51 protein-coding genes (2 of these 51 cut by a window edge) are annotated in these 57,671 nt (G+C 47.0%); 30 read left to right on the top strand and 21 right to left on the bottom strand.

Going from position 1 to position 57,671, the window contains the following annotated elements; translation table 11 throughout:
• The 3 genes from ASC49_RS10955 to rnt all read right to left on the bottom strand — a co-directional run.
• Nucleotides 1-2,552 carry the 5' portion of a DUF748 domain-containing protein gene (locus ASC49_RS10955; protein WP_055463279.1) on the bottom strand. The gene continues 793 nt to the left of window position 1, outside the view, so only the first 2,552 of its 3,345 coding nucleotides appear in the window; its start codon is at nucleotides 2,550-2,552; its stop codon lies beyond the left edge, outside the window.
• A gap of 166 nt (nucleotides 2,553-2,718) precedes the next feature.
• Complete coding sequence (locus ASC49_RS10950) at nucleotides 2,719-3,099, bottom strand: YbaN family protein (RefSeq protein WP_055463278.1); 381 nt, start codon at nucleotides 3,097-3,099, stop codon at nucleotides 2,719-2,721.
• 133 nt (nucleotides 3,100-3,232) lie between these two features.
• The gene (rnt, locus tag ASC49_RS10945; protein WP_055463277.1) at nucleotides 3,233-3,901 is read right to left on the bottom strand and encodes a ribonuclease T; all 669 of its coding nucleotides are present in this window, start codon (nucleotides 3,899-3,901) and stop codon (nucleotides 3,233-3,235) included.
• Nucleotides 3,902-4,032: 131 nt separating this feature from the next.
• Here rnt and ASC49_RS10940 point away from each other — a divergent pair, with 131 nt between their 5' ends.
• From ASC49_RS10940 to ASC49_RS10925, 4 genes are all read left to right on the top strand, one after another.
• Nucleotides 4,033-4,908, top strand: coding sequence for a flagellar protein MotY (locus ASC49_RS10940; protein WP_055463376.1), 876 nt, complete (start codon nucleotides 4,033-4,035; stop codon nucleotides 4,906-4,908).
• A 153-nt stretch (nucleotides 4,909-5,061) separates the two neighbouring features.
• Nucleotides 5,062-6,291 (top strand): argininosuccinate synthase, encoded by a 1,230-nt coding sequence (locus ASC49_RS10935; RefSeq protein ID WP_055463276.1) that lies wholly within the window; start codon nucleotides 5,062-5,064, stop codon nucleotides 6,289-6,291.
• A gap of 162 nt (nucleotides 6,292-6,453) precedes the next feature.
• Entirely contained in the window at nucleotides 6,454-7,347 is an 894-nt protein-coding gene (locus ASC49_RS10930; protein WP_055463275.1) for a ribokinase, read from the top strand.
• Between the two features lie 19 nt (nucleotides 7,348-7,366).
• Nucleotides 7,367-8,317, top strand: coding sequence for a nucleoside hydrolase (locus ASC49_RS10925; RefSeq protein ID WP_055463274.1), 951 nt, complete (start codon nucleotides 7,367-7,369; stop codon nucleotides 8,315-8,317).
• A gap of 47 nt (nucleotides 8,318-8,364) precedes the next feature.
• Here the strand turns inward: ASC49_RS10925 and ASC49_RS10920 are convergent, their stop codons facing one another.
• From ASC49_RS10920 to metG, 9 genes are all read right to left on the bottom strand, one after another.
• Nucleotides 8,365-8,637, bottom strand: a complete 273-nt coding sequence (locus ASC49_RS10920; RefSeq protein WP_245624694.1) for a hypothetical protein — start codon at nucleotides 8,635-8,637, stop codon at nucleotides 8,365-8,367.
• A gap of 150 nt (nucleotides 8,638-8,787) precedes the next feature.
• On the bottom strand, nucleotides 8,788-9,423 hold the full coding sequence (gene nth, locus ASC49_RS10915) for an endonuclease III (protein ID WP_055463272.1): 636 nt from the start codon (nucleotides 9,421-9,423) through the stop codon (nucleotides 8,788-8,790).
• Between the two features lie 19 nt (nucleotides 9,424-9,442).
• Nucleotides 9,443-10,201: an electron transport complex subunit E gene (locus ASC49_RS10910; protein ID WP_082443815.1), complete on the bottom strand. Its 759-nt coding sequence runs from the start codon at nucleotides 10,199-10,201 to the stop codon at nucleotides 9,443-9,445.
• A gap of 8 nt (nucleotides 10,202-10,209) precedes the next feature.
• On the bottom strand, nucleotides 10,210-10,827 hold the full coding sequence (rsxG, locus tag ASC49_RS10905) for an electron transport complex subunit RsxG (protein WP_055463271.1): 618 nt from the start codon (nucleotides 10,825-10,827) through the stop codon (nucleotides 10,210-10,212).
• The gene (gene rsxD / locus ASC49_RS10900; RefSeq protein ID WP_055463270.1) at nucleotides 10,827-11,885 is read right to left on the bottom strand and encodes an electron transport complex subunit RsxD; all 1,059 of its coding nucleotides are present in this window, start codon (nucleotides 11,883-11,885) and stop codon (nucleotides 10,827-10,829) included. Before rsxD ends, rsxG begins: the two co-directional genes overlap by 1 nt.
• Nucleotides 11,886-14,705, bottom strand: coding sequence for an electron transport complex subunit RsxC (gene rsxC, locus ASC49_RS10895; RefSeq protein WP_055463269.1), 2,820 nt, complete (start codon nucleotides 14,703-14,705; stop codon nucleotides 11,886-11,888).
• Nucleotides 14,705-15,298 (bottom strand): electron transport complex subunit RsxB, encoded by a 594-nt coding sequence (gene rsxB, locus ASC49_RS10890; RefSeq protein WP_055463268.1) that lies wholly within the window; start codon nucleotides 15,296-15,298, stop codon nucleotides 14,705-14,707. The genes rsxC and rsxB overlap by 1 nt, the downstream gene beginning before the upstream one ends.
• A gap of 12 nt (nucleotides 15,299-15,310) precedes the next feature.
• Nucleotides 15,311-15,892 carry an electron transport complex subunit RsxA gene (gene rsxA, locus ASC49_RS10885; RefSeq protein WP_055463267.1) on the bottom strand — a complete coding sequence of 194 codons (582 nt, stop codon included), beginning with the start codon at nucleotides 15,890-15,892 and terminating at the stop codon, nucleotides 15,311-15,313.
• Between the two features lie 237 nt (nucleotides 15,893-16,129).
• Nucleotides 16,130-18,178 (bottom strand): methionine--tRNA ligase, encoded by a 2,049-nt coding sequence (gene metG, locus ASC49_RS10880; RefSeq protein ID WP_055463266.1) that lies wholly within the window; start codon nucleotides 18,176-18,178, stop codon nucleotides 16,130-16,132.
• A gap of 228 nt (nucleotides 18,179-18,406) precedes the next feature.
• On the opposite strand from metG, the gene apbC reads away from it, so the two are divergent.
• From apbC to ASC49_RS10810, 14 genes are all read left to right on the top strand, one after another.
• Nucleotides 18,407-19,468, top strand: coding sequence for an iron-sulfur cluster carrier protein ApbC (gene apbC, locus ASC49_RS10875; protein ID WP_055463265.1), 1,062 nt, complete (start codon nucleotides 18,407-18,409; stop codon nucleotides 19,466-19,468).
• A gap of 8 nt (nucleotides 19,469-19,476) precedes the next feature.
• Nucleotides 19,477-20,061, top strand: a complete 585-nt coding sequence (dcd, locus tag ASC49_RS10870; protein ID WP_055463264.1) for a dCTP deaminase — start codon at nucleotides 19,477-19,479, stop codon at nucleotides 20,059-20,061.
• A gap of 172 nt (nucleotides 20,062-20,233) precedes the next feature.
• Nucleotides 20,234-21,430 (top strand): formaldehyde dehydrogenase, glutathione-independent, encoded by a 1,197-nt coding sequence (gene fdhA / locus ASC49_RS10865; RefSeq protein ID WP_055463263.1) that lies wholly within the window; start codon nucleotides 20,234-20,236, stop codon nucleotides 21,428-21,430.
• 164 nt (nucleotides 21,431-21,594) lie between these two features.
• On the top strand, nucleotides 21,595-21,927 hold the full coding sequence (locus ASC49_RS10860) for a thioredoxin family protein (RefSeq protein WP_055463262.1): 333 nt from the start codon (nucleotides 21,595-21,597) through the stop codon (nucleotides 21,925-21,927).
• A gap of 25 nt (nucleotides 21,928-21,952) precedes the next feature.
• Nucleotides 21,953-22,405, top strand: a complete 453-nt coding sequence (locus ASC49_RS10855; protein ID WP_055463261.1) for a hypothetical protein — start codon at nucleotides 21,953-21,955, stop codon at nucleotides 22,403-22,405.
• A 41-nt stretch (nucleotides 22,406-22,446) separates the two neighbouring features.
• A complete protein-coding gene (locus ASC49_RS10850; protein WP_055463260.1) occupies nucleotides 22,447-23,463 on the top strand; it encodes a CobW family GTP-binding protein in 1,017 nt (338 codons plus the stop codon).
• A gap of 186 nt (nucleotides 23,464-23,649) precedes the next feature.
• Nucleotides 23,650-25,449: an acyl-CoA dehydrogenase C-terminal domain-containing protein gene (locus tag ASC49_RS10845; protein WP_055463259.1), complete on the top strand. Its 1,800-nt coding sequence runs from the start codon at nucleotides 23,650-23,652 to the stop codon at nucleotides 25,447-25,449.
• 39 nt (nucleotides 25,450-25,488) lie between these two features.
• Nucleotides 25,489-25,803, top strand: coding sequence for an SCP2 sterol-binding domain-containing protein (locus tag ASC49_RS10840; RefSeq protein ID WP_055463258.1), 315 nt, complete (start codon nucleotides 25,489-25,491; stop codon nucleotides 25,801-25,803).
• Nucleotides 25,804-25,883: 80 nt separating this feature from the next.
• The gene (locus ASC49_RS10835) at nucleotides 25,884-27,566 is read left to right on the top strand and encodes an AMP-binding protein (protein WP_055463257.1); all 1,683 of its coding nucleotides are present in this window, start codon (nucleotides 25,884-25,886) and stop codon (nucleotides 27,564-27,566) included.
• Nucleotides 27,567-27,672: 106 nt separating this feature from the next.
• Nucleotides 27,673-28,425, top strand: a complete 753-nt coding sequence (locus ASC49_RS10830) for an enoyl-CoA hydratase-related protein (RefSeq protein ID WP_055463256.1) — start codon at nucleotides 27,673-27,675, stop codon at nucleotides 28,423-28,425.
• A 273-nt stretch (nucleotides 28,426-28,698) separates the two neighbouring features.
• A complete protein-coding gene (gene fadB / locus ASC49_RS10825) occupies nucleotides 28,699-30,849 on the top strand; it encodes a fatty acid oxidation complex subunit alpha FadB (RefSeq protein WP_055463255.1) in 2,151 nt (716 codons plus the stop codon).
• A gap of 26 nt (nucleotides 30,850-30,875) precedes the next feature.
• Nucleotides 30,876-32,051: an acetyl-CoA C-acyltransferase FadA gene (fadA, locus tag ASC49_RS10820; protein ID WP_055463254.1), complete on the top strand. Its 1,176-nt coding sequence runs from the start codon at nucleotides 30,876-30,878 to the stop codon at nucleotides 32,049-32,051.
• 76 nt (nucleotides 32,052-32,127) lie between these two features.
• The gene (locus tag ASC49_RS10815; RefSeq protein WP_055463253.1) at nucleotides 32,128-32,583 is read left to right on the top strand and encodes a hypothetical protein; all 456 of its coding nucleotides are present in this window, start codon (nucleotides 32,128-32,130) and stop codon (nucleotides 32,581-32,583) included.
• Entirely contained in the window at nucleotides 32,576-33,712 is a 1,137-nt protein-coding gene (locus tag ASC49_RS10810; RefSeq protein ID WP_055463252.1) for a GGDEF domain-containing protein, read from the top strand. The genes ASC49_RS10815 and ASC49_RS10810 overlap by 8 nt, the downstream gene beginning before the upstream one ends.
• Here ASC49_RS10810 and ASC49_RS10805 read toward each other — a convergent pair.
• Entirely contained in the window at nucleotides 33,709-34,182 is a 474-nt protein-coding gene (locus ASC49_RS10805; protein WP_055463251.1) for a hypothetical protein, read from the bottom strand. The genes ASC49_RS10810 and ASC49_RS10805 overlap by 4 nt on opposite strands.
• A gap of 199 nt (nucleotides 34,183-34,381) precedes the next feature.
• Here ASC49_RS10805 and ASC49_RS10800 point away from each other — a divergent pair, with 199 nt between their 5' ends.
• Nucleotides 34,382-34,789 (top strand): GFA family protein, encoded by a 408-nt coding sequence (locus ASC49_RS10800; RefSeq protein ID WP_055463250.1) that lies wholly within the window; start codon nucleotides 34,382-34,384, stop codon nucleotides 34,787-34,789.
• A gap of 51 nt (nucleotides 34,790-34,840) precedes the next feature.
• Here the strand turns inward: ASC49_RS10800 and ASC49_RS10795 are convergent, their stop codons facing one another.
• Nucleotides 34,841-35,587 (bottom strand): siderophore-interacting protein, encoded by a 747-nt coding sequence (locus ASC49_RS10795; RefSeq protein WP_055463249.1) that lies wholly within the window; start codon nucleotides 35,585-35,587, stop codon nucleotides 34,841-34,843.
• Nucleotides 35,588-35,797: 210 nt separating this feature from the next.
• Here ASC49_RS10795 and glsB point away from each other — a divergent pair, with 210 nt between their 5' ends.
• From glsB to ASC49_RS10775, 4 genes are all read left to right on the top strand, one after another.
• Entirely contained in the window at nucleotides 35,798-36,706 is a 909-nt protein-coding gene (glsB, locus tag ASC49_RS10790) for a glutaminase B (protein WP_055463248.1), read from the top strand.
• 116 nt (nucleotides 36,707-36,822) lie between these two features.
• Nucleotides 36,823-38,277: a TrkH family potassium uptake protein gene (locus ASC49_RS10785; protein WP_055463247.1), complete on the top strand. Its 1,455-nt coding sequence runs from the start codon at nucleotides 36,823-36,825 to the stop codon at nucleotides 38,275-38,277.
• Between the two features lie 23 nt (nucleotides 38,278-38,300).
• A complete protein-coding gene (locus ASC49_RS10780; RefSeq protein WP_055463246.1) occupies nucleotides 38,301-39,278 on the top strand; it encodes a sensor histidine kinase in 978 nt (325 codons plus the stop codon).
• Nucleotides 39,278-40,006: a response regulator gene (locus ASC49_RS10775; protein ID WP_055463245.1), complete on the top strand. Its 729-nt coding sequence runs from the start codon at nucleotides 39,278-39,280 to the stop codon at nucleotides 40,004-40,006. Before ASC49_RS10780 ends, ASC49_RS10775 begins: the two co-directional genes overlap by 1 nt.
• Here ASC49_RS10775 and ASC49_RS10770 read toward each other — a convergent pair.
• The 3 genes from ASC49_RS10770 to ASC49_RS10760 form a co-directional block, all read right to left on the bottom strand.
• A complete protein-coding gene (locus tag ASC49_RS10770) occupies nucleotides 39,954-41,417 on the bottom strand; it encodes a diguanylate cyclase domain-containing protein (protein ID WP_055463244.1) in 1,464 nt (487 codons plus the stop codon). The genes ASC49_RS10775 and ASC49_RS10770 overlap by 53 nt on opposite strands.
• 203 nt (nucleotides 41,418-41,620) lie before the next feature.
• Nucleotides 41,621-43,429, bottom strand: a complete 1,809-nt coding sequence (oadA, locus tag ASC49_RS10765) for a sodium-extruding oxaloacetate decarboxylase subunit alpha (protein WP_055463243.1) — start codon at nucleotides 43,427-43,429, stop codon at nucleotides 41,621-41,623.
• 23 nt (nucleotides 43,430-43,452) lie between these two features.
• The gene (locus ASC49_RS10760) at nucleotides 43,453-44,868 is read right to left on the bottom strand and encodes an acetyl-CoA carboxylase biotin carboxylase subunit (RefSeq protein ID WP_055463242.1); all 1,416 of its coding nucleotides are present in this window, start codon (nucleotides 44,866-44,868) and stop codon (nucleotides 43,453-43,455) included.
• Nucleotides 44,869-45,009: 141 nt separating this feature from the next.
• Between ASC49_RS10760 and ASC49_RS10755 the strand changes: the two genes are divergently transcribed.
• A complete protein-coding gene (locus ASC49_RS10755; RefSeq protein ID WP_055463241.1) occupies nucleotides 45,010-45,957 on the top strand; it encodes a LysR family transcriptional regulator in 948 nt (315 codons plus the stop codon).
• Here the strand turns inward: ASC49_RS10755 and ASC49_RS10750 are convergent.
• Complete coding sequence (locus ASC49_RS10750) at nucleotides 45,954-47,453, bottom strand: glycosyl hydrolase family 79 N-terminal domain-containing protein (protein ID WP_072242091.1); 1,500 nt, start codon at nucleotides 47,451-47,453, stop codon at nucleotides 45,954-45,956. The genes ASC49_RS10755 and ASC49_RS10750 overlap by 4 nt on opposite strands.
• A 203-nt stretch (nucleotides 47,454-47,656) precedes the next feature.
• Between ASC49_RS10750 and ASC49_RS10745 the strand changes: the two genes are divergently transcribed.
• The 4 genes from ASC49_RS10745 to ASC49_RS10730 all read left to right on the top strand — a co-directional run bounded on the left by ASC49_RS10745 (nucleotide 47,657) and on the right by ASC49_RS10730 (nucleotide 51,757).
• Nucleotides 47,657-49,000, top strand: a complete 1,344-nt coding sequence (locus tag ASC49_RS10745; protein WP_245624693.1) for a DUF3422 family protein — start codon at nucleotides 47,657-47,659, stop codon at nucleotides 48,998-49,000.
• A gap of 150 nt (nucleotides 49,001-49,150) precedes the next feature.
• The gene (locus ASC49_RS10740) at nucleotides 49,151-50,332 is read left to right on the top strand and encodes an AAA family ATPase (RefSeq protein ID WP_055463239.1); all 1,182 of its coding nucleotides are present in this window, start codon (nucleotides 49,151-49,153) and stop codon (nucleotides 50,330-50,332) included.
• Nucleotides 50,333-50,350: 18 nt separating this feature from the next.
• Complete coding sequence (locus tag ASC49_RS10735) at nucleotides 50,351-50,644, top strand: antibiotic biosynthesis monooxygenase family protein (protein ID WP_055463238.1); 294 nt, start codon at nucleotides 50,351-50,353, stop codon at nucleotides 50,642-50,644.
• A 189-nt stretch (nucleotides 50,645-50,833) separates the two neighbouring features.
• Nucleotides 50,834-51,757 carry an LpxL/LpxP family Kdo(2)-lipid IV(A) lauroyl/palmitoleoyl acyltransferase gene (locus ASC49_RS10730; RefSeq protein WP_072242090.1) on the top strand — a complete coding sequence of 308 codons (924 nt, stop codon included), beginning with the start codon at nucleotides 50,834-50,836 and terminating at the stop codon, nucleotides 51,755-51,757.
• A gap of 242 nt (nucleotides 51,758-51,999) precedes the next feature.
• Here ASC49_RS10730 and glpD read toward each other — a convergent pair whose 3' ends face one another.
• Together glpD and ASC49_RS10720 are read right to left on the bottom strand one after the other, a co-directional pair.
• Nucleotides 52,000-53,523 carry a glycerol-3-phosphate dehydrogenase gene (gene glpD, locus ASC49_RS10725; RefSeq protein ID WP_055463236.1) on the bottom strand — a complete coding sequence of 508 codons (1,524 nt, stop codon included), beginning with the start codon at nucleotides 53,521-53,523 and terminating at the stop codon, nucleotides 52,000-52,002.
• A 193-nt stretch (nucleotides 53,524-53,716) separates the two neighbouring features.
• Nucleotides 53,717-54,481 carry a DeoR/GlpR family transcriptional regulator gene (locus tag ASC49_RS10720; protein WP_055463235.1) on the bottom strand — a complete coding sequence of 255 codons (765 nt, stop codon included), beginning with the start codon at nucleotides 54,479-54,481 and terminating at the stop codon, nucleotides 53,717-53,719.
• A 161-nt stretch (nucleotides 54,482-54,642) separates the two neighbouring features.
• On the opposite strand from ASC49_RS10720, the gene glpK reads away from it, so the two are divergent.
• On the top strand, nucleotides 54,643-56,127 hold the full coding sequence (glpK, locus tag ASC49_RS10715; protein ID WP_055463234.1) for a glycerol kinase GlpK: 1,485 nt from the start codon (nucleotides 54,643-54,645) through the stop codon (nucleotides 56,125-56,127).
• 35 nt (nucleotides 56,128-56,162) lie between these two features.
• On the opposite strand, the gene ASC49_RS10710 is transcribed toward glpK, so the two are convergent.
• Nucleotides 56,163-57,080, bottom strand: coding sequence for a LysR family transcriptional regulator (locus tag ASC49_RS10710; RefSeq protein ID WP_055463233.1), 918 nt, complete (start codon nucleotides 57,078-57,080; stop codon nucleotides 56,163-56,165).
• A gap of 92 nt (nucleotides 57,081-57,172) precedes the next feature.
• Between ASC49_RS10710 and ASC49_RS10705 the strand changes: the two genes are divergently transcribed.
• Nucleotides 57,173-57,671, top strand: the 5' portion of a protein-coding gene (locus tag ASC49_RS10705; RefSeq protein WP_055463232.1) for a DMT family transporter. Its footprint extends 398 nt past the window's final position; the window shows 499 of its 897 coding nt (coding positions 1-499); it begins with the start codon at nucleotides 57,173-57,175; its stop codon lies off the right edge, out of view.

Genomic DNA, 57,671 nt, shown 5'->3' with positions numbered 1-57,671 from the left:
AAACGATTAGCTGATGGTGTGATTTTGACATCACTGTCGATGGTGGCGTAATCACCATTTTTGGCTTTCAGCACCACATGCATTTGCTCATCCGGATCGCGAGTATTAAGGTTTTCAATAGTCAGCAGTTCGATGTCTAAAATGCGGCTGAGCGCTGGTTTAATACCGTTATCTGAGAAGATAAATTGAGAATCTGGTGACAGCTTCAGCTGATGCACCACGGCATAGAATGGCACTTCTTTATCTGGTGTGCTTGATTGAGCAGCTGTTTCTTTAGTTACCTCTGTTTGCTCTGCTTTTGCTTGCAGATAATCTGGTACTACTAAGTTGGCAATGGATCTGTCTTCGGCCAAAGTAATGCCCGCAATCAACTTATCCAGATTAATGGTGTCCACCGTGACACCCTTTGGTTCTAAGTGAATGTTTGTGACACTCATCTTCTCAAACGCTGCCAGTGCTGGCTGGGGGCGTTCGCTGTTGGGTTTAGAGGCAAGAAATTCATTTGCCATGAATGATTCAACTTGCGCACTGGTGCCAGCAGCGTTCATCGCAATATTCGAGCTGTTAATGGCAACATCTTTCCAGTTCACTAGTGAGGAGCCGTTCGCCAGAGTCGATGATAAAGGGCCAAACGCTAGTTGATTACGGTTGATTGCAAGTTGCTCTAGCCCATTGTTATTAAGGTTTACGGTGACATCGTCACTATCAAGCTGTAATGACTGTAATAGACTTTGCAAAGCATCTTTCTGATCAAGACCTAGATTCGCTAAGGTCAGACTATTCTGCTGTGCGTTTAATTCACTTTGCTCACTTTCTTTCTGCCATGTCAGCTGACTATTAAAGCTTAGATTGTCGTAACTTACCGTCGTTAGCGGCATATCGTTAGGTAGCTGACTGAGCTGAACCGTTAGGTTGTCTGAGCTAATACGGCTCTGGCCTGTCACCGAGAGTGCTTTAGGGGTTTGTTTAAACGCTAGCTTGTTCAAGCCAAGATTGAAGTCGCCAGATACTAAATCCACTTGGTTATTTTTGAAGGCAGCATTTGACAGGCTAAGAGTTGCTTCATCATTACTAATAGTCAGGTCGTTCGCTACTTGATTGATAAGCGTGTTGTTTAACCCTAGAGACAGTGTCTCAAGCTGCGTGGACAATCCGTCACCGTCAAATTGGCCATTATTTAAAGCAAGGTTAAGTTGGTCGGCTTGAACGGCTAGATTGTTCTCTTTTAATTGAGCGCTTAGGGGAGCGTTGAACTTGAGCGAATTCAGATCAAAATTTCTCCCCTGTGCCAGCTGGCCAACCAAGGTATTTGCTGAAAGATCCAAGCTAGCGGACACATCGCCGGTCAAATTATGAAGTGACAACTCCGCGGTCACATCAGAAAAGATGCTTTCAAATTGTGATAGCTGAACACTATTGTCACCCGCTTTAAGATGACTTTGCTCTAATGAAAGTTTGGTATTGGCTTTAGCGATGCGCAGTATGTCGCCGGACTTATCGAGTGCTAGGTCATTGGATAGATCAAGCTTGCCTAAATCTACACGCTGATCTCCCGTCGCAAAATGCAGACCCTCAACGCTCAAGCTATTGTTTGCTTCCACGCTAATGGTGTTGCTATTGATCATATTGACCGACACGTCTCTAATGTCGGACTGAAGTGATTGCCAACTAAGATCTTGCTCATTTTGAGCAATATTAACGTCGTGGCTTTTTAGCGTGATGAGTGGCGATGTAAACGCTAACATGGGGCTATCTTTAAAACGGTAGGTCGTTTGCGTAAAGCCTTCTAACTGCAAGCCATTGGCGGATAACTGCCCTAAGCCAGCAGGTAAAAAATGCTCAACATCTGAGCTGGAAAGTCGGACATTGCCAAGTTCTAATTCTGCATTTACCTTCTCTTTGTCAGCTCTAATATCCCCCTCTAGAACGGCCTTGCCATTGTTGATGCTTGCTTCAAGATCAAATATACCGCGCCAGTTAGAAAGCTCATGAGATACTTCAGAAATGTTTAAACGGTTAATGGCAAAAGCGTCGTTGCCATTCTCCGTGGTTAGATTGACCGAAATGTCTTTGATTGAGGCGTTACGAATGAAAAAAGTAGGGGGAACGCCGCCAGTCTGACTTTCTTCAGGAGCAATTTCTTCTTCTGTTGCTGGCTCAGTGGAGTAGGTTGGAATGCCTGCGACAACCCAGCCTTCCGGTACTTGTTGTACTTGCATGTTAAAGCCATCGACCAAGATATGGTTCACATGAAACGCGCCAGTAAACAGGGGCCAAAAATCTAAGCCAATACTTAGTTTCTTCAATGCTAAAGTGGGCTGCTCTGCTTGCGTGATGGCAACATCTGATAGATTTAAGCCAATCGGGAATAGATCAGGATTGATTTCGCTGGCCGTGAAATGAGCTTCATATGGCTCTAGAAAACGGTTCGCTAACGATTTTGTCAGCGTTGGCAGCAGCGTCCAAAACACAGTCAGGATGACCAGTATGGCAATAGAAATAATCAGAGTTTTTCGTTGCCACGGTTTCAAATGTGCTTGCACCTTAGCCATAACCTACTCCTTGCTGACTAATTTGGAAGAGCGTCAGATAGATTGACGCCGTAGAGTGATTTTAATTAGATGTCTAAGTAATGATAAGCCTAGAATATTGTAAGCATTGTTAAAATTGCGCGCGATATGGTGCACATGATTCTGTTTAAGCTGGGCTAAAACGACTTTAACGTTCCGTTTCTTCGTTTCGCAACGGCATACGCAAAAGATGAATGCTCACAGCAAGACCAATCACGCACAGGCCAACCGTTGCCCAAAAACGCCATACAATAAACATGGACAAACACATGCCGGCCCACATAAATAATAGTGCACGATTGCGGGCTTTTCTCGGGATCCCTTGATCCGACTGCCAGTCGGAGACAATTGGGCCAAAATATTTATGATTTAGCAGCCAAGCATGAAAACGCTCGGAAGATTTTGAGAAACACCAAGCAGCAAGCAGTACCAATGGTGTTGTAGGGAGCAATGGTAAAAATATACCGATAATGCCTGTAATGAGGGATACCCATCCTAGGATTATTAATGCCAGTCGTTTACCCGTCATAACAAGACTCTATGTTTCGAATAATGTCATTACTACAGCGAACAGAATTCTCTGTTACGCCTTGATCATAAGAAACCACCAACCCCAAGCCCAGTTTAAGTCTAGAGTTTGATGGATTTATGATGCGCTTAATTTAATTAGCGGCGCCAAATAAAGATTCCATTGTTTCGCCTTCTGTATCCGCAACCAAGCTCCAACCACCTAAGCGCTTCCAGCGGTTGACGATTTCACAAAACAATTCAGCGGTTTTTTCAGTATCGTATTCCGCTGAGTGTGCTTGGGAATTACTAAAAGCGATACCCGCTACTTGGCATGCTTTAGCCAATACGGTTTGACCGAATGCTAAACCAGATAAAGATGCTGTATCAAAGCTTGAGAACGGATGGAACGGATTGCGTTTAATATCATTACGTTCAATAGCTGCGTTTAAGAAACCATGGTCAAATGCAGAGTTATGACCAACCAAAATGGCGCGTTTACACCCTGTTGATTTCAGTTCTTTGCGGACTTTGCTAAACATCTGGGTTAAGACTTCTTTTTCTGGCAGATCATCACGACCCGGTGCAAAGGGGTCAATACCAGTGAAATCAAGTGCTTCCTTTTCAAGATTAGCACCTTCAAACGGCTGGATATGAAACGACATGGTTTCATGAATATACAACTCGCCATTTTCATCCATGCGAAGAATGCTGGCGGCCAGCTCAAGTAATGCATCTGTTTTTGCATTAAAGCCTGCCGTTTCTACGTCGATAACAATGGGTAGGAAACCGCGGAATCGATCTTTGATTTCGTGAGTAGACAAAAGAGAATCCTTAATTCTGCCATTACGATCAGAAATTTAATGAGTAGTTAGTGGAAGATGATAACATATAAGCTAAGTCGAGAACGAGAACTCTTACCGTGATAGCCAAACCTTTCGCACACGTAGTACTAATGTTGACCAGCTTTGTTTTTGCGGCCCAAGCCAATGCGCTAACACGCTACGAATCCAGTATTGAAGAGTCAAAATGGTCGTTATCGGGAGATATTTTTGCCTGCAGTCTTGAACATCCCATTCCACATTTTGGTTTAGGGGAGTTTATTAAGGAAGCAGGGGAACCAATGAAGTTCGTCCTGAAGCCAGACAATGAAAAGATTGGTCCAGGGCAAGTGTATATTATTTCTCAAGCACCTAGTTGGGTGCCGGGCATCTCACCTGAAACGCTTGAAGTCATGCCATATCCTGGTTATGGCTTGACCGTTGAAGTGGGTGGCAAAGTCGCGGAGCAAATGTTGACTTCACTTGATCGTGGTCGTCACCCAGTCGTGGCGGGGTCTGCTTGGGAAAATGGTAGAGAAAGTGTTGAAGTGGCGTTGAGTAATATTAATTTTAATCCCGCTTATAATGAGTTTCGCCGTTGTATGGCGAGTTTACTGCCAGTGAACTTCGAACAAATTGCACGAACTGCGGCACTATTTCCAACCAATGGCGTGGAGTTGACGGATCGTATCAAACGTCGCTTAGATTTGGTGGCCATGTATGTGGAAGCCGATCCGAGCATTGAATACATTTATATTGATGGTCATACCGACATTATTGGTTCTCGTCGCGACAACCGTGAATTGTCCAAATTACGTGCGGAGCGCGTCACTGAATACTTGTTGAAAAAAGGGATCGCGCCAGAAAAAATCGTTTCTCGTTACCATGGCGAGCGCTACCCAGCGGCAGATAACCGCTCTAATGACGGTCGCGAGCGAAACCGTCGTGTAACCATTCGTCTTGAGCGTTCAGGCAATAATGCCCAGTCGTTATCTGAGCCAAGTCCCTAAAAGTCTCGCTTTGTCCACATCTTAACCGTCTATTTTCCAGTGCGCCCCTTGCTAAGCAAGGGGCGAAATTTTACACTTACCGCCTATTTTATTTAACTATACGTAGTTCGCCTATTTGAACTGCGTTGAGTCTCGTTGAGGAGAAAGAAAAGAATGTCTGACGTGAAGAAGGTAGTGCTAGCCTACTCGGGCGGCCTAGACACTTCGGTAATCGTGAAGTGGCTTCAAGAAGAGTATAAGTGTGAAGTGGTAACTTTTACTGCTGACTTGGGTCAGGGCGAAGAAGTAGAGCCAGCACGCGCGAAAGCTCAAGCGTTGGGCGTTAAAGAAATCTACATCGAAGACCTACGTGAAGAATTCGTACGTGATTTCGTATTCCCAATGTTCCGCGCGAACACTGTATACGAAGGCGAGTACCTGCTAGGTACGTCTATCGCTCGTCCACTGATCGCTAAGCGTTTGATCGAAATCGCTAACGAAACGGGTGCGGATGCAATCTCTCACGGCGCAACAGGTAAAGGTAACGACCAAGTTCGTTTCGAACTAGGTGCTTACGCGCTTAAACCTGGCGTTAAAGTAATTGCGCCATGGCGTGAGTGGGACCTAACGTCTCGTGAAACGCTAATGAACTACTGTAAAGAACACAACATCCCAGTGGATTTCTCTAACGCTAAGAAGAAGTCTCCATACTCAATGGATGCGAACCTTCTGCACATCTCCTACGAAGGTGATCTACTAGAAGATCCTTGGGCGACAGCTGAAGAAGACATGTGGCGTTGGTCTGTATCTCCTGAGCAAGCGCCTGATGAAGCAACCATCATCGAGCTAGGCTTTGAAAAAGGTGATGCGGTATCTATTAACGGCGAGAAAATGTCTCCAGCAACGATCCTTGAAACACTAAACAAGGTAGGTGGCGCAAACGGTATCGGTCGTGACGACCTAGTAGAAAACCGTTTTGTAGGCATGAAGTCTCGTGGTTGTTACGAAACTCCAGGGGGCACAATCCTTCTGAAAGCACACCGTGCGATGGAATCTATCACGCTAGATCGTGAAGCGGCTCACCTAAAAGATGAGATCATGCCGAAATACGCGAAAGTGATTTACAACGGCTTCTGGTGGTCTGAAGAGCGTCGTATGCTGCAAGCATTGATCGACGCTTCTCAAGAATTCGTAACCGGTACGGTGCGTTTGAAACTGTACAAAGGTAACGTAATTGTTGAAGGTCGTGAGTCTCCATACAGCCTATTCGATAGCAAGATTGCAACTTTCGAAGACGACGCTGGTGCTTACGATCAAAAAGACGCAGCAGGCTTTATCAAGCTAAACGCTCTACGTATGCGTATTGCTGCTCAAAAAGGTCGTACTTTCCTAGACCGCGACTGATACATTTAGCTTCGGCGAATGTAAAAATTCGAAACGCCCGCTCTGCAAAGAGTGGGCGTTTTTTTTATGCCTATTGACGTTTCGGTCAGACGGACTATGTTAATCACTTCGGAAACATGTTTTTATTGACTGTTTGGTTAGATAAGTAAAACAAGGTAGCTTATGACCGTTTTTAATATCGGTTCGATTAATATCGATCACTTATATCAAGTGGATCATTTTGTGCGTCCTGGTGAGACCATGAGTTCTACCAGCTATCAGCAAGTACTGGGGGGCAAGGGGGCCAATCAATCCGTGGCGCTGGCCAAAGCTCAGGCCGAAGTAAAACATGTTGGCGCGCTGTGCTGTGCAGATCAACATATCCTGCAACAACTGCAAGAATATGGTGTCAATACGGATCACATTGCCAAAGTTGAAGAGGTCTCTGGGCATGCCATCATTCAGCTGACGCCGAGCGCTGAAAACAGCATTATTTTGCATGCGGGCGCTAATCATAAGTTGACCAAATCCCAAGTAGAATACGTTCTTGCTTTGGTTCAAGGAGGGGATTGGGTGTTGCTGCAAAATGAGACCAATCTGGTTGCGGAAACACTTCAGATGGCGCAGCGGGCTGGTGCAAAGGTGGCGTTTAATCCTGCGCCAATGGATGCGGACTTGACGCGAAAAGTGCTTCCTTATATTGACCTATTGATTGTTAACGAAGTGGAAGCGATGGATTTAGCGGAAACGGATTCTATTGAGAAAGCCACGCAAATCTTACCTGAGCAATACCCTGAGCTCGCAGTGATGATGACCCTTGGTAAAGACGGCGTGCGTTATTTTTCGCAGCAGGAAGACATTAAGGTCGATGCTTTTAAAGTGGAAGCCAAAGACACTACGGCTGCCGGCGACACTTTCATTGGCTTTTGCTTGGCTGAATTAGAGCGTGGCTCCGACTTTGAAACGGCTATGCGTACAGCGTGTGCAGCATCTGCAATTGCAGTAACGCGGCTTGGTGCAGCGCCTTCCATCCCGACGCTTGATGAAGTGACAGAATTTATAGCAAAACAGTCTTAACCCATTTAACGAGAGAACCATGACACGAAAAATTATTATTGATACGGATCCCGGCATTGATGATGCAATGGCGATCTTTTTTGCCTTTCAAGCGAAAGAGCTTGAAGTGTTAGGTCTAACGACCACTTACGGTAACGTACCAGTTGAGATTGCGACCCAGAATGCCTTGACGTTAACTGAAATCGCAGGTGTTGATGTGCCCGTTGCTGGCGGCGTTGCTGTGCCATCAAATCAAGCGCCGCGACCATTCCCCGACTTTGTCCATGGTGCAGACGGCTTTGGTAACATCGATTATCCTGCGCCAACGAAACAAGCCCTAGCGCAGAGTGCAGCGGAATTTATTATCGAGCAAGTGCGTAAATACCCAGGGGAAGTCACCATCGTTGCGCTAGGTCCATTGGGCAACTTGGGTAAAGTACTAGAGCTGGATCCTGATATTGCGAACTTGGTGGATGAAGTGGTCTTAATGGGCGGTACGGCGATTGAATACGGCAACGTATCGCCTGTCGCGGAAGCCAACATTATTAACGAACCTCATGCCGCAGATGCGGTATTTACAGCGCCTTGGCAAGTAACCATGGTGGGCCTTGATGTCACTCATCAAGTGCTGTTGGATAACAGCATCCTAGAGCGAATCAAAGCCAAGAACCCAGAACAAGGGGCCTTCTTGTACGACTGTGCCCAGTTCTATATCAATTTCTACAGTAATCGTTTTGGTGTTAATGGTTGCTACTTCCACGATGCATCAACGATCGCTTATCTGTTAGATCCAAGTATTTTTGAAGTAGAGCTTGGTGCGATTCGAGTTGTGACGGATGGTATTGCTGTTGGTCAGACCATCTTTGCACCACAAGGGATGGAATACCCAGAACCACATTGGGATGGTATCCCCATGACACAAGTCTGCATGGAAGTCGATGGCGAGCGTATGTTGAAATTATTTGAAGACGTTATGGTGGGCGCAATTTAAGCGTGGTATTTTGAAATAGCAAAAAGGCGCTGACGGCGCCTTTTTTATTAGCTGTGCATTTTCACAAACTGGTCGATAAAATCCCGCTCAGCTTCGGAGATCGTCCCAAACTTCATCTTGATATAGTGTTTGTCGTGCTCATTCAGGATGTCTGCAGAAGGGAGGCAGATGGCTTTAATCAGCATTTGCTTGCCTTCGTGAATCGCATTCAACTCAAGCTTCACTTTCTTGGAGCCCTGTAAACCAATCGGGGACTCTACTTCAACAAGGTCATGGGAAATATGGGTACAGTGAATGTCGGCCACTTGACCATTTGTCAAAAACAGTTTTCCGGTCCAAAAGCAGCGTACATAGGGAGATGAATGAGACTTAACCACGTTTTTTACCCGTTATATCGTAACTATTAAATCGCTCACCATTATAGTGATTTCTTAGGACTGTAACAGTATAGAAGTGTATTCAGGTGTTGTTTAAGTCGAAGTCTTGTCTTTGAACTCGCACAGGTCCTCAATAATACAGGCGTCGCATTTCGGTTTGCGAGCAGTGCAGATATAGCGACCATGTAGGATGAGCCAGTGATGGGCATCTAGTAGGAATTCTTTGGGCACGAAGCGCAGTAGTTTTTCTTCGACTTCTAAGACATTTTTGCCCGGCGCGATTTTGGTACGGTTAGAGACACGAAAGATGTGTGTATCCACTGCCATGGCCACTTGTCGGAATGCCGTGTTCAACACTACGTTGGCGGTTTTACGTCCCACCCCAGGCAGTGCCTCAAGCTCTTCTCGAGTTTGTGGCACTTCGCTGTTGTGTTTTTCAATCAGGATTTGGCAAGTCTTGATCGCATTCTCGGCTTTCGCATTAAACAAACCAATGGTTTTGATGTATTGCTTTAGGCCATCGACACCTAAGGCGTACATTTTCTCTGGGGTATTCGCCACAGGAAATAAATGACGAGTCGCCTTGTTGACACTGACGTCTGTGGCCTGTGCTGAGAACAGCACGGCGATTAACAGTTCAAACGGGGAGCTGTATTCAAGCTCGGTGACAGGGTTGGGATTTTCATTGCGTAGTCGCGTAAAAATCTCTTGTCGCTTAGCTTTGTTCACAGTCCCTCCGATTGATGGTTTAGTCAGTTACACGGACACGACGAGACACTTTCTCTTGGCCTGCTTGTTCGGCCGCGATACGCTTTTTCTCTTTCTCATCGTATGAGTTTTTAATGGCAATCAGAAGACCTAGGCCGATAAATGCGCCTGGCGGTAGGATTGCAAACAAGACATTCGGGTAATTGCTGAAAATAGTCAGTTTCCAACCCATTGCCATGTCACCAAATAGCAAGTGCATATCGGTAAATAGGGTGCCTTGACCAATTAATTCACGCATGCCACCAAGTAGCATGAGTACTGCTGTAAAGCCTAATCCCATCATCAAGCCATCCATCGCAGACGGTAGCACGGGGTTACGGCTAGCAAAGGCATCGGCGCGGCCAAGAATGGCACAGTTGGTTACGATCAGTGGGATAAATATGCCTAGAATCTGGTACAACTCGTAGGTATAAGCCTGCATGATCAGCTCGATACAGGTCGTAAACGAGGCAATGATCATCACGAAAGCGGGTAGACGCACGGCTTCGGAAACGTAGTTACGAATCAAAGAAACGGCGATGTTGGAACCCAGCAAAACAACGGTGGTTGCTAGACCTAGACCGATGGCGTTGACCACAGTACTGGTAACCGCTAGCAAAGGACATAAGCCCAGTAGCTGAACAAGGGCAGGGTTATTTTTCCAAAGACCGTTATACAGAATTTCACGGTAACTTGGGCCAGTGGCAGCGGGAGTTTCTTCCACTGGTGTATCAGGTGCAAGAGTATCTTGAGCGCTCATAGCTAATCCTAACGCGACAACAGCGCGTCTTTGTTCTCATTAAAGTAAAGTAGCGTGTTCTTCACCGCGCGAACCACGGCGCGAGGGGTGATGGTTGCCCCAGTAAATTGATCAAAGTTGCCGCCGTCTTTTTTAACATTCCACTGTTTCAAGGAGGTGTTATCTAATGACTTGCCGCTAAAAGATAAAATCCATTGAGATTTCTTTAGGTCGACTTTATCACCCAGTCCAGGTGTTTCTTTATGGCTGATCACTCGCGTGCCTGTCACCACACCATTACGATCAATTGCCACCAAAAGGTCTAGGTTGCCGTTATAGCCACCAGGGGCCACGGTTTCAAAAATGATCGCGCTGACTTCACCATCTTTACGTGCGATGAAGGCAGGTACTGGCTCTGTTGAACCAAGTAATGGATCTGCCGGTAGCAAAACGTGCGCTTCAGCGAGATTGTTGTTATAGCGATCAGCTGGCAAAATTTCGTTAAAAGCGGACAGCTGCGCTTGGACAATATTGTCTTCAATCGTGTGTTCCGTGAGCTGATGCGTCAGCGCAATCAGACCTGCGGTGAGTACCGCAAAAATCCCCAAACCAATACTGTTTTGGCGAATGGAGCTGATGATATTCATTACTTTTCACCTCCAATCGTTAAACCTTTCTTGGCTTTCTCATGGCCGTAAGCTCGCGGTTGCGTGTAGTAGTCGATCAATGGCGCGGCAAAGTTCATTAATAGCACACCGAAAGCCACGCCATCAGGGTAGCCACCCCAAGAGCGAATCACGTACACCAAAATACCGATGCCGGCACCGTACACCAACTTACCGCGGTTACTGGTACAAGAGCTGACTGGGTCGGTGGCAATAAAGAAAGCACCCAGCATGGCTGCACCTGAGGTTAGATGGAACAACGGAGACGCAGCATTGCTTGGATCGATTGCATAGAAAACACCTGACATGACGGCCAGAGCGGTTAGCATCGCTACCGGCGTGTGCCATGTGATGATACGCAGGGCAATCAATGCAAGACCACCCACAAGGTAAGCTAAGTTAACATACATCCAGCTCGATAAATTAGGGCCTTGCAGTCCAGCAATGCTGGCAAAAGCTTCGCTCGCCATTAAGCCATCTTTGTGTTTGAAGGCATCCAGAGGCGTCGCCATGGTGTAAGAGTCTACCGTTGGCAGAGTGCCAAAAATCGCTGCTAAGCTGTCGCTAAAGCTAGGGGTAGCTCCCGCAGAAATCAGGTCCGATGCCCCAATCCACTGCGTCATTGGTACTGGAAAAGACACCAGACAGATGGCGTAGCCGACCATGGCAGGGTTGAATGGGTTATTGCCCAAACCACCATAGACTTGTTTAGCAAAAATGACTGAAAACGCCACCGCGGTGACGGTCAACCACCAAGGCACCGTAGGCGGCAAAGCCAGAGCTAACAGTACTGCGGTCAGTAGAGCGCTGTAGTCCTTTAGGAAAAAGCCAATTGGACGATTACGCAGTTTTAAAATAAAGGCTTCACTAATTAGCGCTGTGATGCATGCAATCACAAGGTTGATTAAAGTGCCGTAACCAAATAGCCAAGTTTGCACCAATAGCCCAGGTACAGTGGCCAATATCACCATTTGCATGACCCACGATGTTCGTTGGCCCGCGCGATGTGTATGGGGTGAGGTGATACGCAATAATGCCATTTAACGATTCTCTTGCGTGTTAGTTAACTGTTCTAGTTTTGCTTCTTCTTCCTGCTGTTTTTGTTCTGCAACAGCTAGTGCTTGTTGTAGACACTCTGAAGAAGGATCTGCATCTAGTTGACGTTTAAGTTTGTTGACCTGCGCCTTTGCTAACGCGGCAGCGACTTTTTGCTTTTTCAGACGCTCTTTGAACTCAGCGTCATCGGCGCCATTGTCGCTCGACTCAGCGGGTTTGGTGGTCGCCTGACCGCCATTTTGTAAGGCTTGCTCCAGTTCTTCCGCGCGCGCTTTAGCCTTATTAACTTGCTGCTCTAGGCTGTCTTTATCTTCCGAGCCAAGTTCAATGGCTTTGGCTAGTGCTTTCTCGGCTTTTTTTACCGCCGCTTTGGCAATCGCCGAGTCGATTTTTAATTTGCGCAAAGCTTCCTCGTCTACCGCAGGTGTGACAACAGTCGAGGAGTCGCTTGGGGTAGAAGCTGCCGTTGGTGCTTCAAGGGCGGCAAGACGTGCTTCGGCATCCTTAAGAGCCTTTTCAAATTCAACGACTTTGCCTTGCAGCTCGCTGTTCTGTTCATCTTCTGCCAGCTGTTTCTGAAGCTTTTTCAGCTTGGTACTTGCAAGCGCGACATCGACCTTGGCTTTTTTATACTCATCCGACATGGCTGGTTTAGCCGCTGGAGCGGCCTGCACAGTTGGAGCAGAGTCAAGCTTGGCAAAGCGTGCTTCGGCTTCTTTTAGATCTTTTTCAAAGCCCGCAACTTTCGCTTTGATTTCGGCGTTGTCAGGGTCTTCTGCTAATTGTTTTTGTGCTTTTTTCAGCTTAGTGCTTGCTAGCGCAACATCCACTTTGGCCTTTTTCGCTTCATCGCTTAGGACGGGCTTGGCGGTGGCCGGGGCGGTTTTTACATCGCCGCCTAGTTTGTCAAAAGTTTCTTGCGCTGCTTTTAGGTCAGCAGTAAAGCCTGCTACTTTATCTTTTAGCTCTTGATTGTCTGGGTCTTCTGCTAATTGCTTCTCGGCTTTCTTAAGTTTGGTGCTAGCCAGAGCGACATCGACTTTGGCCTTTTTGGCCTCGTCACTCAGTGCTGGAGCAGCGGTTTTGGCAACAGGAGCGGCCGCTGGCGCGCTTGCGACGAGCTTTTCTAGCTCGACAATGTCTTTCTTGGCTTCGTCTACTTGAGTTTGTAGGGCGCTGATTTCTTCTGTGTGCTCTTTCTCTTGCGCTTCTAGCAGGGCTTTCTCAAGTTTCTTAAGTTTAGCCTTTGCAATGGCCAAGTCGACTTTGGCTTTCTTCGCTGCCTCGTCTACTGCTGGGGCAGGCGCTGCAGTGTCGGCTTTCTCAGGCGCTGGCTTAGCAGGTTTCTTGGCTGCCGGTTTCGCTGCCCCTTGACGAGCCAAACGTTTCGCTTCTTTCTCGGCCGCTTCCGCTTCATGACGGGCTTTACGTGCTTCGAAACGCTGCTTAGCAATATCCGATTTCACCGCGGCTTCACGGGTATCACGGATTTCTGCTTTGGTATGACGGTAATACTGCACTAATGGAATACTGCTTGGGCATACGTAGGAGCAGGCACCACATTCAATACAGTCGAAAAGGTTGTAGTGTTCTGCTTTTTCCAGTTCTTGGCTTTTTGAGAACCACAATAGTTGTTGTGGCAGCAAGCTAGCCGGACACGCCTGTTCACACATACCACAACGAATACACGCCTGCTCTGGATAAGGCGCTGGTAACTCTTTCTTGGTGGCCGCGAGTACACAGTTGGTGGTTTTCACCACCGGCACATTGCCGGAGTCCAACGTGAAGCCCATCATAGGGCCCCCCATCACGAGACGGCTCAGTTTGTTTTCTTGCAGATCAGCGTATGCTAGCAAGTGATCGATCGGTGTACCTAACAGCACCTCTACGTTTTGTGGCGCTTTTAGCGCATCACCAGTTAACGTGGTGAAACGAGAAATCAATGGGCGGCCTTGTTGAATTGCTTCGTACACAGCAATACAAGTACCGACGTTTTGACACAAAATACCGATGTCGGCTGGGTATTGGCCGCTTGGCACTTCTTTGTCTGTCAGCAGTTTAATCAGCTGCTTTTCACCGCCCGAAGGGTATTTTGTCGGCACCACAGCCACTTGGATTGAGCTTTGACGCTCGCGCAGTAGTTGTTGCAGTGCGGCAATTGCGGTCGGTTTGTTATCTTCGATACCGATGACCACATTGTCGGCTTCAACAATGTGTTGCAGAATTTCGATGCCCAGCACCAACTCTAGTGTCTTTTCACGGATCAGCATGTCGTCCGCAGTGATATAAGGCTCACACTCCGCCGCGTTAATAATAAAGTGGCTAAGGGTGTGTTTGTGAGCCCCTTGCAGTTTTACTTGCGTTGGGAAGCCTGCGCCCCCCATACCGATAATGCCTTTCTCGGATAGAAACGCGAGTACATCGGTTTTGCTAATGTCTTTCCAATTGGCAAGGGGTTCCAGCTCGATCCATTCATCAGCTCCATCGGGCGTCAAAATAATACACAGATCGCTCAAACCTGAAGGATGGGCAATTGGACGCGTTTCAATGGCGCTAATAGTGCCTGAAGTGGGGGCATGCAAAAAGCTGGAGAGGAACCCATTGTTCATAGCAACGGCTTCGCCTTTCTTTACCTTAGTGCCAACTTCTACAAGTGGGCGTGAGGCTTGGCCGATGTGTTGGCCCAATGGCAAAATCAATTCACGCGGTAAACTTGGATGACCAAGTGGCAACTGCAATGATTGCGTTTTGTTCTCAGGTGGGTGAATACCACCGTGGAATGAGTAAACAGGAGGCGTTTGCATTATTGAGCAGCCTCCGTTTGACGATCTGTCGCGATGATTTGTGCAGACTGTACGCCCACACCTTGTGGTTTTTCCCACGACCATGTACGTGATGTCACACCAACTTCAACCATATCAATACAATTTACAGGGCACGGCTCGACACATAAGTCACAGCCAGTGCATTCATCAGAAATAACCGTATGCATTTGTTTTGCCGCACCAAGGATGGCATCAATAGGGCAGGCCTGAATGCACTTAGTACAACCGATACACTCGTCTTCACGAATCACTGCAACCCTTTGGACCGGTTCTTCAGCACCACCATCCAATGGAATGGCTTCAACATCCAGCAAGTCTGCCAGCGCTTGGACCGTTGCTTGACCGCCTGGAGGGCAGCGGTTGATCGCCTCGCCGTTTGATATGGCTTCTGCATAAGGGCGGCAGCCCGGGTGGCCACATTGACCGCATTGTGTTTGAGGCAAAATAGCGTCGATTTGATCGACGATTGGGTCACCTTCTACATGGAAGCGCACGTTGGCGTAACCTAAGATCGCACCAAAAACGAGGGCGAGGGCAACTAGGATTCCGATAGCAAGTAAAACAGTCATCATATTTTCAGGCTCCTAGATTTGCACCAGACCAGTGAAGCCCATGAACGCAAGAGCCATTAGGCCTGCTGTGATCATGCCGATCGCTGAGCCTTTGAAGACCACTGGCACATCGGCCACGTTAATACGCTCGCGCATGGCAGAGAAAAGTACCAAAACGAATGAGAAGCCTACCGCAGCACCGAAGCCGTAAAGAATGGACTCCACAAAGCCATTTTGTTTTGACGTATTTTGCAGTGCGACACCTAACACCGCACAGTTTGTTGTGATCAACGGTAGGAAAATACCCAGTACGCGGTACAAAAGAGGGCTGGTTTTATGAACTACCATCTCGGTGAACTGCACCACAACGGCAATCACCAAAATGAAAGAGATGGTTTTTAAGTACTCAAGGCCAAATGGCTCAAGAATAAACTCAAACGTGAGGTAACTACATAAGCTCGAAAGCGTCAGCACGAAGGTAGTCGCCATGGCCATACCAATCGAGGTTTCTAGCTTGCTGGAAACCCCCATAAATGGGCAGAGGCCAAGGAATTGTACCAATACAAAGTTGTTGACCAGTATGGTACTGACGAGTATTAAGAGATATTCGGTCATCTCGCGTCCAATAAATACAGTGGTGTCTACGGATAAAAAGAACGGCCGACTAAACAAGTTCAGCCAAGCGTAACTATACCAAGCTGCTTATAACTAACAAGACTAAAGCACTATGCATTCTAGTTTATTTTAGAATATGGATAGCACGCAGCACGTATAAGCTTTCGTAATATTTTTTCTAAAACAACACCGCCTACAGAGCGTAGGCGGTGCTTTTAACGCGACGCGGATGCTGGATTACATCACACGTTGGCCAGGCTTAGCGCCTTCATGTGGCTCAAGTAGGTAAATCTCTTCACCGCCAGGGCCTGCAGCCAAGACCATGCCTTCAGACAAGCCGAATTTCATCTTACGTGGCGCCAAGTTAGCGACCATGATGGTTAGCTTACCTTCTAGATCTTCTGGTTTGTACGCCGATTTAATGCCAGAGAATACCGTACGCGTCTCACCACCTAAATCTAAGGTAAGTTTTAAAAGCTTATTGGCTTTCTCTACATGCTCAGCTTTGGCGATCTTGGCAATGCGTAGATCCACTTTTGCAAAGTCATCGAAGCTGATTTCGTCAGCTATGGGCTCTTTGCTTAACTCGGTTTCTTCTGTAGGCGCGGCTTGCTCTTTTGCTTGCGCTTCGGCAGCGGCTTCCGTTTTGCCTTCTTCGATCATAGCCTCGATTTGTGGCGCTTCAATGCGAGCCATCAAAGCTTGGAACTTATTAACGGTTTTGCCGAACAGTAATTCACTGCGGTTGTCCCAAGTCAGTTCTTTGTTTAGGAAGGCTTCAGCATCCGCCACCATACCTGGTAATACAGGCTTCAAGTAAGTGGCTAGAATGGCAAACATATTCAGCGCAACCGTACAGATCTCTTGCACCTGTGGCAGTGTTTCTTCGTTCTTCGCTTTCACCCATGGCTCTTCGTCGGCAATGTAAGTGTTAGCAATGTCTGCAAGACGCATGATTTCACGCATCGCTTTGCCGTATTCACGTGTTTCGTACAGTTCAGCGATCAGATCGCCAGCATCGACGAATTCTTGAATCATGGTTTCTTGCGCTGGTGTTGGTTGCAGCTGACCGTCGAACTTTTTGTTGATAAAGCTTGCGGTACGGCTGGCAATATTAACCACTTTACCCACTACGTCAGAGTTTACGCGCTGCACGAAATCACCTAGGTTCAAGTCGATGTCATCAACACGTGAATTTAGTTTTGCCGCGAAGTAGTAACGTAAGTACTGTGGATCAAGGTGGTTTAGGTAAGTGCGAGCCTTGATAAAGGTACCACGTGACTTAGACATCTTCTCACCATCTACCGTGACATAGCCATGTGCGTTGACCGCAGTCGGTGTGCGGAATCCAGCGCAATCCAACATCGCTGGCCAGAATAGAGCATGGAAGTTGATAATGTCTTTGCCGATGAAGTGATAAAGCTCTGCTTTGGAGTCTTTGTTCCAGTATTCATCGAATTCTAGACCTTCGGTACGATCGCAAAGGTTCTTGAAGCTCGCCATGTAGCCAATTGGGGCGTCTAGCCAAACGTAGAAGTATTTGCCCGGAGCGTCGGGGATTTCAAAACCGAAGTAGGGTGCATCACGGCTGATGTCCCATTCTTGTAGGCCTGAATCAAGCCACTCTGCTAGCTTATTCGCTACTTGATCTTGCAGAGTACCGCTGCGTGTCCATTGTTGAAGAAACTCTTGGAATTCAGGTAGTTTGAAGAAGTAGTGGTCAGAAGACTTCTCGACAGGTGTTGCACCAGAATACACAGAGCGCGGGTTAATCATCTCCATCGGTGTGTAAGTCGCAGAACACACTTCACAGTTATCGCCGTACTGATCTTCCGCTTTACACTTAGGGCACGTGCCTTTAATGAAACGATCTGCAAGGAACATTTCTTTTTCTGGATCATAGGCCTGCGTAATGGAGCGTACTGCTATTTTACCGTTGTCACGACAAGCTTTATAAATCAGCTCAGCAAACTCGCGGTTTTCTGGTGAATGCGTGGAATAGTAATTGTCGTAGCCGATGCCGAAGTCTTTGAAATCGGCCATATGTTCTTCACGTACGCCGTCAATCAATTGCTCTGGGGTAATGCCGTTTTGCTCGGCTTTAATCATGATCGCTGTGCCATGAGCATCGTCGGCGCAAACCGCTGTACATAGGTTGCCACGTAGTTTTTGGAAACGAACCCAAATGTCAGTTTGAATGTGCTCCAGCATGTGACCCAAGTGGATAGAGCCGTTGGCGTAGGGAAGGGCGCTGGTAACTAAAATTTTACGTTGCGGTTGAGCCATTATGATTAAGCCTGCTGGATTGTAATTTTAACGGATAAACGACGCCCCATGTCGCTGTCAGGTAAACGGGGCGATTTGTCTGTATTAATATAAGCGCGACATTATAAGTGGCCGTGCATATCGTGCAAGCTTCGGACTTGCTTTTCCGCATTTTGCCCCCACAATCCGCATCATCGAATAGAACACATCACAAATAGCGCCATCGAGTTGCTATTTTTAGGAGAGAACATGTCTGTAAACCCACAGCTACTTTCACAATTGGCGGCGTTGGTCGACCTTAATACCAACCAACCTTATGGTGATGTTTGGCAAGTACAAGAGAACGCTTCTGGCCTGTCTGTGATCGCAACTCTTGCGTATCCGGCGCAAACTGAACGTGATGCGCTGCAAACGCGCGTTGAAGAACTGCTGGGGCAGCCAGTGACCTTGGTACTTCAGCAGGATATAAAAGCTGCTTCTACGCAAGGTGCGGCGTCCAGTCTTAAGGGTGTGAAAAACATCATTGCCGTGGCATCGGGTAAAGGCGGTGTGGGTAAATCCACTACCACGGTTAACTTGGCCTTAGCAATGGCGCGTGAAGGCGCGAAAGTGGGTATCCTAGATGCAGACATCTACGGTCCAAGCCAAGGTCTATTGTTAGGTTTCGCTGGTGACACACGTCCTGGCGTGCGTGGTGAGCAGTTCTTTGTGCCGCCTATTGCCCATTGTATTCAAGTAATGTCGATGGCCTTCCTAACCACTAAAGAGACGCCAATGGCGTGGCGTGGGCCGATGGCGACTGGCGCACTGATGCAAATTCTGACACAAACCGAATGGCAAGATCTGGATTATCTATTTATCGATATGCCGCCAGGTACTGGTGATATTCAGCTAACACTTTCTCAGAAAGTACCTGTCTCAGGCTCGGTCGTAGTGACAACGCCGCAAGATATTGCTTTGTTGGATGCACGTCGTGGTATTGAGATGTTTAACAAGGTGAATATTCCGGTATTAGGCGTGGTGGAAAACATGTCGACTCACATTTGTTCAAACTGTGGTCATGCTGAGGCGATCTTCGGTGAAGAAGGCGGTAAAGCGTTGGCGGCTGAGTATGGCGTTGAAGAGTTGGGCAAATTGCCTCTAAGTCTCAACATTCGTAAGCAGGCGGATGCGGGTAAACCAACGGTACTTAGTGAGCCGGATTCCGATGTGACGGCAATTTATCAGTCGATTGCCCGTAAGGTTGGTGCTACTCTTGCGTCCCGTTCTGAACAGTTCTCAATGCCGGTTATCGGCATGAGCGATGATTGAGGTAAACCATGCGACTGTGTGACCGTGACATTATCCAAGCTCTAGACGATGGTGTCATTGCTATTGAACCACGCCCTGATAACGCCGTTATCAGTGGCGTGTCTTGTGATTTGCGCCTTGGCAACTCGTTTCGAGTATTCCAAGGGCATCCCGCGCCATACCTAGATTTAAGTGGCCCAAAGGCAGACTTAAATGCGGCGATTGAGTCGGTCATGAGTGAAGAGATCGTTGTCGAGCAAGACAAGCCGTTCTTTATTCATCCTGGGGAGTTAGTGCTTGGGATAACGCTGGAGTCGGTCACACTGCCTGATAATCTTGTTGGTTGGCTAGATGGACGTTCTTCATTAGCTCGACTAGGCTTGATGGTGCACGTAACTGCGCACCGTATCGATCCAGGTTGGAGTGGTGCGATCGTGCTGGAGTTTTTAAATGGTGGTAAGTTACCGATTGCACTGCGTCCGGGGATGACGATTGGTGCGATCAACTTTGAAACCATGTCAGGTTCTGCCGATCGTCCATACAATAAACGTGATAATGCGAAATACCGTGGTCAGCATTCTGCAATCGGTAGCCGTATTAGTGGTGATCAGTAGGAATTAGCAGGTCGTTTTTTGTTCTAAATTGCCTAAAATTACTCAAAACCAAGTCGGATGTCGTAAATGTGCAGCTTAAAGGCGTTATTCGACATCTGTTTTTGCGGTTTGAGGTCTACCTTCTCGGGTGCAATTCATAGAATAAAAACCACAACAGTTAAGGAGTACTTCTATGTCTCAACCGTCTAACCGTGGCGTCGTATACAAGGGCCCAGGCAAAGTCGCAGTAGAGTCTATCCCTTTCCCAGAGCTAGCACTTGGTGATCGTAAATGTAATCACGGTGTTATCCTGAAAGTTCTTACAACTAACATTTGTGGTAGTGACCAACACATGGTTCGTGGTCGTACTACTGCACCTGAAGGTCTGGTTCTTGGTCACGAAATCACTGGTATCATCCTTGAAAAAGGTGACGATGTAGAATTCCTAGAAGTAGGTGACATCGTATCTGTACCATTTAACATTGCTTGTGGTCGTTGCCGTAACTGTAAAGCTGGCATGACTGGTATCTGTCTAAACGTAAACCCAGCACGTCCAGGTGCAGCATACGGTTACGTAGACATGGGTGGCTGGGTAGGTGGTCAATCTGACTACGTAATGGTGCCATACGCTGACTTCAACCTATTGAAGTTCCCAGATAAAGGTCAAGCGAAAGAAAAGATTGCTGACCTTACTCTGCTATCTGACATCTTCCCGACTGGCTTCCACGGCTGTGTTACTGCAGGCGTAGGCCCAGGTTCAACTGTATACATCGCAGGTGCAGGCCCAGTAGGTCTAGCTGCAGCGGTTTCTGCTCAGCTTCTAGGTGCAGCTTGTGTCATCGTTGGTGATATGATCGAAGACCGTCTAGCACAAGCTCGTAGCTTTGGTTGTGAAACTATCGACCTACGTGAAGAAGGCGATATGGAAGACAAGCTAGAAGTTATTCTAGGTGAGCGTGAAGTTGACGCATTCGTTGACTGTGTAGGCTTCGAAGCTCATGGTTGTGGCTGTAACGCAGGTAAAGAAGCGCCAGCGACAGTTCTTAACTCTGCAATGACAATTACACGTGCGGGTGGCCAAATTGGTATCCCAGGTCTATACGTAACTGACGATCCAGGTGCGCAAGACGAAGCTGCTAAAGTAGGCGCACTAAGCATGCGTTTCGGCTTGGGTTGGGCGAAATCTCACTCATTCCACACTGGTCAGTGTCCAGTTATGAAATACCACCGTGCTCTAATGCAAGCGATCCTTTTCGACAAAGTTAAGATTGCTGATGCAGTAAACGTTCAAATGATCTCTCTAGATCAAGCTCCTCAAGGTTACGCTGACTTTGACGGCGGCGCAGCGAAGAAATTCGTAATGGACCCACATGGTGAATTCGTAGCGTAATTAACGCTTCGTATTAGCGGTTACAAAATGCCACGCTTTGCGTGGCATTTTTGTTTGTACTTACGGCAAAAAATGTATTAAAAATCTTATATCTAGAGATTGAAACTTCTTGTAAAACCCTCATTTTATTAGGCGCTGATTAATAATCATTGAAGGAATGTAAGATGACTGATGTGGTGACTGGTTTTAATGCAACGTACAGTGAAGATGACTTAACCTTAGAGCAAATAACTGCGCTCGAGGGGGATGTGGTGCTTGAATTTGGTACCTCTTGGTGTGGCTATTGTAAGCGAGCGCAACCGCTGATTGAAGAAGTGATGGATGATTTTACTGATGTGGGCCATGTGAAAATATTTGATGGTCAAGGCAAGCCTGTCGGACGTCATTTCCAAGTGAAACTTTGGCCAACCTTGATCCTATTACATAATGGTGAAGAAGTTGGTCGCGTGGTACGACCTGATTCGGCGGATGAGCTGAGACGGTTACTCGATTTATAAATCCGATAGGAAGGTGGGGAACTGGATGAAACAGTATAAATTAACAGTCATTGGCATCGTCTGTGCCTCGCTGCTCTATTTAATTTCTGTCCTATTCAATTTAGAAATATTTGAAGCGCTGATTGTCTTACTGGATGAACTCGAACATTTAGAAATTGATGAAATCATCCTGCCCGGATTCGTATTGGCCAGTTTTGTTATCGCGGATGTATTACGCCGAAATAAAGTTAATCGTGTCAGCCAAGAGAAGCTCAAAATATACCGCGCCATGGTGCAATCGACACACCATGTTTTAAACAACTTTCTAAACCAAATGCTGATTGTCAAAATGAAAGCTGAAAGCACCCCAGGATTTGATCCCAAAGTGTTAAAAATCTACGATCAGATCGCTGATGAAGCACAGCAACAAATTCATGCGCTGAGTAATATTTCTGATGTCAGCGAAGCGTCCATTCATGAGTCAGTACGACCGAAATAGTGTGCGCTATTGCACCGACGCTATAACGTAATAGGTTATTTATGCAGTACCAAGGGATCAAGGTAAACGTTATTACAGGCTTTCTAGGTTCAGGTAAAACCACCTTGATTAAGCAGTTATTGACTCAGATACCAGCGGGGGAGTCTTGGGCGGTATTGGTCAATGAGTTTGGTGAAGTCGGCATTGATGGCGAGCTAATTCACGATGGTGCCGTGGCGATTAAACAAGTTCCTGGGGGATGTTTGTGTTGTGTCTCTTCTGCTGCGTTTAGCGTTGGCTTAAACGACCTCATTAAAATCGCTAAGCCTGATCGCATTATCATTGAGCCGACAGGAATTGGTCATCCCCAGCAAATCGTTGATCAGTTAAACGCTGAGCATTACCGTAATGTATTGGATGTACGTGCAACGATATGTTTAATGGATGTGCGTAACTTGTCGGACCCTCGCTATCTTGGCCATCCTGCGTTCTTTGATCAGATTGATGATGCGGAGGTGTTAATCGGCAGCAAAGCAGATTTATATGACACCGATCTGGAACAGCGTTTTGTAGAATTTGCCAAACAGTTTGATCCAACCAAAGCGGTCATTGCTTTCAGTGCTCAGGGCGAGTTTGATCTGACATGGCTTGATGTGGCACGAACGCAGCATGATGCTCACCACGACCACGACCACGACCACGACCACGACCACGACCACGACCACGACCACGACCACGACCACGACCATGTGTACACGAGTCAGCCGACAAAGGGAGTGGTGTGTTATCAAAAACGAGATCAGGGAATGGCCAGTGTTGGTTGGATTGCCGATGGCTCATGGCAGATCTCTCGTGAGCGTTTCGAACAGTTTTTGACGGTATTAAAGCAACAATCCTCTTTTTGGCGCTTCAAAGGTATTTTGCAAGTGGATGAGTATTTTGAAGAGGTCAATATGACGGTCACTGAGCTGCATCGAAGCCCAAGCGATAATGCAGTAAGTTCAAGATTTGAAAGTATTTTTTCAGATAGTTCGGACTTTGAAAGCACGTTAGCCACCATCAATACATCATTGTTTTAGTCCTTCTATCGTTTCTCTAAATCTCAAAACGCGCCATTCTTGAAATCAAGTTGGCTCGTTTTTGTTATCTAACTTGCGTCGATATGTTATTGAGGGAAAAGCGCGCTTCGACAAAGCTTAATGCATGTCTTGGAAGACGTTTTTAAACCGAGCGTCCCTTATAAAAATAATGTCGAGGTGAGTGTTATGCCTGATTATAAAGCGCCCTTACGTGATTTGAAGTTTATTACCGATGAAGTGTTAGGGGTTCATCAGCATTATGCGTCTTTGTCTGGTGCGGAAGAAGCTACCCCCGATATGGTGGAAGCCATCCTTGAAGAAGGTGCTAAGTTTGCCGAGCGAGTGCTTGCACCATTGAACCAAATTGGTGATCAGCAAGGCTGTCGTTTTGATAATGGTGTGGTCACGACACCAGAAGGCTTTAAAGAAGCTTATCAACAGTATGTGGAAAGTGGCTGGCCTTCGTTGTCTCATGTCGTCGAAATGGGTGGGCAAGGCCTGCCAGAATCTCTCGGTATGATGGTGACGGAGTTGATTGCCACTGCGAACTGGGCGTGGAGCATGTACCCTGGTTTAAGCCACGGGGCGATGAATACCCTTGAACTGCATGGTACGGACGAACAAAAGCAGGCCTATTTAACCAAATTAGTCAGTGGTGAGTGGACTGGCACCATGTGTCTGACAGAGCCTCATTGCGGTACTGACCTTGGTATGCTGAAAACCAAAGCAACGCCGAATGAAGATGGCAGTTACACCATTTCCGGTACCAAAATTTTCATCTCTGCCGGTGAGCATGATATGGCAGAGAATATTGTTCATATCGTTCTTGCGCGTCTTCCTGATGCACCAGCGGGGACCAAAGGCATCTCATTATTTATTGTGCCCAAATTCAATGTTACTGATACCGGGGAAGTGGGAGACCGCAATGCGGTTCATTGTGGCTCCATTGAGCACAAGATGGGGATTCACGGTAACGCGACTTGTGTGATGAATTTTGATGGCGCGAAAGGCTTCTTAATCGGCCCGCCAAACAAAGGCCTGAACTGCATGTTTACCTTTATGAATACCGCTCGCCTTGGGACGGCGTTACAAGGGTTAGCGCATTCAGAGTGGGCTTATCAAAACTCATTGGCTTATGCCAAGGATCGCTTACAAATGCGAGCTTTGTCAGGTCCGAAAGCGCCTGATAAAGCAGCCGATCCGATTATTGTTCACCCCGATGTGCGCCGTATGCTGTTGACGCAAAAAGCCTTTGCCGAAGGCGGTCGAGCGATGATTCATTACTGTTCAATGCTGGTGGATACGGTCAAAGCGGGCTCTGAAGACGATAAAGCCCAAGCTGAGACGTTATTATCATTGCTCACTCCAATTGCCAAAGCGTTCTTAACGGAAACAGGTTTTGAAGCGGCTAACCAAGGCTTACAGGTGTTTGGTGGTCATGGCTACATTGCCGATTGGGGGATGGAACAAAATGTGCGAGATAGTCGTATCTCTATGCTCTATGAGGGCACTACCGGCATCCAAGCGCTGGATCTTTTAGGGCGAAAAGTGTTAATGACACAAGGTGAAACCTTAAAAGCTTTTACTAAGATCATTCACAAATTCTGTCAGGCCAATGAAAACGACAAAGCCCTTAAACACCTTATCAAGCCATTGGCCGCGTTAAACAAAGAATGGGGAGAGTTGACGCTTAAAGTTGGTATGAAGGCGATGAAAGACCGCGAAGAAGTGGGCGCCGCGTCGGTGGATTACTGTATGTATTCTGGTTACATCACCTTAGCTTATTTCTGGGCTCGCATGGCTCAGGTGGCACAGCAGAAACTGCTCGAAGGTAGCGATGAAGAAGCGTTTTACAAAGCTAAATTGCAGACCGCTACCTTTTACTTTGAGCGCATTTTACCACGCACCAAAGCCCATGCAGAGATGATGTTGGCCGGTGCTGGGAGCTTGATGGCGATGGAAGAAGAGCAATTCTTCTTACGTTAAGACAAATAGAACAACAGCTATAATGATGAGGATAAAAAAATGAGTAAAGCACAAGAGATTTTCGATACTATGATTAATCGCTTTGATAGCTCTGCAGCGGCCAACATGGAGGCCATCTTTCAATTTGAGCTGGATGATGCTGAGCCTTACGTTGTTACCATCGCGGATGGCGTCGCTGTGGCAGAGCAGGGTGAGCATGATGATGCAACGGTAACTCTTGGGATGGATACTGACACCTTGTCTGAGGTGATGTCGGGAGAATTAGACGGTATGCAGGCGTTTATGCAAGGAAAGATTCGCGCCGATGGTGATATTATGCTGGCGACAAAGTTGACGCAAATCTTCCCTGCGTAATGAACTTTGCCAGTTATATGGCATCACATGATTAGACAATTTTTATCTCTCCATATAACGACAATAACGGAGACTTTTATATGTTGAACAACAATGTAGCGGAACCCCTTGATCATGAGCCGGGCAGTTACATTCCGGAGCAACTTAACCCCAAAGGGTTTGAGTCGGTCATCGATGTATTAGATGAGGCTTGCCGTAAGTTTGCTGATCTACCGGCTTTTACCAGCGTAGGACGCACCATTACGTACGCGGAATTGAAACAGAAAGCGGATGCATTTACAGCCTACCTACAACGCTATACGGACTTAAAACCTGGGGATCGTATAGCGGTTCAGTTGCCCAACGTCGTGCAATTCCCCGTTGTGGTATTTGGTGCAATGCAAGCGGGTTTAGTGGTGGTAAATACCAACCCCTTGTACACCCCTCATGAATTAGAGCATCAGTTTAATGATGCCGGTGTAAAAGCCGTGGTGGTGTTTGCCAATATGGCAGCCAACGTAGAAAAGATTCTGCCTACTACAACGATCAAGCATGTTATTGTCACCGAGATCGCAGACTTTCATCCGCCACTAAAACGTTTACTTATTAACTCGGTAGTGAAATACATCAAAAAGATGGTCCCCGAGTATCATTTGCCCCAAGCTGTGACGTTAAATGAAGCCCTTGCGCAAGGTGCTCAGCACGCACCAAAGATTGCCACATTAAAGCGCACTGACCTGGCGGTATTGCAATATACCGGTGGTACAACAGGAGTCGCTAAAGGCGCTATGCTGACTCATGCAAATCTGATTTCGAATATGCATCAATTAAAACATCGCTTGGACCACCTGTTAAAAGATGGTCAAGAGATCTTTATTGCACCGCTGCCTTTGTATCATATCTATGCCTTTTTGATTCACGCCATGACATTGGTGGAGTACGGCGCCCATTCCATTTTGATCCCTAACCCAAGAGATCTGCCAAACTTCGTAAAAGAGTTGAAGAAATGGCGCTTTACTGGCTTTATCGGCTTGAATACCTTGTTTTCAGGGCTTTGTAATCGCGATGATTTTAAACACGTCGACTTCTCATCACTCAAACTGACGGCATCAGGTGGTATGCCATTGACGCACGCAGCAGCAGATCGTTGGCTAGAGGTCACAGGATGCAACGTGTCGGAAGGCTATGGTTTGACCGAAACATCACCTGTGGTGGCGTTTAACCCGATTGGTAAAGAGCAAATTGGCACCATAGGATTGGTGGTGGATTGTACGGACGTTAAAATTATCGATGACGATGGTCAAACCGTGTCATTGGGAGAGCCAGGCATGTTATGCGTCAAGGGACCACAAGTGATGCGTGGCTATTGGCAGCGTGAGCAAGCGACTCGGGATGTGATGACGCCAGACGGTTATTTAATCACGGGTGATATTGCCACCCAACAAGCGGATGGCTACTTGAGCATTGTTGATCGAGCCAAAGATTTGATTATTGTCTCAGGCTTTAATGTCTATCCGACGGAAGTAGAAGATGTCATCACCCAACATCCTGACGTATTAGAAGCAGCAGCGATTGGTGTAGACGATGACAAAACTGGTGAAGCGGTTAAGGTCTTTCTCGTGCTTAAATCGGGCTCGACGCTAGATGAAAAATCCATGCATGACTTCTGTAAACAGAATCTAGCTGCTTATAAAGTGCCCAAAAAATACGAGGTACGTGAAGAGTTACCGAAGACGAATGTGGGCAAAGTTCTGCGTCGTGCATTACGAGAACCCCAACATTAATCAAGCTAAGGTGTGGTTCTCTAACGGAGGGGGCTTATAGACCTAGTTTACTGAGAAGTTTTGAACTAGTCTCATCATTTGCTCGTTAAGCATTGCGGAGGACAACATGGCGGAGAACATCAGCGACAAGGTAGAACAAGGCGTTCAGATCCTTTCGTTAAACCGTCCGGAAAAGAAAAATGCCATCACTGTGGATATGTATCAGATTCTCAGTGATGCATTGCACCGCGCAGAACTAGATGAGTCGATCAAGGTGACCATCATCACTGGTGTGGGGCCTGATTTTTCCGCTGGTAATGACATTAAAGACTTTTTGGAAATTGCCCATGCGCCAGAAAAAATGGCCTCCATCATGTCTTTCTTGCAGGCACTGACAAGCTACAAGAAACCAATCATTGGTTGCGTCGAAGGCTGGGCGGTTGGAGTCGGGGCCACAATGATGTTGCATTGCGATATGGTGTTTAGCGCTCGAAATACGCAATTTGTATTTCCATTTGCTCAATTAGGCTTGGTGCCAGAAGCGGCTTCAAGCTTTCTTTTGCCTCGGATCGTTGGGCATCAAAAAGCATTTGAAATGTTGATGTTTGGCGAGCCTGTCAACGCAGAGACTGCCTATCAATTGGGAATGGTAAATCATCTTTGTGAACCGGGTGAGTCTTTATGTTTGGCGCTGAAGTATGCTGAAAGACTGTCTCAGTTACCCACGGAAGCGGTGCTGCTGTCCAAAGAATTGCTCAAATGCCGCACCATTGACGACATTCAAATGGCGCTTATGCGCGAGGGGCGAATTTTTAAAGAGCGACTTGTCTCTCAAGAAGCTCAAGTTCAGTTTCGCCGCTTTATCGACAAACAATTGTAATCTTGGGAATCTAGACTAGACTTTTATTGTTATGAAGTCCTACTCCTTATTCCGCCTTGGTTTCATCACCTTATTTACGCCCTAACTATTTAGGGCGTTTTTGTATCTAGAACAGGTAGTTAAAATTTTCTCTGGTACAAAATGTCACTAAACAGAGTGTTTTTTGTTATTGAGGAAACAGGCCAGCTCTCTAAGCTTAAAGAACAAAATCTAATACCCGTACCGAGGGCGTGAATACGCTCTGATGCTATAAAAATAAAGGTGGAGGCGATTATGAAGTTCGAAGGAAATACGCTTCGAGTGATATCAAACGAAGCAGGGATAGCAACCCTGACACTGGATCTCAAAGACAGTTCGGTTAATAAATTTGGCGCACAAGCGCTAAGCGAATTGTCGGATGTTATCAGTGAATTAGCCCAAGACGGCAGTATTAAAGGCCTGTTAATTACAAGTGCCAAAGAAGCATTTGTGGTCGGGGCGGATATCACCGAGTTTATGACTTGGTTCCAGCTTGACGACGATGCGCTGGCGCAAAAGCTTCAAGAAGCGCACGATATTTTTAATGGGATTGCGAATCTTCCTTTTCCTACCGTTGCTGCCATCAATGGCCTTGCGCTAGGTGGCGGCTTTGAAATTTGCCTTGCCTGTGATTATCGTGTGATGGCGGACTCTGCCAAAGTGGGTTTACCAGAAACCCAACTGGGCATTTATCCCGGATGGGGCGGCACCGTGCGCTTGCCGCGATTGATCGGTGTCGATAATGCCTGTGAATGGATTTGCGGTGGCCAACAAAAACGCAGTGCCGAGGCTATGAAAGATGGCGCAGTGGATGCTGTAGTCGCTGCGGGGGCAGTGGTGGATTCGGCAACACATTTGCTTGAACAAGTGCTGGCAGGCAAATTGGATTATCAATCTCGTCGTGCGTCGTTACGTGCGCCGATGCAGTTTTCTCCGATTGAAAAAATGATGATCTTTGAATCGGTACGCGCGGTCGTTGGCGCCAAAGCGGGTAAGCATTACCCAGCGCCGATGGAAGCCATTAAAACCATTGAAAAAGGCATTTTCCAGCCGATCGATAAAGCCATTGCCACTGAAATAAAAGGCTTTGTGAAGATGGCGAAGTCTCCCGTCGCTCGCTCTTTAGTTGGCTTGTTTTTAAATGACCAGCAGGTGAAGAAAGCTGCTTCTCGCTACAGTAAAGACGCTTCAACGATTCGCCATGCAGCCGTATTAGGTGCGGGTATTATGGGCGGTGGCATTGCCTATCAATCGGCGTCAAAAGGCACACCGATCGTTATGAAAGATATCCGCCAAGAGGCGCTAGATCTTGGTATGAATGAGGCGGGTAAGTTGTTTGGCAAGCAAGTTGAACGCGGCAAACTCACCACCGATAAAGCGATGCAAGGCTTGGGCAAGATTACCCCTGTACTCAGCTACGGTGAGGTCGCCAACGTGGATATCGTTGTCGAAGCTGTCGTTGAAAATCCTAAAATTAAACAATCAGTGTTGGCAGAAATAGAGGGGCAATTACGTGATGACGCAATCTTGACGTCAAACACGTCGACCATCTCTATTACGCATCTGGCCAGTGAACTTAAACGCCCCGAAAACTTCTGTGGTATGCACTTCTTTAACCCAGTACACAGAATGCCATTAGTCGAAGTAATTCGAGGTGCGAAAACCTCGGAAGCGACCATTGCAAAAACCGTAGCCTATGCTCAGGCGCTTGGCAAAACCCCGATAGTCGTCAATGACTGCCCAGGCTTCTTGGTAAACCGAGTATTATTTCCGTACTTCTCTGGCTTCTCTGCTTTGCTTAAAGACGGTGCGGATTATCAGGCCGTCGACAAAGTCATGGAGCGCTTTGGTTGGCCAATGGGGCCTGCATATTTGCTAGATGTTGTTGGAATTGATACAGCGTTCCACGCCGATCAGGTGATGGCGCAGGGCTTCCCCGATCGTATGGGGCACGAGGGTAAAAATGCCATCGACTTGTTCTTTGAATCGAAGCGTTTTGGGCAGAAATCGGGTAGTGGTTTTTATCTTTATGAAGAAGACAAGAAAGGCAAACCGAAAAAGCTGAAAAGTGAAGAGTCTGTACAACTACTCAATACTTTGCATGGGGCTACTAAGGACATTTCCGAGGAAGAAATCATTGCTCGAATGATGATCCCGCTGTGCATTGAAACGGCTCGTTGTTTAGAAGAAAACATTGTTGCCTCGGCGGCGGAAGCTGATATGGGGCTAGTCTATGGTATCGGCTTTCCTCCGTATCTAGGCGGCGCTCTACACTATATGGATGAAATGGGGCTGGCAGCATTCTGTGAGTTAGCTGATCAGTACAAACACCTAGGTAAGTTGTATGAGCCGACAGTTACGATGCGTGAGATGGCAGCACAACAACGTCGTTACCACCCATATTAATCCCATAGGAAGAGAGGAGTTTCATTATGAATTTCAATGCAAATGATGCCGTTATTGTGGATGCTGTTCGCTCTCCGATGGGGAAATCAAAAAATGGCGCATTCCGTAATGTGCGCTCGGAAAATTTATCTGCGAATTTGGTGAAAGCGTTATTAGTGCGCAATCCATCGGTCGATCCTGCCGCCGTTGAAGATCTAATCTGGGGCTGTGTAAACCAAACCTTAGAACAAGGCTTTAATATGGCACGAGCAGTGGCCCTGTTGGCCGGTATGCCAGTGACGACCGCCGCCCAGACTGTGAACCGCTTATGTGGCTCGTCAATGTCAGCGATTCATACGGCAGCGCAAGCGATCATGGTCGGGCAGGGGGATATCTTTGTGGTAGGGGGCGTAGAGCATATGGGACATGTGCCCATGATGCATGGTGTGGATGTCAATCCAGAGCTGTCTAAGCATATGGCAAAAGCCTCCATGATGATGGGGGTGACCGCAGAAATGCTGGGTAAGATGCATGGTATTTCTCGCGAGTCACAAGATGAGTTTGCCCTCAGGTCCCATCAAAAAGCCCACGAGGCGACGATTAATGGTCGTTTTGCTAACGAGCTGATTCCAATGGAAGGGCATGACAGTTTGGGCAACAAAATCTTATTAGAAGTGGATGAGGTGATTCGCCCTGATACTTCCTTAGAAGGGTTAGCAAGCTTGCCGACTGTGTTTATGCCAAAAGGTGGCACGGTTACTGCTGGGTCGTCTTCTGCGCTATCAGATGGCGCTTCGGCGTTGTTAATGATGTCAGCCGCTAAGGCCCAAGAGCTTGGTTTGACGCCCATCGCTCGAGTAAAAAGTATGGCGGTGGCGGGATGTGATCCGGCGATTATGGGGTATGGTCCCGTCCCTGCAACGAAAAAGGCGCTGAAACGTGCAGGCTTGTCTATAGAGGATATGGGTTTAGTCGAAGTGAATGAAGCCTTTGCAGCGCAGTCACTTCCAGTGTTAAAAGATCTAAAGTTACTTGACCAAATGGACGATAAGGTTAACTTAAACGGTGGCGCTATTGCTTTGGGCCACCCATTGGGTTGCTCTGGCGCAAGGATTTCGACTACGTTACTGAATCAAATGCTTGCGAAAGACGTACAATTTGGCTTGGCAACCATGTGTATTGGCATGGGGCAAGGCATCGCAACCATCTTTGAGCGGGTTTAAGTTTGGGGTGGTTATAATATGATCGACTAAGGTCAGGGGGACGCCCCTGACTTGCTTAAAAAGGATTTACTCGTAAATGAAAACCATTATGGTGTTTTGCTGTATTGGATTAATGGCTTTAAGTAGTCATGTGTCAGCACTCACACTTGTAAGTGAAGATAAGGAAATCTCGCTTACCACGGCGCAGCTTGTCGAGCAGGCCAACTATACTCACGAAATGTACGGCCCTTTCCGGCGACAAACCACTCTTTTTGAAGGCTTTATCCTCACTGATTTTCTAAAACAGCAACTTGGCGTCAATGCGACGTCAGTGCGTTTTATTGCCTTTGATGGCTACGACTTAACACTGAATAATGTAGATCAACGTAAGCTCATGTTGGTGGTAAAAGAGAATGGCGAAGTGCTCACGGTTCGTAACCATGGGCCTTTGCGTTTGATTGAGACAGATTTAGGTGGCCACGACCCTAAAAATATTTCATTGTTTGACGATTGGGTCTGGATGATTAAGCGAATCGAGGTTGTGGATGAATAGGCCATCTCGAACCTTGAGTTATATTGGCCTGCTGTTATTGTCGATCGTCGTAGTTTTTACTTTGGTGCTGTTGAATACAGTGCGTTTCGATGACTCACTGCGTGCCATCTTTAATCGTGATCACGGTCTATACGATCAGGCTTTTTCTGAGCGCTCCCAAAGCTATCTCATAAATGCATTACCTCTGCTGAAGGAGATGGAAGCACGCCCAAGTGATATGGAGGCATTACGGGAAGAGACATTAACCCAGCTGGATTTGGCATATGCCTACTTAAATATAGGGCGCTATATTGAACGTTATGAATGTGTGCCAGTGAGCCTTGATAGCATACTGAGTATTCGTAACCACATTGAGCAGGGGCACATACAGCCTTTTATGTACGATGCTTGGGCAGGTATTCTTGAATGTTACAGCTTGGTAAATCGTAACCAAAATGAACTCAAAGCCAATCTCATTGAGCGTGCCTTGGTTGCCTCAAGCAATAATCAATACTGGATGAATATAGGTGTTGTGGCTGTTTATGGTCTCGGCATCATGCTTTGGTTACTGTTAGAGCGGCAGCATCGTCGCGGTCATAAAAGTGAAGAAGAAAAGTTGGCTTGGCAAAACCGTGCAATGACAGACCATTTGACCGCAACCTATAGCCGCATGGCTTTGCATGAAAGTTTAGAAAACCTTATTAAGGATTGGCCTCATCATCATAATGATTCCATCGGTTTGGTATTTTACGATTTAGACCACTTCAAGCAGTTTAACGATAGCTTTGGTCATGTGGCGGGCGACAAGGCGTTGCGTGACGTAACGGCAGCGATAAACGAATTATTACCGAGCTGTGCTGAGCATTTTCGTTTTGGGGGGGAGGAATTTTTTATCATCCACCGTGGGCAAAGTCATGCGCAGGTCGTTGAGTTAGCGGATCGTATGTTGCAGGCTGTGCGTGACCTCAATATTCGGCACCCGAAAAGCTCAGCGGGAATTCTAACAACCAGTGTCGGTGTTTACATGCTTGAGCAGCGCGAATATTCCGTCGATGAACTTATCAAAAAAGTTGACGAATTGCTTTATGTGGCCAAAAAGCACGGGCGTAATCGAGTTGTGGACGAATTCGCAGGAGAAGAAGACGCCTAGCTAATTTGAAATTTCAGTTTAAGCGCTTCTTGATTCGCTTTATGCTGCTGTTTGATTTCCGCTAATACGGCTTTTGCGTTCTCTTTCGCCTGCAGCGTTTGCTCAGTGTTGGCTGCGAGTTTTAAATTCTCTTCATATTCATCCAGTATTTGATCAAACTTATCTTGAAAATTTTCTTCAAGTCGGTTTTGAGCCGTATAGTAGTCTTCAAATGTTTGGGAAATATGGCTCTTGAATGCAACGTGTTTTACATCTTCTGAGATAGTGCTGAAGTTACCATGAGAACGGTATGCCGCTTTTAAAACAACGTTTTTGGCCGAACGGTCTTCATCAGAAAACTGAGCATTGTAAGTCAGTGTGTTGGATGTGCTTGTATTGTTCTCTTCAGCATTAGCCGAAGGCTGTATCAAAGAGAGAACCAGTAGAGAAGACAGAGAGCCTAGGCGCTTTTTACGAATCATGATTTTCATTGAGTCACCTATTCCTATTCGAGACAGTGTTTCTAGAGTAATAGAGCTTAGTAGAATTAGGCAATGCCAAATTTGAGCTTTACAAAGTCTTAAGAATTCCTTTTTAAGATTTCAAGACAGAGTACATTTCCTTCCTTAAATTAAGCTTGTTCAGTGTGCTAACTTGAATACATTACCAATCGATGAGGGAGTAGATATCGTGCCATACCCAATTTCAGGTAGCTGCCAATGTGGCGGTGTCACTTATCAATTATTGGCGGCGCCAAAAATGGTTGTAGCCTGTCACTGTAAAGAGTGTCAAAAGCTGTCAACCAGTGCTTTCAGTATTACTGCAATGGTTGATGCCAGCGATTTGGTGATTCAAGGAGAATTAAAAGATTGGTCTCGAGTGGCAGAAAGTGGTAACACGGCCGCTGCGAAGTTTTGCCCAACCTGTGGCAATCGAATTTATCACTATGATCCAGCAAAGCCCGAGGCGATTAAGCTTAAGCCATCCAATTTAAGTGACACCAGTATTATTCAGCCAACCGCTCACGCTTGGGTAAGCGAAAAGCAGGGCTGGTATCAGATTCCAGACGGCGTAAAGGTGTTCGATAAACAGCCTTAATATCCTTTTGCGGCGCTTCTGCATCAGGAAGCGCTGTATTCAGAGGAAGCGTTAGGCGGCCTCGTGCTCATCTAGGTCTTGGCGTTTTTCAACTTTGTGTTGATCTTCATTCAAACCATGTTTCCAGTAGCTGGATACATAAATATTGCCTTTTTCCAAGTCATCGCGCTCTTTGAAGTAGGCGCGCAGTGTACGCATTGAGCTGAATTCACAGGCGGCCCAGATCGCGACCTTGCCGTCTAGCCAAGGTAGTGCTTTCACTTGCTCAAGCAGTGATTGGCTGTCTTCTCCAGGATGAGCATTGATGATCCAACGCAGTTCAATCCCTCCAGGCTTTGCTAATGGTTGAATGTCAGCTTCACTTTGTACTTCCAAAATGGCATAGCCACGTGCTTGGTCTGGTAACTGAGCCAAGTTAACGCTAATCGCCGGCAAAGATGTCATGTCGCCCACAAAAATCATCCAATCTGCGTCTTCAGAAATCAGTTTTTTAGGCCCCGGTCCGCCTACTAAGATCTCATCACCTGGTTGTGAATGCAGTGCCCAGTGGCAAGCCACACCAGAATCACCATGAATGGCAAAATCGATATCCAATTCATCAGCGCGTTGCTGGCGGATGGTGTAAGTTCGCATTAAGCGGCTGCCATCTAAAGTAGGGAACATCAGTTTGACGTAGCCGCTTTCTTGGTCTTTAGGGAAGTCTGCCATGGCATCGCCTCCTAACGTTACTCGCAGCATATTGTTAGTAACGTACTCTTTGCGCAGTACTTTTAGTGGTCGTGGTGTTGGTTTCACCATATCTTCCCCTTCAATTTTATTATTGAGAATGGATATCAATTTATATTAGGGGGGGCTCGAAAGCAACGGAACAGCGTGTTGCGTTTTTCTTAAGGGTTTTTAGGAAGCCGCTTAGTGGTAGGTTTTAGGTAAGAGCTTTCGTTTTTCAAATATTCTGGCAAAATCGTCGCCACAATAATAATTTCCATATCCCCCAAAGTAAGGTTCTCCATGCAAACACTGTTGCGTACCATTTACGAAGATGTCAAACCATTGATTGGACAGGGCAAGGTTGCCGACTATATACCTGCTTTAGCCAATGTAGACCCGAATCAATTTGGCATTGCTATCTACAGCAACCAAGGTGAATTGTTTCAAATTGGCGATGCTGAAACCCCGTTTTCCATACAAAGTATTTCAAAGGTGTTTAGTCTAACTTTGGCGATCAAACATTATGGCGAAGGGATGTGGCAACGTGTTGGCTGTGAACCTTCTGGGCTACCATTCAACTCCTTAGTGCAGCTTGAATACGAACACGGTATACCACGAAACCCTTTTATTAATGCCGGGGCTCTCGTTGTAAGTGATATGAATCAATCTCGCTTTGCCTCTCCGCACTATGCGATGCGTGAGTTTGTGCGTCGTGTCTCTGGTAATCCAGAGCTTATGACCGACCAAGTCGTGGCAAATTCTGAGTACGAATTTAGACACCGCAATGCTGCGATGGCTCACTTGATGAAAGCCTATGGCAACTTTGAGAACCCAGTTGACGATGTCTTGAAAAGTTACTTTTCCAACTGTGCTTTGAGAATGAGCTGTATTGACCTGGCCAAAGCCTTTAATTTTCTTGCAAACAAGGGTTATTGCTCGATTAGTCATGAGCAAATTATCTCCGAGCAGGAGGCCCGTCAAGTTAATGCATTAATGGCTACCAGTGGTATGTATGATGAAGCAGGCAGTTTTGCCTTTCAGGTTGGCTTGCCCGGAAAAAGTGGTGTCGGTGGCGGGATTGTGGCGATTGTGCCTAATCGCTTTTCTATTTGTGTTTGGTCTCCCGCTTTAAATAAAGTGGGTAATTCTACCGCTGGTGTGGCTGCGCTTGAATCTATGACCAAACAAATCGGTTGGTCGGTCTACTAACGTCGGGGTTTTAGTGAGGCAAGCTTTACAGTTTCTTAACAGCTTGCCTCAAAGCTTCACACCTTATTAATTTTCCACTTCGTACAATCGTCTCGTTATCATATTTGCGAGGCTTTATGATTCGAGTGACTTTAATGGCGCGCTTGTTGGCGCTGCCAGCACTATGGATGGGAACGGTTCAGCTGGTCTTTGCAGAGCTATCCTTTTACCTCTTTATGGATGGCATGGGTCATACATTCTTTTATAGTGCGGCCGTCATTATGGCTTTATCTATTGCCGTTCTTTTTGGTGCGCGTCGTTACCGCTTTGCCTCAGTCAACAGCAAAGAAGCCATTTTCTATGCCGTGCTAACATGGATAACTGTAGGCTTTCTTGGAGCGATCCCCATTTTTTTTGTGGCCGGAGTCAGTTGGACGGATGCTGTCTTCGAGTCCGTCAGTGCCTTAACGACGACTGGGGCAACCATATTAAGTGGCTTAGATGCCATGCCTAAAAGTTTTTTAATGTATCGCCAGTTCTTACAATGGATGGGGGGACTGGGGGTGGTGATTTTTGTGGTAGCGGTGTTGCCGATGTTAAACATAGGTGGCATGCGTTTACTCAAAGCGGAAACGGTAGGTCCGGTCAAGGATGAAAAGCTCACACCAAAAGTGAAGAAAACCGCCCGTTATTTATGGTATGTCTATCTACTGATTACCCTAATGTGCGCCATTTGCTACTGGCTCGCAGGTATGAGTGCCTACGATGCCATTGCCCACAGTTTTACGACCGTTTCAACGGGTGGTTTTTCGACCCACGATGCGAGCATGGGGTATTTTCAAAGCGATACTATTTTATGGATTTGCTGCGTATTTATGGCACTGGGAGCCATTAGCTTTTCGTTGCATTACCGTGTGCTGGCGGCGAGGCAAATGGCACTTTATTGGCAGGATGAGGAATGCCGTTGGTTTTTACTGATTGCGCTAGCCTTCTCTGCCATGGTGGCACAGCAGCTGTGGCAGTTTGATGAGGCTCAAGGCACCTTCGCCATCATTACTCAAGCCACGTTCCATGTGCTGTCTTTTATGACTAGTACTGGTTACGGTGCCGCAGGATTTACCGAATGGCATGGGGCAGCTCCTATCTTATTATTGGTGGTTGGCTATGTGGGCGGTTGTGCTGGGTCCACCGCGGGTGGCAATAAGGTGGTGCGTAATGTGATTTCGTTTAAGTCTATTTTGCTTGAAGTAAAGCAGTTGGTGCACCCAAGCGGTGTGTTTACTATCCGTTATCAACATCGTCCCATTAACGAGCAAATCCGTAACAGTGTCATGTCGTTTATGTGTTTGGCGGCGATTACGACGACAGTCTTAACCTTACTGCTGATGATGACAGGAGTAGATTTTGTCAGTGCTTTGAGTGCGGTGGCTGCTTGTTTGAATGTGTTAGGGCCGGGCTTTGGTGAGTTGGGCAGTAACTTTGCGCCATTAACCGATAGCGCGACTTGGTTGATGTCCTTTGCCATGATACTAGGGCGCTTAGAGTATTTTACGGTCATTGCTATTTTTACATCACTCCTATGGCGTGAGTGATCTGTTGATGAAGGAGTCAATGGGTGTCTACCTCCAAGAAATGGTCTCGAATTATGTTAGCTTTGCTGATTCCTGCGGGCGTTATTTTGCTGGCTTTGCCGTTACGATCCTTTATTTCTGTAAGTGATGTCATGCTGCTTGGGGTGGCTTGCGTTACTTATAGTGGTTTTCGCTATGGTAAAGCAGAAGCCATGCTGTCGAGCGTAGTTAGCGTTGTGTTTGTGGATTTCTTGTTTGTGCAACCTTACTACACGCTGGCGGTACATAACTTTGAGTATTTTGTAAGCTTCGGTGTCATGTTGGCGGTTGGAGTGTTTATTGCGCAACTGGCTCAGCGTAATCAATTGGTCGAGCTTGAAAAGCAAGCGACTGTGCGCTTAAAAGAGCGCGAAGAAATTAGAGCTAATTTGTTGCGCTCTATCGGCCATGATTTGCGAACCCCTCTTGGTACGATTATGGGGGCGTCTAGTTTGATTATGGACGATCAGATTCCCTTATCTAAAGAGCAATATAGGGAACAAGCCACGAATATTTACCAGCAGAGTCTCATCCTCAAAAATCAAATCGATAAAATGCTGGAGCTAAGTCGTATTCGCGATTTACAAACTACTAATGATTGGTTGAATTTACCCAGTGAAGATTTGGTAAGTGCTGCGTTCGCCCGTACTAAAGCTAGCCAAAATGAGGCTTTTCAAGTGACACGGCAGGTCGAATTCATTAAGGGGGATGGCGCCTTGTTAGAAGTGGCGCTTGCAAACCTAATTGATAATGCAACGAGGCATGGCGTAGCCCCGTTTCAAATTACTTTGGAACAGCAAGCTAGCGAATTTTGCATCAGGGTCTGCAACCGCATTGATCGAGTTAGCGTAGCCAGACCCGACTCGGGTACGGGGTTGGGTTTATTGATTTGTGATGCCATCGCCAAGCTTCATAATGGAGCATTTTATTATCAGCAAGGTTCCCATGATTTCGAAGCAGTTATTCGTTGGAAGGAGCAATAATGCAACGTGTTCTAATTATCGAAGATGACTTGGCCATGCAAAGTTTTTTAAAAACCTTGTGTGAGTCGGCTGGATTTGAGGTGTTCCACAGCGATCATATTGCAGAGGCTAAGCAACTGGTTAAGCAGCATGTCATGGATCTTTGTTTGCTTGATCTCGGGCTGCCAGATGGCAGTGGCCATGACTTTATTCGCGAGGTAAAGCCAGAGGTAGAGTTTCCTATTATCGTGATCTCGGCAAGGGATACAGATTTTGACAAAATCACGGCTTTGGATTTAGGTGCGGACGATTATGTGGCCAAACCTTTTAGTGCTGGGGAATTAATGGCTCGTATTCGGGTTGCACTAAGGCGAGGAGGAGCGGTCGCGCCGACTGAGGCGACACGTTATCGTGTGCAGCATTTAGAGATTGATTTAGAGGCTCGCCAAGTGACCAGCGACCATTTGGAGGACGCCATCCATTTAACACCGATTGAATTTAAGCTATTGGAGCTGTTAGTGAAGAATCCTAATAAGGTGCTAACCTACAGCCTGATTGGACGAGAGGTGTGGGGCAATCAATTTACTGGTAGCACTGAAAAGATTCGTGTGCACATTGCCCAGTTAAGACAGAAGATTGAAGCCAACCCTGCCACACCGACACTGATCAGCAACGCCCCCGGAGTTGGATATCGCCTTAACCATTCCACTGAACTAGATGCACACTGTGGCCATCATGATTTTTCTTAGCCTTGTACATCGCTTTATCGGCTTTTGAAATAATCTTGGTGGTGTTCGCTTGCTTGCCAGTGAAGGTAGTAATGCCAATGCTAGCGTCAATGTAGAGCGTTTCACCGCCCACATAGTAGGGCGCTTTTAATGCCTCAACGATCTGTTCCGCTTTAGCGATGGCGCGTTCTTCATTACTAATATTTTGTAGCAGTAAAATAAACTCATCACCGCCATAACGGGCAATGTGGAAATGAGGGTTAGCAAATTGTTTTAAGCGAAAGCCCACTTCCATAAGAATCAAGTCACCTTTGTTATGACCAAAGGTGTCATTAACCTGCTTGAAGTTATTTAAGTCCAAAAACATCAAAGCATAGAGTTGATCACTACTGGCCAGCTGGTTTTGCAGGTTGAACTGCTCTTCAAAGGCCATGCGATTATCCAGTCCTGTAAGAGGATCTTTGTAGGCAAGGCTGGAGAGCTGTTCGCGTTCCGCAAACTCTTCACTGACATCTTCAATGCGCCAGACAATCAGGTGCTGGTTATCTTGGTAGACGCTGGTCTTCTCTACTTTCACAATGGCGCGTTTTGAGGCTAAAAAGGACAGTTGCCAGATGCCTTGTTTATTGGGGTAAGGGGTAATCAGCTCCTCTATCTTATGTTGTTGTGCTACATCAAAATCAATGCCGAGTAGTTTTGTGAATTTGGGGTTCGCTTGGATCAGATTGCCTTGATTGTCAGTGAATACCATTGCACTTGGCATTTCATTCAGTAGTGAGTCAATCAGTGACTGCTCTTTTTCTAAGGCTCGCAAGCGCAAGCGGTAGAGCCAAAATGCGGCAATAAAATTCAGCATGCCCAATACGAGTGCAATCGTTTGCAGTAAGCGAATTTGCCCTGTTTCATATCGCGCTTGGGTTTCGATCGCGAGGGCTAGCTCGTTCATGTAATCAAGGAGCAATGAACTTTGGGTGTCCAAGAGTTTATTGATGCGCAGGAAAAGCTCGGGGTTAGGGTTTAGGACGTAGCGTTGTAAATCTTGTCGTAATGGTACCCAAGTTCCCCAAGCTTTTTCGACGATATTAAAATAATGGCGCTGATCAAAGGCATCTAGGGTGACTGTGTGATTGTCGGTATCTAATGTCGTACCGCCAACCCGAAATGCGCTTAAAGTCCGATCAAATAGACTAACGGTGTGGCTTAGAGTATCTAAAGCCTCTTTACTAGCGGCTCCCGGTGGCGCGTAAAGGAATTCTTTCACCATTTTCTGGGATAGCATGCGTTGACGGCCTGCTAAGTTTAACTCTACGGTTTGCCCCTGCACTCGTTGCGTGAGCCAAATATTGAGGCCTAGTGCAGCGCCATCGAAGATAAAAAATAATAGGATGGCATAAGTTAAAAAAGGGTTGGTTTTATTGGTACGCCAGCTCATCCAGATTCTCCGATAAACAATCCTTTTCTTAGGAATCAATTAAACAGCAGCCCGAGAAAGATTAATAGAAGCTTTCGAATAATCTTAACCATTGAGTCAGTACTATATTAGAAGGTATGCAAGACTTTAGCCAAATGAGGCTATTGATAGACGTCATAAAAAAAGGGGGCCAAAGGCCCCCTGAACGAACAACACACTATAAGTTAGTGCGGAACTATTTCGACGAGGGTTTCACCGGGTGTTACACGGTCGCCCTTGGCCACATAAACGCCTGCGACTTTGCCGGCGATTGGGGCTTGAATTTCTGTTTCCATCTTCATGGCTTCGGTGATCAGTACCGCTTGGCCTGCTGCGACTTCGTCACCCACATTAACAAGTACGTCAACGATGTTGCCGGGCATAGCCGTGGTAATATCGCCAGGGCCTGACGCTTTGGCACGTTTACCGCCAGCAGAGGAGCCTGCGTCGTACTCATTTAATGACTCAATCAATACTTCTTCTGGCATACCATCAAGCGTTAGGTAAATATGACGCTTGCCTGCGCTGTCGCCACCGATACCAGTGATTTCCACTTGATAAGTTTCACCGTGAACGTCGATGCTGAACTCTGTTGAAACGGAAGCGGATGCCTTAGCGGATCCCGCTACAGCAATTGGCTCCAGCGCTTCAGGAACTAAGGTGCCAGCTTCGCGTTGCTCAAGGAATTGTTTACCAATGTCTTGGAACATGGCGTAAGTCAAAACGTCTTCTTCACTCTTCGCCAGAGCGCCAATGTCCTTGCGTAAGCGTGCCATTTCTGCGCCAAGACCATCCGCAGGGCGACCTTCGATTGGTTGCTCAGAGCCGATTGCCTTAGTGCGTACGGCAGGGTTTACCGCCGCTGGTGGTTGACCGTAACCGCCTTGTAGGTAGCGTTTCACTTCGTTAGTGATGGTTTTGTAACGCTCACCCGCAAGGACGTTCAATACTGCTTGAGTGCCCACGATCTGTGAAGTTGGCGTTACAAGGGGAGGGAACCCCAAATCTTCACGGACGCGTGGGATCTCAGCAAACACTTCACGAATGCGATCCAGAGCATGTTGCTCTTTAAGCTGGTTAGCCAAGTTCGACATCATGCCGCCCGGTACTTGGTTAATCTGTACCGAAACGTCTTCTTTAGTGAACTCGCTTTCAAATTGGTGGTATTTCTTGCGTACTTCTTTGAAGTAGTCGGCGATCTCAGTTAGCAATTCAAGGTCAAGGCCAGTGTCCCATTGCGTGCCTTTTAGAGCGGCAACTTGGGATTCAGTGGCAGGGTGGCTTGTGCCCGATGCGAACGATGAAATCGCTGTGTCAATGTGCTCAGCACCGGCTTCAATGGCTTTAAGCTGACACAATGGTGCCAAACCAGCCGTTGAATGGCTATGAACGAACAACGGTAGATCTACGTTTGCTTTAATTGCTTTCACTAGATCGTAAGTCGCGTAAGGCGTCAGTAGACCAGCCATATCTTTGATGGCGATGGAGTCAGCGCCCATGTCTTTTAGGGCTTGGGCTTGCTCAACAAATAGCTCCAATGTGTGCACTGGGCTGGTTGTGTAACAGATCGTACCTTGGGCATGTTTGCCTGCTTTCTTAACCGCTTTGATCGCTGTTTCAAGGTTGCGTAGATCGTTTAGCGCATCGAAGACACGAAATACATCGATGCCGTTTTCAGCGGCTTTAGCAACGAATGCTTCAACTACGTCGTCTGCATAGTGGCGGTAACCCAATAGGTTTTGCCCGCGCAGTAGCATTTGTAGGCGCGTATTTGGCAATGCTTTGCGCAGTGCACGTAGGCGTTCCCAAGGGTCTTCTTTTAGGAAGCGTACGCAGGCATCAAAAGTCGCGCCACCCCAAACTTCCAAGGACCAAAAGCCCACAGCATCAAGTTTGTCGCAGATAGGAAGCATATCTTCAGTGCGCATGCGCGTCGCAATCAAAGACTGGTGTGCATCGCGTAAGATAACGTCTGTAACCTGTACTTTGCTCATTCGGTGTTCTCCTCGTTCTCTTCCTAAACTGCCGCGTGTGCAGCAATGGCTGCAGCGATCGCCAAGGCAATTTCACTTGGTGCGCGTTTGTCAGAGTAATTCAATAGCTCAGGGTGATTCGGTACGAAGCTGGTGTTAAAGAAGCCGCTTCTAAACTCATCGTTTTTCAAAATTTCTTGGTAGTAGTTGGCGGTGGTTTTCACGCCCTGCACACGCATATCCGCCAGTGCACGAGCTCCACGATCCAACGCATCTTCCCAATTCAGCGCCCAGACCACTAACTTCAGACACATTGAGTCGAAGTAAGGTGGGATGGTGTAACCGGTGTAAATCGCGGTATCGGTACGCACACCTGGGCCACCTGGCGCGTAGTAACGGGTAATACGACCAAAGCTTGGCAAGAAGTTGTTTTTCGGATCTTCCGCGTTAATACGAAACTGCAATGCATAACCACGGAACGAGATGTCTTCTTGGCGGTAGCTCAATGGCAAACCAGCTGCGACACGGATTTGCTCGCGCACAATGTCAACACCGGTAATCTGCTCAGTGATGGTGTGCTCAACCTGTACACGGGTGTTCATCTCCATAAAGTAGATGTCATTGCCTGTGACAAGGAACTCAACCGTACCGGCATTTTCATAGCCCACCGCTTTTGCAGCTTTTACTGCAAGCTCACCCACGTAAGAGCGTTGCTCAGGGGTGAGCTGTGGACTTGGTGCAATCTCGATCAACTTCTGATTACGGCGCTGGATAGAACAGTCACGCTCGTAAAGGTGAATCGCTTCCCCTTGGCTGTCGGCCAAGATCTGTACCTCGATGTGTTTAGGATCGACAATGCATTTTTCTAGGAATACTTCTGCTGAACCGAACGCTTTGGTCGCTTCTGAGATCACGCGCGGGTATTGATCGCGTAGCTCTTTCTCGCTGTCACAGCGACGGATACCACGACCGCCGCCACCTGAAGTCGCTTTTAGCATGATTGGGTAGCCAATGCCGTTCGCCAGTACAACCGCTTCTTCGATGTCAGCCAGGTTGTCTTCTGAGCCCGGCGTCACTGGAACGCCTGCCGCGATCATGCTCTTACGCGCTTGGGTTTTATCACCCATTTTGGCGATAACGTCCGCTTTAGGACCGATAAAGGTAATACCGCGTTCTTGACAGATGCGAGCAAATTCAGAGTTTTCCGACAGGAAACCATAACCTGGGTGAATCGCATCACAGCCAGTTTCAACGGCTAGGTTGACGATACGGCGTGCATCGAGGTAGCCCGCAAGCGGGTCTTCACCCATGCTGTAAGCTTCGTCGGCACGCTTCACATGTAGGGCATGGCGATCTGGCTCTGTGAAAATTGCCACCGAGCGAATGCCCATTTCGGCACATGCACGAACGATACGAACGGCAATCTCTCCACGGTTAGCAATCAATATTTTCTTCAGCATTATTCTCTCCATCTGCTCAAATCAAGCATGGGAGGTACAGTATTCTAAAGTTACAAAAATAAATAATTGATATTTTTTTGGTAAACCATAAGTAATAGCTTATAGTTGTGGGAAAGTTATTTAATTTCATAGGGTTGAGTCATGGTGTATACGCTCGGTCAGCTTTTAAATAGGCTGACATTTCGTCAGTTGCAGGTGTTTCAGGCGGTATTTCATAAGCTAAGTTACTCCAAGGCGGCAGAAGAGCTGGGACTAACGCAGCCTGCAGTGAGTGCTCAGATGAAGCAATTAGAAGCTGCGCTTGGGCAGCCCATGTTTGATTACGTGGGTAAGCAACTGTACGTGACGCCCGCGGGCGCACAGCTTGAACGAGTGGTGCGAGAGATCTTTAGTGATCTCGAAACGTTGCAGATGGATTTGTACCAACTGGAAGGCCAGTTACGAGGTGAGCTTCGCCTATGTGTCGTAAGTTCCGCCGAGATTATCTTGCCGTATTTGTTGAAAAACTTTCTGCACAAGTATCCGCAAGTCGATGTACGCCTGACCGTACTAAACCGTACCAATGCTACCGAGCGTTTACTGCAAAACCAAGATGACATCGTTATTACGGGAATTGTGCCGGACACTCGCTTGCTCAGTCGTCAGCCATTTTTTGATAACTTGCTGGTGCCGGTGGTGCCAGCGGAACATCCTATTTTGGCGATATCCGAGATCGCGCCCCAAACGTTTTTAGATGCTGGCTTTTTGCAACGAGAGCAGGGGTCAGGGTCCCGTGGTGCAATCGAAGGCTTTTGTAAGGATCATCGTTTGCAGTTAAAGCCTATCTTGGAACTGGGGTCTAATGAGTCCATTAAACATGCCATTCTGGCTGGCTTAGGTGTGTCTCTATTACCGCTGGCGAATGTGATCACTGAGCTAAAAATAGGGTCGTTAATTATGCCAACGATCAAAGGCTTCCCAATCAAACGCAGCTGGTGTGCTGTTTATCCGAGTAGTAAACAGCCCACACCTGTAATGCAGGCTTTCTTAGAATATTTGCGTGATCAAGGGGACGCCTGTTTGTCCGAAAAGTTTAGCTTTAAAAGCTAAACGGCATCGTCCCCAAATAACATGTCATCTTCGGACTCAAGGTCGGCAAAGGTCCAGAAATTAATACTATAAGGGGCAACCAAGTCTAGCTTGGGCAACTTAGGGAAGTCTTTGAGGCGTACTTTGCCTTTACGAAATTTCGGGAGTACGCCGTTGATCAGTACTTTTTTGCTGGTCAACGAATCAGCGCTGATTTCGTAACGCTTTTTGGGTGAACCAAACGACTGAAACTTCAAACGATGGGGTTTGTTAGTCATGTTGATAATCAACAAGGTCATACGGTTTTGTTTGTGGCCGCCATGGCAGTAAACGATCAAGTCGGGGTTCTGACAGCTTACTTGATACACCTGTTGCCCCATCAAACGTTTCCAGAGCCAACTGACCCAAAAATCCGGATTGGGTTTTAAGCTTTCACGCTGAATCAAACCGTAGTCGCCGCCAATTAAAGACTGACGAATCATGACTTTTTGCCTGAGTTTGGCGCCACGCCCGAGTTGATCCGCCCACCAAAAGCTCGATGCAAAACGGTCAGATAGCTTAGGTTGACCACCACATTGAGCGGAGCCAGATTCACCGGTCCAAAGTTCCGCTTGGGGTTGATGACGTTTGCGATAGCGCTCCAGTTGTTCGGAAAAACGCTCAAAATCTTCTAATGAGCGTTGATCCAGTAGCTTCTCAATGCGTGCCGTGCGGGTGCGGATCGGCGAGCGTTGACTCTGAAAAGGGTAATAATGCCAGTCAACAATATCGAGCTGGCCTTCCAATTGCTCCAAAAACCCCGGTGTAATATTTGAAAGGTATTTAATGGTTTCACCCAGATAAGGCCAGAAGGCGCTGCCTGGGCCTGCGATACGGCTACTCGGGCTGAGGAGTCGGACTTGGTTAATAAAACGCTGATAATCGAGTACCAATTGCTTAGTACGTGGCTGGGCACTAAGGCCATGAAATGCCCAATATGCATTTAACTCATTGCCTAATTCGCAGACATCGATATTCACCCCGCGATCCAGTGCATGTTGCAGCAGAGCCGCACTGTCGGAGCCGTTCCATTTGCCGTGTTGCTTACGATCAAAGGCACCGTATTTGAAGGTGAACATAAATTTCAGTTGGTGCTGTTTGATAAAGTCCAGCAAGCGATTCCAGATGGCTTCGCTTAACTCCGGCTCTTTTTCATGGGGCAATTCTTGTGAGCAGAAGTAATGAATGGTGTCTGCTTCCGAACCTCCCACACGAAGATATGCGGGTTTTAAGTGCTCAACATATAGGCTTAACTTGGGGTGTTCTAGTGCCAAAGGTGGCACCCGATTGGTGCCAAGGCCGCGACTAGAGCCATTGCTGCCTTCCCACCATTGGCCGCCAATGATCAAAGAAATATCAATCGAAAAGGATAGATAACACGGGTCCACCTCGTGGATGGGCTGTTCCTGCTCAAGTTTGATTAAATTGATCGACTGCGCGCGTTGCGTAATCAAGCGGCGAAACGGGTTCAAGGCCATAGCAATCTCCATTGTGATTACCCAGTGTGCCTTGCAAATATGACACTCAAATGAAGTTGCCTTGGCCATCTAATTAGAACCATTCAGCATCACGTGAACAGAATTTGGCTCGATTTCGACTTCAATAGTTGCAATGAAATTCAATACAGCCAATGATTTACACTGATTTAATAACAACCAGTAAGTAATTAAGAGAGCTACCTGTGAATTCTGCTGCCAACCCTTATGGATTGACCATGCACGAACAGCGAGATGCCTTGTATGCTGAGCTGCATTCTCGTCCATTCCATGTCATACAAAGTCCCGCGCGGATTAGCTACCTTGCAGTAATGGTGGATGTTGCCCGAAAACAGGCAGATTTCGAACATTTTTGTGAGCTTTATCGCTACTTTGATAAGACCCCACCTAGTCAAGATTCAGTCTGTTTAGAAGCGGATTTTGGGGATTTACGTGTCCGCCGTGAAACCCACTTAGAATTTGTCTCCTACACGGTCGTCAATCAAGGGCAGCCTTTTTTAGATGATCCATTTGCCAACACGGGTTTAAGTCGCTTACCGAAAGACTGGCTACAAACACTTGGTGGCACCGTTGTATCGGCTTTTCATGTGGCGATTGAAGACGCCGCCAACCAACCAGAGCCCGAGCTCGCTCAAGTAAAGTCGTATTTTGAAGGCATGCGCCTCGTGGGTAGTCAGCCTCAAAATGGTGATGCGCAGGTGTGGACAACATTCAAAATTCACAGCGACGGTTGTGGTCGTATGTTGATCTATAACCGTGGTATGAGTAACAGCCAGTTAGGTCGAATAGTTCAACGTTTAATCGAAGTGGAGTCATACCGCTTGCTGGCATTGTTGGGGTTGCCATTAGCGCGATTCTACAACCAACATTTAGCGCAAATGGATCAACAATTAGTTGACCTCACCCAGCAGCTATCTGCTTCGAGTGGTGAATTAGACGAGCAGGCCGTACTGGAAAAAATCATCGATATGGCCGCTTGGGTTGAGTCAGCCCGCGCCGCAACGACTTTTCGCTTTAGTGCTACGGTGGCCTATCACGATTTGGTATTAAAACGACTTAATGAGCTAAAAGAAGATGAAGTGTCTGGTCACTTAACCATTACCGAGTTTATGACCCGCCGTCTAACCCCTGCTGTACGTACCTCTAAAGCAACTGGTGAACATTTAGAAAACCTCTCCCGTCGTATTGACCGTGTTTCGGACATGATGCGAACTCGAGTGGACATGACGATTCAATCGCAAAACCAGCATTTATTGGCATCCATGGACCGACGTTCCAAAATCCAACTTGCGATGCAGCACACGGTAGAAGGCCTATCGGTGGCGGCGATCTCTTACTACAGTATTGGTTTGATCAAATATCTGATTGAAGCCGCCTATGAAAAAGGTGTGCCGATTGATAAAAGTTTAGCTGTGGGGCTTGCAGTGCCGCTGGTTATCGGCAGTGTTTGGTGGGCCACACGCCGTATCCATAAACGCTTCCTAAAACTGGCCAAAGAGCAAATGGATATTGGCGAAGGGGAGCATTAAGAGTCGTCTTTGCTTGGAGATATTTGTTAAGGTATTCCATGCGTTTAATTGGCGCTGACGCGTCGGTGGTGAGGAACGAACCGAGACATGCGCAAGCCAATTGAATTGCATGGAATGCCATGAACCGATTTAGCTAAGGGATGCTGACCAATGATTAAAACCATTGCTATAGAAAACTACCGCTCGATTATCAGTTTAACCATCCCGCTAGGGCAGTTAAATCTGGTGACGGGGGAGAATGGTAGTGGTAAATCCAATCTCTACAAAGCCCTGCGTTTGCTGGCTAAGGTCGGGGAGGGCGGTATTGTGCGTTCTTTGGCGGAAGATGGCGGTTTAGAATCAGTGTTTTGGGCGGGACCTGAAAAAATTACCAAGCGTATGCGTTCTGGCGAAGTGCCAGTGCAAGGTGGACCGAGGCAAACTAAGCGCCAATTAAAGCTAGGCTTTGCAGGGGAAGACTACGGTTACTCGGTGTCGCTTGGATTGCCTAATTTTGGCGTGGCGATGCCTGTCCGTAAACCTACCTTGTTTAAGCTTGATCCTGGCATTATGCGAGAGACCATTTGGCATGGTGAATACTACCGGCCAGCGAGTGCTTTGGTGGATCGACAGGATAATGCGATTAAGCGCAGAGCGGGCAGAAGCTGGGAAGTGGTGTCTTACCATGCGTCGAGTTTTGATTCGATGTTCGATTTGGCGGCCGATGCCCAACAAGCGCCTGAAGTTTTCTTTATGCGTGACCGTATTCGTAAATGGCGCTTTTATGATCACTTTCGTACCGACCAAGGTGCCCCTGCTCGACAGCATCATCTAGGTACCTTTACCCCCGTTTTAAATCATGATGGTCGTGATGTGGCGGCCGCCTTACAAACCATTATTGAAATTGGCGATGCGGATGCCCTGCATGAGGCGATAGATTTCGCCTTTCCGGGGGCGCGTATTGAAGTGCTGCGAACCGATGAAGGGCGCTTTATGCTGCAATTTTATCAGCATGGTTTACTGCGTCCGCTCACCGCCGCCGAACTGTCCGATGGCACCTTGCGTTATATTCTTTGGGTAGCTGCTTTGCTAACCCCGAGGCCACCAGAGCTAATGGTGCTCAATGAGCCTGAAACCAGCTTGCATCCAGATCTCTTGCCAGCCTTAGCAAGGCTTATCACCTTTGCCGCCGAGCATAGTCAAGTGTGGGTGGTTTCCCATGCGCCGCGTTTGATTGCTGCGCTGGAACAATCCGAATGGTGTCATTCGATTCGTTTAGAAAAGGACTTTGGCGAAACCCAAATCCCCACCTTTGGTATGCTGGATTTGCCTCCTTGGCACTGGCCCGCTTAACCTGATGGAACTCATTTTATGTACGCAGTGATCTTTAAAGCCAAAACCAAATCCCCTGATGCTCAGTATTCAGAAACCGTGAAAATGATGCGAGAGCTGGCGTTTAGTCAGTACAACTGCCAAGACTTTATTGCTGTCACCGAAGGCGACCAAGAAATTGCTATCTCCTACTGGGAAAGTGAAACCGATATTCAAAACTGGCATCGCGATAGCCGACACGCGGTGGCACAACAGCTTGGTCGCGAGAAATGGTATGAGTCTTATGTGGTGGAAGTGGTAAAGGTAGAGAGATGCTACTCATTCACGGATTAGATCGTTCTTGAATTCCTCTCGCAGCGACTTCTAGAGCTTGCTCGTGGAGCAAGAAAGGATTTAAGAGCGATCGCCTGCTAACAATCAAAGGGTAAATAAGCCAAACACCAACTAACTCGTTTGCTACGCTCAATTTTTCTCGCATTTTGCGTTAGAATGGCGGCGAATTTTTAATAGGTGTCATACGTCGTGGTAGAACAAGCGCAATTCTCTAAAGCATTGCTTCATCCCAAACACTGGGGACTTTGGTTTGGTATCGGTCTCGGCCGCTTGGTGTCCATGTTGCCATTAAATTGGCAAATGGGCTTGGGTAAAGCAATTGGTCGATTGATAATGAAACTCGCTAAAGGGCGCGTACGCACGGCGAAACGTAACCTAGAGCTGTGCTTTCCTGATGCGAGTCTAGAGGAGCGCGAACAGTTACTGAAGCGTAATTTTGAAGAAACAGGCTGCGCGATTTTTGACACGATCTGTGCTTGGTGGTGGTCAGATCAACGAGTTCAAGCGCATATGAACATCAAGGGCCAAAAGCATGTTCAGTCGACTCTGGACAACGGCCAAGGTGTCATTTTGTTCGCAGTGCACTGTTTACCATTAGAAATGGGTGCGCGTATTTTTGGTCAATTTAACCCAGGTGTAGGTGTATATCGTCCGCACCATAATCCAGTGATGGAATACTTGCAGGTAAAAGGCCGCCTGCGTTCAAACAAAGCTTTGATCCCGAAAAAAGACATGCGTCAGATGGTTCGCAGCCTGCGTGCGCCAGATGTGATTTGGTACACCGCTGACCAAGATTTCGGTCGTTCCAGTGCGGTATTTATTCCTTTCTTTGCAGTGCCTGAAGCGGCGACTATCACCGGTGGTACTACATTGGCCAAATTGGGTAAGGCTAAAGTCTTGCCATTCTTTGTTCAGCGTAATGCTGATAACAAAGGCTATAGCATTGAAATCGGTGCGCCGCTTGAGAACTTCCCTGGTGAGAACGAACTGGCCGATGCTATTCGTGGAAACCAAATCATTGAAGAGCAGATCAAGCGCAATAAAGCCCAATACATGTGGCTACATCGTCGCTTTAAAACCCGCCCTAATGAAGACGATCCTTCAGTCTACTAATTAGTCTTTGGTGTCTGACCTGCCATATTGTGTTTCCGCTCTACGAGCAAGCTCTAGAAGTCGCGGGAAACACAATATGGAGATCTTACTTAAGCAGCTGAGTAGACAAGCTCTACAGGTTTATTAATTGTTCGTGACGAAATGTCAAAGAGACTTCGAGGTACATTTTTAAGCGACTTCTAGAGCTTGCTCGTAGAGCGAAAAATGTACCTTGACGTCGATAACTGAATGCAATGAGCCAGCTAAGCAATCAACTCTTCCGCATAATCCTGTTCATGGGCTATTTCAGCAGCTAGATAGTCGCTCAGCTGCTTCACTTGCTCTGGTGCGAACTCCAAACCAAGTTTGCTGCGACGCCACAAAATATCTTCCGCTGTACGTGTCCATTCATGCTCGATCAGGTAATCCACTTCTTTCTGAAATAAGTCGGCACCAAAACACGTGCCCAAATCGGTCAAACTCTTGCAGTCAGCCAATAGTATATAGGCTTGAGTGCCGTAGCTTGCAGTAAAGCGTTTGGCTAGCTCTGTAGTCAGGAATGGAAACTCTTGCCGTAATTTTTGCGCGAAAGCCTGATGGTCATTGCTCATATCCCCTCCAGGAAGAGGAGAAGCATGTGTCCACTCTTTACCCATATTTGGATAATAGGTTTTTAGGTCTTTCATTGCAGACAGGGCTAATTGACGGTATGTGGTGATCTTGCCGCCAAAGATGCTTAACAATGGTGCCTTGCCATGATCGTCTTCCACATGAAGTGTGTAGTCTCGGGTCACGGCGGAAGCGTTAGAAGACTCGTCATTCAGCAACGGGCGAACGCCTGAATAAGTCCAAACAATGTCTTGTTTAGACAGCTGGGTTTTAAAGTGCTGATTAGCTACATCAAGGATGTAATCTGTTTCCGCATCACTGATGGAGACGTCTTTTGGATCGCCATGGTACTCTTCGTCAGTGGTGCCAATCAGTGTGTATTGATCTCGGTATGGGATGGCAAACACAATGCGCTTATCGGCGTTTTGCATAATGAAAGCATTGCTTTGTTCAAATAGCTTTGGCACCACAATATGGCTGCCTTTAATCATGCGAATACTGTAAGGAGCTTTGCGTTCAAGCTTGGATTCAATAAAGCTTGAAACCCAAGGGCCTGCGGCATTAACCATGCCATCTGCGGTAAAGCGTTGCTTTTCGCCAGTTTCGGTGTTGACAACATCAATCACCCAAATGCCGTTTTCACGTTTGGCGGACTCGCAACGTGTTCGAGTCATGATTAAGGCGCCATGTTCACGAGCACTCATAGCATTAGCGATCACTAAGCGAGCATCGTCTACCCAGCAGTCTGAGTACTCAAAGCCTTGTGTAATGTCCTGTTTTAAAGGACTCGAGGCATCATATTGTACGCCTTTTGATCCCGGCAGCATTTCGCGTTTACCGATGTGGTCATAAAGGAACAATCCTAATCGTATTAGCCAAGCAGGACGTAGGTGAGGGCGATGAGGCATTTGAAAACGCATCGGCGTCACCAAATGAGGGGCATTTCTTAGTAGCACTTCGCGTTCGCTCAGAGCCTCGCGTACTAAGCGAAACTCATAATGTTCCAAATATCTTAGGCCGCCGTGGATAAGCTTACTGCTCGCTGATGACGTGGCGCTTGCCAAATCATTCATTTCGCACAGGCCTACAGATAGACCTCTGCCTGCAGCGTCAGCTGCTATGCCTGCACCATTGATGCCGCCACCGACAATGAAAAGATCAAAGTGTCTGTGCGTCATGCTCTATCCCTCTCGATTTGAATTATAAGATTGAAAATGAACTTTTATTTTCGAAAATGAAAATCAATGTTCGAATACTAGAGTCAGATGTTCACTTTGGCAAGCTGATTGGTTAAAAAATTATCAAAAAAATGTGACAGTTCTAGGAAAGGATCAGTGTATGGGAGTGGCGTGGAATTTGAACTGGTGAAGATTATTCACACAGTTCAAATTTTACCGAATGTTCTTTAAGTAAAGCGCGAATCGACTTGGGAGGCTGTGCATCACTAAATAAACGATCCACTTGGGTGATGTTGCCAAGACGAACCATGGCGCTACGACCGAATTTAGCGTGATCTGCTGCGAGAAAGACTTCTCTTGAGTTAGAGATAATGCTTTGGGCGACACGGACTTCTTGATAGTCATAATCCAGTAGCGACCCATCTTCTTGATCGATAGCGCTAATGCCTATAATGCCGTAGTCCACACGGAACTGATTGATAAAATCGACCGTGGCTTCGCCGATAATACCGCCATCTCGGCTACGAACTGTGCCGCCCGCGACAATGACGTTGAAGTCTTCTTTTATGCGTAAAATCGAGGCGACATTGATGTTATTAGTGATGATTTTAAGGTTTTGGTGCTGCAGTAATGCTCGTGCTACTTCCTCAGTCGTGGTGCCGATATTGATAAATAATGAGGCGCCATTTGGAATCTCTTTGGCGATATGCTTAGCGATTTGTTTTTTCGCATCAAGCTGTAATGCCTGACGAGTATTGTAGTCCACGTTAGTGGTTGAGGATTCGCAGCTAGCGCCACCATGATGTCGACGAATGACATTTTGGTCGGCCAGAGAATTAATGTCACGACGAATAGTCTGAGGTGTTACGTTGAATTGTGCGGCCAGCTCTTCAATAGAGACATACCCTTTATCTCGAACTACCTTAATAATTTGATCTTGGCGTGTCATTTGCCCCATGCCGACTCAAACTCCTTAATAGCCGCTTGCTAAAGCAAACGAATATGGTTTTAATACTGAATATTCGAATTTGAACATTTATGTTCGATTAACAAAAATAACAACACATTCATTGCTAAGAATCTGATTGCAATGTTTTGATTAACCAAGAGAGCTAAGTCATGAGCCAATATCTACTTGCTATTGACCAAGGAACGACCAGTAGCCGCGCGATCGTCTTTGATGCGAAAGGCGTGCGAGTGGGTCAGTCCCAACAAGAGTTCCCCCAGCATTTTCCGAATGACGGTTGGGTGGAGCACGATCCAAAGGATTTATGGCAGTCAACCCTTACGGTTTGTCAAAACGTGCTCAAGGATACAGGCATTGATGCAGATGCGATAGCCTCTATTGGTATTACCAATCAACGTGAAACAACGGTGCTTTGGGATACCGAAACCGGTGAAACGGTTTATAACGCCATTGTGTGGCAAGACCGCCGTACCAGCCAATACTGCCAATCCTTGGTCGATAAAGACTACAGCGAATTGGTGCAATCCAAAACAGGGCTTCTGATCGATCCCTATTTTTCAGCCACTAAGATTCGCTGGATTCTTGAAAATGTCGAAGGTGTTAAAGAACGTGCGAAATTGGGGTGTATCGCCTTTGGTACAGTAGACAGTTATCTGCTTTGGAAGCTGACGAATGGACGTTATCATCGCACTGATGCAACGAATGCGGCTCGTACTATGGCATTCAATATCCATACGCAACAATGGGATGAAGAGCTAATCGAACTACTTGAAATCGGTGATGTGATTTTCCCTCAGGTAATGGACTCAAGTGACGATTTCGGCACCATTGATGCCCAGTGGTTGGGTGCTGAAATCCCAGTAAACGGCATTGCTGGTGATCAGCAGGCCGCGTTAGTGGGTCAAGCTTGTTTCGATCCAGGTATGGTGAAAAGTACCTACGGCACGGGCTGTTTTATGATTCTGAATACGGGCGACAAACCGCTGAAGTCAGAGCATAAAATGCTGACCACCGTAGGCTATCGTATTAACGGCAAAGTCACTTATGCACTTGAAGGCAGTATTTTTGTCGCAGGTGCAGCAATCCAATGGCTTCGTGATGGCCTGAAGTTGTTTGATGACGCAGCTGAAACGCAAAGTCTTGCGGAGCGAGCTTTAAACGCTGATACCGTATATTTGGTACCCGCTTTTACTGGATTAGGCGCACCGTATTGGGACCCTGATGCCCGTGGTGCTATGATCGGCTTAACCCGCGATACCAGTGTGTCGGATATCGTTAGTGCAGGGCTGCGTTCCGTTTGTTACCAGACCAAGGATCTCGTCGATGCCATGGCTCAGGATGGTGCTAAGTTTAGCACGCTGCGTGTTGATGGCGGCATGGTGGTAAACAACCTTGTCGTTCAGTTTTTAAGCGATGTGTTGGGTATCACAGTAGAGCGCCCACAGGTTACAGAAACCACGGCATTGGGCGTGGCTTTCCTTGCAGGACTTCGTGTGGGCATGTACGAATCGCTCGAACAAATCAGTGAACTGTGGCAATCAGAGCAACAGTTCAATCCAGAAATGGGTCAAGAAAACCGCGAAAAGCTGTACTCCGGTTGGCTTGACGCGGTGAGTAGAGTGCGTTCGGTTCAATAACGATCTTCAAGCATCTCTGTAAGCTTGCTGTACACCTAATCCTGTTCGGCAAGCTCAGAGGCGAGAAAAGTAATAAACGTTCGAATGGTTGCTGGCACAAAGCGCGATTGGCTATATTCAGCGTAGATCGTGCCATGATAGCTCCCTTGGAACGCCCAATCCTGCAACAAAGCCACCAACTCGCCTTTTGCAATGGCCTCCTTTACCACGAACTCTGGAAAAATCGAGATGCCTAGTTCTTTATGAACGGCAGCGAGACGAATCTCAGAGTGATTGCTTGCAAACGCACCTTTTGTCATTACCTGCTCTACAGTTTCATTGTTGGCAAAGTACCAACAGTGATCATCGTTTTTTTCACCTAAAGCGATGCAAGCGTGTTCTTTTAAATCCTGTGGATGTTGTGGTGTTGGGTGCTGCTCAAGGTAGCCGTGAGTTGTACAGAGTACTTGCTTAACGAATCCCACAGGTCTTGCCACCAGATGTTCACAAGGAGATTCGGTCACCTGAAGCAGCAAGTCTACTTCCCCAGTGGCTGGATCGATCATATTGTCCGAGGCGGTGAGCTGTACTTTAAGAGCTGGGTGCAGAGCCATAAACTTAAAAATCAAAGGCGCGATGATGTGCTTACTTAACGCTTTTGGGGCAGCAATTCTTAACAGGCCATTCAATTCGTTTTTTTGGCTTTCAATCCGAGCAATCGCGGCTTTTGCAGCATCCATCATCGAAAGCGCTTGTTCGTATACATCCCGACCTATCGGTGTCAGTGCCAATGAACGAGTGGTGCGCTCTAATAATTTGCTGCTCAATTGTTCTTCAAGCTTGGAGATAGCACGGCTAATGGAAGAGGGCGGCAGTTGTAGGCGCCGACCGGCTTCCGAAAGACTGCCTGCATCGACCACCGTCACAAATGTGCCGAGCTCAGGCAGTAATTTGAGTAATTCATTTGTGTTCATAAGACAAAAATAATTTGTTGGTAGGTTGTATTATTGTCTTGAACGATACAATTTAGACTGTACCTCGTCAAAAGAAACAACGAGGTAACGTGATGACAACGCTAATAAACACTCCCTACCGGCCATTATTTGGTTGGACAGAATGCATGCTGCTACTGGTCGCGATCTTTTGGGGCACCAGCTATGGATTAACAAAAGACGCGTTAATGTATGTTGGGGTGTTCACATTTATAGGCATTCGTTTCGGACTAACATTTCTAATGCTTTTACCTGTGCTGGTTCGTGATTTTAAACAAGGTAAGAATCAAGATTGGTTACGTGCCTTACCAACAGGTCTCGTGTTGTCAGGAATTTTTGTCTGTGAGGTGTCTGGCGTGCTCTATACCAGCGCCACAAATGCTGCGGTGCTGATCAGCTTATCTATGATTCTAACGGCGCTTGCGGAAACGCTGATTAATCGTAGCCGAGTACCGTCATCGTTATGGCTAATGGGCATGCTAAGCTGTGTGGGCGTGTTGCTGCTCAGCTTGCACTCAGGTTTTAAGATATCCTTCAACTTAGGGGATGGTTTGATTCTACTTGCTGCAATGG

The sequence above is a fragment of the Marinomonas fungiae genome (assembly GCF_001418205.1).
Taxonomy (GTDB): domain Bacteria; phylum Pseudomonadota; class Gammaproteobacteria; order Pseudomonadales; family Marinomonadaceae; genus Marinomonas; species Marinomonas fungiae.
This window is presented reverse-complemented; position numbering and strand designations above follow the sequence as displayed.

Bases quoted from the DNA above. Each gene is read 5' to 3' on its own strand.
- ASC49_RS10950 (WP_055463278.1), bottom strand. From the start codon at position 3,099: ATGACGGGTAAACGACTGGCATTAATAATCCTAGGATGGGTATCCCTC.
- ASC49_RS10940 (WP_055463376.1), top strand. From the start codon at position 4,033: ATGTTGACCAGCTTTGTTTTTGCGGCCCAAGCCAATGCGCTAACACGC.
- ASC49_RS10935 (WP_055463276.1), top strand. From the start codon at position 5,062: ATGTCTGACGTGAAGAAGGTAGTGCTAGCCTACTCGGGCGGCCTAGAC.
- ASC49_RS10930 (WP_055463275.1), top strand. From the start codon at position 6,454: ATGACCGTTTTTAATATCGGTTCGATTAATATCGATCACTTATATCAA.
- ASC49_RS10925 (WP_055463274.1), top strand. From the start codon at position 7,367: ATGACACGAAAAATTATTATTGATACGGATCCCGGCATTGATGATGCA.
- ASC49_RS10910 (WP_082443815.1), bottom strand. From the start codon at position 10,201: ATGAGCGCTCAAGATACTCTTGCACCTGATACACCAGTGGAAGAAACT.
- rsxG (WP_055463271.1), bottom strand. From the start codon at position 10,827: ATGAATATCATCAGCTCCATTCGCCAAAACAGTATTGGTTTGGGGATT.
- rsxD (WP_055463270.1), bottom strand. From the start codon at position 11,885: ATGGCATTATTGCGTATCACCTCACCCCATACACATCGCGCGGGCCAA.
- rsxC (WP_055463269.1), bottom strand. From the start codon at position 14,705: ATGCAAACGCCTCCTGTTTACTCATTCCACGGTGGTATTCACCCACCT.
- rsxB (WP_055463268.1), bottom strand. From the start codon at position 15,298: ATGATGACTGTTTTACTTGCTATCGGAATCCTAGTTGCCCTCGCCCTC.
- rsxA (WP_055463267.1), bottom strand. From the start codon at position 15,892: ATGACCGAATATCTCTTAATACTCGTCAGTACCATACTGGTCAACAAC.
- metG (WP_055463266.1), bottom strand. From the start codon at position 18,178: ATGGCTCAACCGCAACGTAAAATTTTAGTTACCAGCGCCCTTCCCTAC.
- apbC (WP_055463265.1), top strand. From the start codon at position 18,407: ATGTCTGTAAACCCACAGCTACTTTCACAATTGGCGGCGTTGGTCGAC.
- dcd (WP_055463264.1), top strand. From the start codon at position 19,477: ATGCGACTGTGTGACCGTGACATTATCCAAGCTCTAGACGATGGTGTC.
- fdhA (WP_055463263.1), top strand. From the start codon at position 20,234: ATGTCTCAACCGTCTAACCGTGGCGTCGTATACAAGGGCCCAGGCAAA.
- ASC49_RS10860 (WP_055463262.1), top strand. From the start codon at position 21,595: ATGACTGATGTGGTGACTGGTTTTAATGCAACGTACAGTGAAGATGAC.
- ASC49_RS10855 (WP_055463261.1), top strand. From the start codon at position 21,953: ATGAAACAGTATAAATTAACAGTCATTGGCATCGTCTGTGCCTCGCTG.
- ASC49_RS10850 (WP_055463260.1), top strand. From the start codon at position 22,447: ATGCAGTACCAAGGGATCAAGGTAAACGTTATTACAGGCTTTCTAGGT.
- ASC49_RS10845 (WP_055463259.1), top strand. From the start codon at position 23,650: ATGCCTGATTATAAAGCGCCCTTACGTGATTTGAAGTTTATTACCGAT.
- ASC49_RS10840 (WP_055463258.1), top strand. From the start codon at position 25,489: ATGAGTAAAGCACAAGAGATTTTCGATACTATGATTAATCGCTTTGAT.
- ASC49_RS10835 (WP_055463257.1), top strand. From the start codon at position 25,884: ATGTTGAACAACAATGTAGCGGAACCCCTTGATCATGAGCCGGGCAGT.
- ASC49_RS10830 (WP_055463256.1), top strand. From the start codon at position 27,673: ATGGCGGAGAACATCAGCGACAAGGTAGAACAAGGCGTTCAGATCCTT.
- fadB (WP_055463255.1), top strand. From the start codon at position 28,699: ATGAAGTTCGAAGGAAATACGCTTCGAGTGATATCAAACGAAGCAGGG.
- fadA (WP_055463254.1), top strand. From the start codon at position 30,876: ATGAATTTCAATGCAAATGATGCCGTTATTGTGGATGCTGTTCGCTCT.
- ASC49_RS10815 (WP_055463253.1), top strand. From the start codon at position 32,128: ATGAAAACCATTATGGTGTTTTGCTGTATTGGATTAATGGCTTTAAGT.
- ASC49_RS10810 (WP_055463252.1), top strand. From the start codon at position 32,576: ATGAATAGGCCATCTCGAACCTTGAGTTATATTGGCCTGCTGTTATTG.
- ASC49_RS10805 (WP_055463251.1), bottom strand. From the start codon at position 34,182: ATGAAAATCATGATTCGTAAAAAGCGCCTAGGCTCTCTGTCTTCTCTA.
- ASC49_RS10795 (WP_055463249.1), bottom strand. From the start codon at position 35,587: ATGGTGAAACCAACACCACGACCACTAAAAGTACTGCGCAAAGAGTAC.
- glsB (WP_055463248.1), top strand. From the start codon at position 35,798: ATGCAAACACTGTTGCGTACCATTTACGAAGATGTCAAACCATTGATT.
- ASC49_RS10785 (WP_055463247.1), top strand. From the start codon at position 36,823: ATGATTCGAGTGACTTTAATGGCGCGCTTGTTGGCGCTGCCAGCACTA.
- ASC49_RS10775 (WP_055463245.1), top strand. From the start codon at position 39,278: ATGCAACGTGTTCTAATTATCGAAGATGACTTGGCCATGCAAAGTTTT.
- ASC49_RS10770 (WP_055463244.1), bottom strand. From the start codon at position 41,417: ATGAGCTGGCGTACCAATAAAACCAACCCTTTTTTAACTTATGCCATC.
- oadA (WP_055463243.1), bottom strand. From the start codon at position 43,429: ATGAGCAAAGTACAGGTTACAGACGTTATCTTACGCGATGCACACCAG.
- ASC49_RS10760 (WP_055463242.1), bottom strand. From the start codon at position 44,868: ATGCTGAAGAAAATATTGATTGCTAACCGTGGAGAGATTGCCGTTCGT.
- ASC49_RS10755 (WP_055463241.1), top strand. From the start codon at position 45,010: ATGGTGTATACGCTCGGTCAGCTTTTAAATAGGCTGACATTTCGTCAG.
- ASC49_RS10750 (WP_072242091.1), bottom strand. From the start codon at position 47,453: ATGGCCTTGAACCCGTTTCGCCGCTTGATTACGCAACGCGCGCAGTCG.
- ASC49_RS10740 (WP_055463239.1), top strand. From the start codon at position 49,151: ATGATTAAAACCATTGCTATAGAAAACTACCGCTCGATTATCAGTTTA.
- ASC49_RS10735 (WP_055463238.1), top strand. From the start codon at position 50,351: ATGTACGCAGTGATCTTTAAAGCCAAAACCAAATCCCCTGATGCTCAG.
- glpD (WP_055463236.1), bottom strand. From the start codon at position 53,523: ATGACGCACAGACACTTTGATCTTTTCATTGTCGGTGGCGGCATCAAT.
- ASC49_RS10720 (WP_055463235.1), bottom strand. From the start codon at position 54,481: ATGGGGCAAATGACACGCCAAGATCAAATTATTAAGGTAGTTCGAGAT.
- glpK (WP_055463234.1), top strand. From the start codon at position 54,643: ATGAGCCAATATCTACTTGCTATTGACCAAGGAACGACCAGTAGCCGC.
- ASC49_RS10710 (WP_055463233.1), bottom strand. From the start codon at position 57,080: ATGAACACAAATGAATTACTCAAATTACTGCCTGAGCTCGGCACATTT.